Source organism: Chryseobacterium sp. GM_Chr_2 (assembly GCF_026540445.1).
GTDB lineage: Bacteria > Bacteroidota > Bacteroidia > Flavobacteriales > Weeksellaceae > Chryseobacterium.
This window is the reverse complement of sequence record NZ_JALNUD010000008.1, coordinates 115,344-173,014: the sequence shown is the minus strand read 5'-3', so window position 1 is coordinate 173,014 and position 57,671 is coordinate 115,344. Positions and strand designations below refer to the sequence as shown.

At 34.9% G+C, this 57,671-nt stretch carries 57 protein-coding genes, 1 tRNA gene and 1 riboswitch (2 of these 59 cut by a window edge); of the genes, 28 read left to right on the top strand and 30 right to left on the bottom strand.

Annotated features, from left to right (window positions below; all coding sequences use genetic code 11):
- On the bottom strand, positions 1 to 600 hold the 5' end (the start) of the coding sequence (gene gldJ, locus OXQ85_RS13785) for a gliding motility lipoprotein GldJ (protein WP_267405253.1). Its footprint begins 1,002 nt before the window's first position; only the first 600 of its 1,602 coding nucleotides appear in the window; the start codon lies at positions 598 to 600; its stop codon lies off the left edge, out of view.
- A 163-nt stretch (positions 601 to 763) separates the two neighbouring features.
- Between gldJ and porU the strand changes: the two genes are divergently transcribed.
- The 3 genes from porU to OXQ85_RS13770 all read left to right on the top strand — a co-directional run bounded on the left by porU (position 764) and on the right by OXQ85_RS13770 (position 8,461).
- Entirely contained in the window at positions 764 to 4,663 is a 3,900-nt protein-coding gene (gene porU, locus OXQ85_RS13780) for a type IX secretion system sortase PorU (RefSeq protein ID WP_267405252.1), read from the top strand.
- A gap of 60 nt (positions 4,664 to 4,723) precedes the next feature.
- Positions 4,724 to 5,887 (top strand): type IX secretion system outer membrane channel protein PorV, encoded by a 1,164-nt coding sequence (porV, locus tag OXQ85_RS13775; RefSeq protein ID WP_267405251.1) that lies wholly within the window; start codon positions 4,724 to 4,726, stop codon positions 5,885 to 5,887.
- Positions 5,888 to 6,175: 288 nt separating this feature from the next.
- The gene (locus tag OXQ85_RS13770; protein ID WP_267405250.1) at positions 6,176 to 8,461 is read left to right on the top strand and encodes an FUSC family membrane protein; all 2,286 of its coding nucleotides are present in this window, start codon (positions 6,176 to 6,178) and stop codon (positions 8,459 to 8,461) included.
- On the opposite strand, the gene OXQ85_RS13765 is transcribed toward OXQ85_RS13770, so the two are convergent.
- Both OXQ85_RS13765 and OXQ85_RS13760 read right to left on the bottom strand, forming a co-directional pair.
- Positions 8,442 to 9,056, bottom strand: a complete 615-nt coding sequence (locus OXQ85_RS13765; RefSeq protein WP_267405249.1) for a 4'-phosphopantetheinyl transferase superfamily protein — start codon at positions 9,054 to 9,056, stop codon at positions 8,442 to 8,444. The genes OXQ85_RS13770 and OXQ85_RS13765 overlap by 20 nt on opposite strands.
- Before the next feature lie 334 nt (positions 9,057 to 9,390).
- Entirely contained in the window at positions 9,391 to 9,927 is a 537-nt protein-coding gene (locus tag OXQ85_RS13760; RefSeq protein ID WP_267405248.1) for a pyridoxamine 5'-phosphate oxidase family protein, read from the bottom strand.
- Positions 9,928 to 10,093: 166 nt separating this feature from the next.
- Here OXQ85_RS13760 and ahcY point away from each other — a divergent pair, with 166 nt between their 5' ends.
- From ahcY to OXQ85_RS13740, 4 genes are all read left to right on the top strand, one after another.
- On the top strand, positions 10,094 to 11,407 hold the full coding sequence (gene ahcY, locus OXQ85_RS13755) for an adenosylhomocysteinase (RefSeq protein ID WP_267405247.1): 1,314 nt from the start codon (positions 10,094 to 10,096) through the stop codon (positions 11,405 to 11,407).
- Between the two features lie 135 nt (positions 11,408 to 11,542).
- A complete protein-coding gene (locus OXQ85_RS13750; protein WP_267405246.1) occupies positions 11,543 to 12,355 on the top strand; it encodes a hypothetical protein in 813 nt (270 codons plus the stop codon).
- Positions 12,356 to 12,727: 372 nt separating this feature from the next.
- Positions 12,728 to 13,120: an inner membrane protein YiaA gene (gene yiaA / locus OXQ85_RS13745; protein ID WP_267405245.1), complete on the top strand. Its 393-nt coding sequence runs from the start codon at positions 12,728 to 12,730 to the stop codon at positions 13,118 to 13,120.
- A 146-nt stretch (positions 13,121 to 13,266) separates the two neighbouring features.
- Positions 13,267 to 14,871: a BspA family leucine-rich repeat surface protein gene (locus tag OXQ85_RS13740; protein ID WP_267405244.1), complete on the top strand. Its 1,605-nt coding sequence runs from the start codon at positions 13,267 to 13,269 to the stop codon at positions 14,869 to 14,871.
- 57 nt (positions 14,872 to 14,928) lie between these two features.
- Here OXQ85_RS13740 and purE read toward each other — a convergent pair whose 3' ends face one another.
- Positions 14,929 to 15,432 carry a 5-(carboxyamino)imidazole ribonucleotide mutase gene (purE, locus tag OXQ85_RS13735; protein ID WP_267405243.1) on the bottom strand — a complete coding sequence of 168 codons (504 nt, stop codon included), beginning with the start codon at positions 15,430 to 15,432 and terminating at the stop codon, positions 14,929 to 14,931.
- Positions 15,433 to 15,589: 157 nt separating this feature from the next.
- Between purE and OXQ85_RS13730 the strand changes: the two genes are divergently transcribed.
- The 5 genes from OXQ85_RS13730 (at position 15,590) to OXQ85_RS13710 (ending at position 20,227) form a co-directional block, all read left to right on the top strand.
- Entirely contained in the window at positions 15,590 to 16,495 is a 906-nt protein-coding gene (locus OXQ85_RS13730; protein WP_267405242.1) for an EamA family transporter, read from the top strand.
- A gap of 79 nt (positions 16,496 to 16,574) precedes the next feature.
- On the top strand, positions 16,575 to 17,138 hold the full coding sequence (locus OXQ85_RS13725; protein WP_267405241.1) for a hypothetical protein: 564 nt from the start codon (positions 16,575 to 16,577) through the stop codon (positions 17,136 to 17,138).
- Between the two features lie 10 nt (positions 17,139 to 17,148).
- The gene (locus tag OXQ85_RS13720; protein ID WP_267405240.1) at positions 17,149 to 19,272 is read left to right on the top strand and encodes a cation:proton antiporter; all 2,124 of its coding nucleotides are present in this window, start codon (positions 17,149 to 17,151) and stop codon (positions 19,270 to 19,272) included.
- Positions 19,273 to 19,281: 9 nt separating this feature from the next.
- A complete protein-coding gene (locus tag OXQ85_RS13715) occupies positions 19,282 to 19,854 on the top strand; it encodes a hypothetical protein (protein WP_267405239.1) in 573 nt (190 codons plus the stop codon).
- Positions 19,855 to 19,864: 10 nt separating this feature from the next.
- A complete protein-coding gene (locus OXQ85_RS13710; RefSeq protein WP_267405238.1) occupies positions 19,865 to 20,227 on the top strand; it encodes a hypothetical protein in 363 nt (120 codons plus the stop codon).
- A 14-nt stretch (positions 20,228 to 20,241) separates the two neighbouring features.
- Here the strand turns inward: OXQ85_RS13710 and OXQ85_RS13705 are convergent, their stop codons facing one another.
- Positions 20,242 to 20,685: a nuclear transport factor 2 family protein gene (locus OXQ85_RS13705; RefSeq protein ID WP_267405237.1), complete on the bottom strand. Its 444-nt coding sequence runs from the start codon at positions 20,683 to 20,685 to the stop codon at positions 20,242 to 20,244.
- A gap of 135 nt (positions 20,686 to 20,820) precedes the next feature.
- Between OXQ85_RS13705 and OXQ85_RS13700 the strand changes: the two genes are divergently transcribed.
- Complete coding sequence (locus OXQ85_RS13700) at positions 20,821 to 21,903, top strand: endonuclease/exonuclease/phosphatase family protein (protein ID WP_267405236.1); 1,083 nt, start codon at positions 20,821 to 20,823, stop codon at positions 21,901 to 21,903.
- Between the two features lie 161 nt (positions 21,904 to 22,064).
- Here the strand turns inward: OXQ85_RS13700 and OXQ85_RS13695 are convergent, their stop codons facing one another.
- From OXQ85_RS13695 to OXQ85_RS13645, 11 genes are all read right to left on the bottom strand, one after another.
- Positions 22,065 to 23,123 (bottom strand): diphosphomevalonate decarboxylase, encoded by a 1,059-nt coding sequence (locus OXQ85_RS13695; RefSeq protein WP_267405235.1) that lies wholly within the window; start codon positions 23,121 to 23,123, stop codon positions 22,065 to 22,067.
- Between the two features lie 41 nt (positions 23,124 to 23,164).
- Complete coding sequence (locus tag OXQ85_RS13690) at positions 23,165 to 24,931, bottom strand: long-chain fatty acid--CoA ligase (protein WP_267405234.1); 1,767 nt, start codon at positions 24,929 to 24,931, stop codon at positions 23,165 to 23,167.
- Positions 24,928 to 25,941, bottom strand: coding sequence for an NAD-dependent epimerase/dehydratase family protein (locus OXQ85_RS13685; RefSeq protein ID WP_267405233.1), 1,014 nt, complete (start codon positions 25,939 to 25,941; stop codon positions 24,928 to 24,930). Before OXQ85_RS13685 ends, OXQ85_RS13690 begins: the two co-directional genes overlap by 4 nt.
- Positions 25,942 to 26,179: 238 nt before the next feature.
- Complete coding sequence (locus OXQ85_RS13680) at positions 26,180 to 27,196, bottom strand: MvdD family ATP-grasp ribosomal peptide maturase (RefSeq protein WP_267405232.1); 1,017 nt, start codon at positions 27,194 to 27,196, stop codon at positions 26,180 to 26,182.
- Entirely contained in the window at positions 27,159 to 28,145 is a 987-nt protein-coding gene (locus OXQ85_RS13675; protein ID WP_267405231.1) for an MvdC/MvdD family ATP grasp protein, read from the bottom strand. The genes OXQ85_RS13680 and OXQ85_RS13675 overlap by 38 nt, the downstream gene beginning before the upstream one ends.
- A 93-nt stretch (positions 28,146 to 28,238) precedes the next feature.
- A complete protein-coding gene (locus OXQ85_RS13670) occupies positions 28,239 to 28,463 on the bottom strand; it encodes a microviridin/marinostatin family tricyclic proteinase inhibitor (RefSeq protein ID WP_267405230.1) in 225 nt (74 codons plus the stop codon).
- Between the two features lie 43 nt (positions 28,464 to 28,506).
- Complete coding sequence (locus tag OXQ85_RS13665; protein WP_267405229.1) at positions 28,507 to 28,725, bottom strand: microviridin/marinostatin family tricyclic proteinase inhibitor; 219 nt, start codon at positions 28,723 to 28,725, stop codon at positions 28,507 to 28,509.
- A 23-nt stretch (positions 28,726 to 28,748) separates the two neighbouring features.
- Positions 28,749 to 28,997: a microviridin/marinostatin family tricyclic proteinase inhibitor gene (locus OXQ85_RS13660; RefSeq protein ID WP_267405228.1), complete on the bottom strand. Its 249-nt coding sequence runs from the start codon at positions 28,995 to 28,997 to the stop codon at positions 28,749 to 28,751.
- Positions 28,998 to 29,112: 115 nt separating this feature from the next.
- Positions 29,113 to 29,892, bottom strand: a complete 780-nt coding sequence (locus OXQ85_RS13655) for an alpha/beta fold hydrolase (RefSeq protein WP_267405227.1) — start codon at positions 29,890 to 29,892, stop codon at positions 29,113 to 29,115.
- A gap of 105 nt (positions 29,893 to 29,997) precedes the next feature.
- Complete coding sequence (locus OXQ85_RS13650; RefSeq protein ID WP_267405226.1) at positions 29,998 to 30,717, bottom strand: pyridoxine 5'-phosphate synthase; 720 nt, start codon at positions 30,715 to 30,717, stop codon at positions 29,998 to 30,000.
- Between the two features lie 80 nt (positions 30,718 to 30,797).
- Entirely contained in the window at positions 30,798 to 32,063 is a 1,266-nt protein-coding gene (locus OXQ85_RS13645) for a mechanosensitive ion channel domain-containing protein (protein WP_267405225.1), read from the bottom strand.
- Positions 32,064 to 32,200: 137 nt separating this feature from the next.
- Here OXQ85_RS13645 and OXQ85_RS13640 point away from each other — a divergent pair, with 137 nt between their 5' ends.
- Both OXQ85_RS13640 and OXQ85_RS13635 read left to right on the top strand, forming a co-directional pair.
- Positions 32,201 to 32,692, top strand: a complete 492-nt coding sequence (locus tag OXQ85_RS13640) for a DUF456 domain-containing protein (protein WP_267405224.1) — start codon at positions 32,201 to 32,203, stop codon at positions 32,690 to 32,692.
- 10 nt (positions 32,693 to 32,702) lie between these two features.
- Positions 32,703 to 33,206, top strand: coding sequence for a hypothetical protein (locus OXQ85_RS13635; protein ID WP_267405223.1), 504 nt, complete (start codon positions 32,703 to 32,705; stop codon positions 33,204 to 33,206).
- Here OXQ85_RS13635 and OXQ85_RS13630 read toward each other — a convergent pair.
- A complete protein-coding gene (locus tag OXQ85_RS13630) occupies positions 33,193 to 33,834 on the bottom strand; it encodes a uracil-DNA glycosylase (RefSeq protein WP_267405222.1) in 642 nt (213 codons plus the stop codon). The genes OXQ85_RS13635 and OXQ85_RS13630 overlap by 14 nt on opposite strands.
- 157 nt (positions 33,835 to 33,991) lie before the next feature.
- A complete protein-coding gene (locus tag OXQ85_RS13625) occupies positions 33,992 to 34,552 on the bottom strand; it encodes a GNAT family N-acetyltransferase (RefSeq protein ID WP_267405221.1) in 561 nt (186 codons plus the stop codon).
- Between the two features lie 40 nt (positions 34,553 to 34,592).
- Here OXQ85_RS13625 and OXQ85_RS13620 point away from each other — a divergent pair, with 40 nt between their 5' ends.
- Entirely contained in the window at positions 34,593 to 36,740 is a 2,148-nt protein-coding gene (locus OXQ85_RS13620; RefSeq protein WP_267405220.1) for a DNA mismatch repair protein MutS, read from the top strand.
- Positions 36,741 to 36,749: 9 nt separating this feature from the next.
- Positions 36,750 to 37,238, top strand: coding sequence for a YcxB family protein (locus OXQ85_RS13615; protein WP_267405219.1), 489 nt, complete (start codon positions 36,750 to 36,752; stop codon positions 37,236 to 37,238).
- Between the two features lie 47 nt (positions 37,239 to 37,285).
- Here OXQ85_RS13615 and OXQ85_RS13610 read toward each other — a convergent pair whose 3' ends face one another.
- Positions 37,286 to 38,380 carry a GEVED domain-containing protein gene (locus OXQ85_RS13610; protein WP_267405218.1) on the bottom strand — a complete coding sequence of 365 codons (1,095 nt, stop codon included), beginning with the start codon at positions 38,378 to 38,380 and terminating at the stop codon, positions 37,286 to 37,288.
- 243 nt (positions 38,381 to 38,623) lie between these two features.
- Positions 38,624 to 39,073, bottom strand: a complete 450-nt coding sequence (locus OXQ85_RS13605; protein WP_267405217.1) for a PA2169 family four-helix-bundle protein — start codon at positions 39,071 to 39,073, stop codon at positions 38,624 to 38,626.
- A 238-nt stretch (positions 39,074 to 39,311) separates the two neighbouring features.
- Between OXQ85_RS13605 and OXQ85_RS13600 the strand changes: the two genes are divergently transcribed.
- The 5 genes from OXQ85_RS13600 to OXQ85_RS13580 all read left to right on the top strand — a co-directional run bounded on the left by OXQ85_RS13600 (position 39,312) and on the right by OXQ85_RS13580 (position 42,286).
- Complete coding sequence (locus OXQ85_RS13600; RefSeq protein ID WP_267405216.1) at positions 39,312 to 39,605, top strand: hypothetical protein; 294 nt, start codon at positions 39,312 to 39,314, stop codon at positions 39,603 to 39,605.
- Positions 39,606 to 39,662: 57 nt separating this feature from the next.
- The gene (locus tag OXQ85_RS13595; protein WP_267405215.1) at positions 39,663 to 40,304 is read left to right on the top strand and encodes a phosphotransferase; all 642 of its coding nucleotides are present in this window, start codon (positions 39,663 to 39,665) and stop codon (positions 40,302 to 40,304) included.
- A gap of 30 nt (positions 40,305 to 40,334) precedes the next feature.
- The gene (locus tag OXQ85_RS13590; protein WP_267405214.1) at positions 40,335 to 40,523 is read left to right on the top strand and encodes a hypothetical protein; all 189 of its coding nucleotides are present in this window, start codon (positions 40,335 to 40,337) and stop codon (positions 40,521 to 40,523) included.
- A 230-nt stretch (positions 40,524 to 40,753) separates the two neighbouring features.
- Positions 40,754 to 41,551: a hypothetical protein gene (locus OXQ85_RS13585; protein ID WP_267405213.1), complete on the top strand. Its 798-nt coding sequence runs from the start codon at positions 40,754 to 40,756 to the stop codon at positions 41,549 to 41,551.
- Positions 41,552 to 41,599: 48 nt separating this feature from the next.
- Positions 41,600 to 41,789: riboswitch (cobalamin riboswitch) on the top strand.
- A gap of 113 nt (positions 41,790 to 41,902) precedes the next feature.
- Positions 41,903 to 42,286: an acyl-CoA thioesterase gene (locus OXQ85_RS13580; RefSeq protein WP_267405212.1), complete on the top strand. Its 384-nt coding sequence runs from the start codon at positions 41,903 to 41,905 to the stop codon at positions 42,284 to 42,286.
- A 220-nt stretch (positions 42,287 to 42,506) separates the two neighbouring features.
- On the opposite strand, the gene OXQ85_RS13575 is transcribed toward OXQ85_RS13580, so the two are convergent.
- Together OXQ85_RS13575 and OXQ85_RS13570 are read right to left on the bottom strand one after the other, a co-directional pair.
- Entirely contained in the window at positions 42,507 to 43,097 is a 591-nt protein-coding gene (locus OXQ85_RS13575) for an HD domain-containing protein (RefSeq protein ID WP_267405211.1), read from the bottom strand.
- 6 nt (positions 43,098 to 43,103) lie between these two features.
- A complete protein-coding gene (locus tag OXQ85_RS13570) occupies positions 43,104 to 43,799 on the bottom strand; it encodes a hypothetical protein (protein WP_267405210.1) in 696 nt (231 codons plus the stop codon).
- Positions 43,800 to 44,102: 303 nt separating this feature from the next.
- On the opposite strand from OXQ85_RS13570, the gene OXQ85_RS13565 reads away from it, so the two are divergent.
- The 4 genes from OXQ85_RS13565 (at position 44,103) to OXQ85_RS13550 (ending at position 47,525) form a co-directional block, all read left to right on the top strand.
- Entirely contained in the window at positions 44,103 to 44,432 is a 330-nt protein-coding gene (locus tag OXQ85_RS13565; RefSeq protein WP_267405209.1) for a PadR family transcriptional regulator, read from the top strand.
- 12 nt (positions 44,433 to 44,444) lie between these two features.
- On the top strand, positions 44,445 to 46,166 hold the full coding sequence (locus OXQ85_RS13560) for a PspC domain-containing protein (protein WP_267405208.1): 1,722 nt from the start codon (positions 44,445 to 44,447) through the stop codon (positions 46,164 to 46,166).
- A gap of 306 nt (positions 46,167 to 46,472) precedes the next feature.
- The gene (locus tag OXQ85_RS13555) at positions 46,473 to 47,063 is read left to right on the top strand and encodes a 1-acyl-sn-glycerol-3-phosphate acyltransferase (protein ID WP_267405207.1); all 591 of its coding nucleotides are present in this window, start codon (positions 46,473 to 46,475) and stop codon (positions 47,061 to 47,063) included.
- A gap of 21 nt (positions 47,064 to 47,084) precedes the next feature.
- Positions 47,085 to 47,525 carry a PaaI family thioesterase gene (locus OXQ85_RS13550; protein ID WP_267405206.1) on the top strand — a complete coding sequence of 147 codons (441 nt, stop codon included), beginning with the start codon at positions 47,085 to 47,087 and terminating at the stop codon, positions 47,523 to 47,525.
- 167 nt (positions 47,526 to 47,692) lie between these two features.
- Here OXQ85_RS13550 and OXQ85_RS13545 read toward each other — a convergent pair whose 3' ends face one another.
- Both OXQ85_RS13545 and OXQ85_RS13540 read right to left on the bottom strand, forming a co-directional pair.
- Positions 47,693 to 48,142, bottom strand: coding sequence for a GAF domain-containing protein (locus OXQ85_RS13545; protein WP_267405205.1), 450 nt, complete (start codon positions 48,140 to 48,142; stop codon positions 47,693 to 47,695).
- 14 nt (positions 48,143 to 48,156) lie between these two features.
- On the bottom strand, positions 48,157 to 49,584 hold the full coding sequence (locus OXQ85_RS13540) for a TonB-dependent receptor (RefSeq protein ID WP_267405204.1): 1,428 nt from the start codon (positions 49,582 to 49,584) through the stop codon (positions 48,157 to 48,159).
- Positions 49,585 to 49,638: 54 nt separating this feature from the next.
- Here OXQ85_RS13540 and OXQ85_RS13535 point away from each other — a divergent pair, with 54 nt between their 5' ends.
- Together OXQ85_RS13535 and OXQ85_RS13530 are read left to right on the top strand one after the other, a co-directional pair.
- Positions 49,639 to 50,406 carry an MBL fold metallo-hydrolase gene (locus OXQ85_RS13535; RefSeq protein ID WP_267405203.1) on the top strand — a complete coding sequence of 256 codons (768 nt, stop codon included), beginning with the start codon at positions 49,639 to 49,641 and terminating at the stop codon, positions 50,404 to 50,406.
- An 80-nt stretch (positions 50,407 to 50,486) separates the two neighbouring features.
- Positions 50,487 to 50,566, top strand: a tRNA-Leu gene (locus OXQ85_RS13530).
- A 214-nt stretch (positions 50,567 to 50,780) separates the two neighbouring features.
- Here OXQ85_RS13530 and OXQ85_RS13525 read toward each other — a convergent pair.
- The 6 genes from OXQ85_RS13525 to OXQ85_RS13500 all read right to left on the bottom strand — a co-directional run.
- On the bottom strand, positions 50,781 to 50,963 hold the full coding sequence (locus OXQ85_RS13525) for a hypothetical protein (protein WP_267405202.1): 183 nt from the start codon (positions 50,961 to 50,963) through the stop codon (positions 50,781 to 50,783).
- A gap of 368 nt (positions 50,964 to 51,331) precedes the next feature.
- Entirely contained in the window at positions 51,332 to 52,213 is an 882-nt protein-coding gene (locus tag OXQ85_RS13520) for an NAD(P)-dependent oxidoreductase (protein WP_267405201.1), read from the bottom strand.
- Between the two features lie 60 nt (positions 52,214 to 52,273).
- A complete protein-coding gene (locus tag OXQ85_RS13515) occupies positions 52,274 to 52,870 on the bottom strand; it encodes a hypothetical protein (RefSeq protein ID WP_267405200.1) in 597 nt (198 codons plus the stop codon).
- Between the two features lie 142 nt (positions 52,871 to 53,012).
- Positions 53,013 to 54,464, bottom strand: coding sequence for an efflux transporter outer membrane subunit (locus OXQ85_RS13510; RefSeq protein WP_267405199.1), 1,452 nt, complete (start codon positions 54,462 to 54,464; stop codon positions 53,013 to 53,015).
- The gene (locus OXQ85_RS13505; protein ID WP_267405198.1) at positions 54,445 to 57,567 is read right to left on the bottom strand and encodes an efflux RND transporter permease subunit; all 3,123 of its coding nucleotides are present in this window, start codon (positions 57,565 to 57,567) and stop codon (positions 54,445 to 54,447) included. The genes OXQ85_RS13510 and OXQ85_RS13505 overlap by 20 nt, the downstream gene beginning before the upstream one ends.
- A 28-nt stretch (positions 57,568 to 57,595) precedes the next feature.
- Positions 57,596 to 57,671: the end of an efflux RND transporter periplasmic adaptor subunit gene (locus tag OXQ85_RS13500; protein ID WP_267405197.1), read on the bottom strand. Its footprint extends 965 nt past the window's final position; 76 of the gene's 1,041 nt are visible here — the last part of the coding sequence; its start codon lies beyond the right edge, outside the window — the gene reads right to left on this strand; its stop codon occupies positions 57,596 to 57,598.

The following is a 57,671-nucleotide window of genomic DNA, read 5'->3' as shown; positions in this document are numbered from 1 at the left end:
ATATAAATCTTTAGCAATGATACCGGCTTGCATTAAAGCCTTTTCGTTTGCTCTGTCTGTCAACCACTCGCAGTATCTGTTGGCTTGAGTCCAAGAAACACCTACTACCGGATAGTAATCGAATTCAGGAGAACGGAAATAAGTTTCGTTATAATCGTTTCTAGATAATTTGTTGTCCCAAAGTAAGGTATCCGGCAAAGCACCGTTGTAGATTTCCTTAAAACTTGGGTCACTTGGTGGGAATACATACTTCAACCATGTCAGGTATTCGCGGTATTCATAGTTAGTAATTTCTGTTTCTCCGATAAAGAAAGAACTTACCTGCATTCTGCGTGGTGAGTTATTCCAATCGTGCATAACATCATCTTTCACTAATCCCATTGTGAAAGTTCCACCTTCTACATATACCATCCCCGGCCAACCTTTTTGTTTTTGTTGCTTTCCTGCAAAAAACCAACCTTGTTTCTCGTTTGGTTTCCAACCTGTTTTGCTGACAAATTTTTTAGTACCGCCGCCTTTGCTAGTACCTGATCCACCACAACTGGTTAATGCAAGTGTAGAACTTAATGCTATTAATGAAAACAACTTTAGTTTTTTCATAGTCGATATAAATATTTTCAAAGTACAAAGAAAAAATAAATTATTCAATAAATCAAGTAAAGATTGATTTTTTTGAAAAACGATAACAAATTAATTTTATTGTATCGCAATTTAATTATAAAATTTTCATTTATTTTGTAATTCGGAAATTTGAATAATAAACATGAGAAAAAAAATCACGCTTTTATTTCTATTAGCCTCTACATCAATGTTTTGGGCCCAAAGAGTCAACATTGAATGGAATGGTTCTAAAATTCAAGACTTTGGTGAGTCTAAAATTAATCTTCCAAATTTCAAAAATGAAGGTTTTTCTTACAGCCAAAATAGCGTTTTTATAACTACCAGACAAAAAATAGGAGAAAAGCAGATCAAAATTTCTAATTTATCTTGGGAACCAGTTTCCAACAGAGATTTATTTGAGCTTAACAGACAATTGCTGCCAAAGCGTGAACTGAATAACGTATCCTATTATTATCATGAGGGGGAAAGATATGCCAACATAAGTGTTTCATTATTCAAATTTGAAAAAGGTCAGGTTTTAAGACTTGCTTCGTATGATGTTTCCGAAGGAGCTGCTATTGCATCAGGCAACGGAAATGCCAATAAAGTGGGAACAACTGCAAATCCTTTGGCAAGTGGTGGTTTTTATAAAATTAAAGTTGATAAATCCGGAATTTTCAAAATTACAACTCAGTTTTTAAAAGATAACGGCATCAACCCTTCTTCTGTAAATCCTAAGAATTTCAGAATTTATGGAAACGGAGGAATTATGCTTCCTGAAAATAATCAAGACACGCAATACAGCGCCTTGCAGGAAAATGCCATTCAGGTAGTAGGTGAAGATGACGGTGTATGGAATGATGGAGATTATGCTTTATTCTATGCCCAGGGGCCGGATGGTTACAATCTTTATGATACAGGAAACGGTAACGGTTTTAAAAGAAACGAGACAAGGTTTGACAGCAGTAATAATCTGAAAAACATCTACGAAGATCATTCTTATTATTATATTAATTTTGATAAAGGTGCCGGAAAAAGAGTGCAGCAAGCAGATGTAGCGCTTCCCAATACGGCTTTGATTACGAGATACGATAACTATCAGGTGATTAATAACGATCAGAAAAATTTGCTGAAAGTTGGAAGAATCTGGGTGGAAGATGCACCGTTTACCACAGATAAAACGATTACTTTTAACACCAATTCGCCAATTCAAGGAGGCGATTTTATCAGATACCGTACACAAATTGTGGGGTATCATGCTCAGCAGAACTCAACAACATTCAATATTAATAATCAAAATTCAGTTCCTATTCCTGTTCCGCCAAACGGAACCAATGTTGCCTATGATTTTTTTCCTTTGAATTACAACGGAACGATTTCAAATTTAAGCGGAAATCAGATTACTATTAATTATAAGCCTGATATTACAACAAATCCTAACGGAACTTTCTATTTTGATTATGCCGAAGTGCAATATAAAGAAGATTTGAAATTCAACGGAACTCAGATGAATTTCAGAGATTTTTCTTTAATGAGCGGAACAAATACCAACTATGGTTTCAGTATTTCTAATACCGCAATCATGGAGCAGGTTTGGGATGTTACAGATATTACGAATGCGACAAGACGAGTAAATAAAGCGGCAGGAAATGGTACTTTCAGTTTCGGATATAATTCTTCTAACCCGAATTTTAATAATGAATTTGTAGCTTTCCGAGCAGAATCTGCTTATTCGCCACAGTTTGTAGAGAGAATTGCCAATCAAAATCTTTCTGAAATACAGAATGTAGATTATTTAATATTAACCACTGCCCCATTCATGTCTCAGGCGCAGAGAATTGCCAACTTTCATGAATCAAGGAACAGCTATAACGTTCAGGTAGTTGATATTAATAAAATTTATAATGAATTCGGCAGCGGAAGCAGAGATCTTACCGCTATCCGTAATTTTGTAACGAAATTAAATACTCCGGCAGGACGTTTAAAATATGTCTTCATTTTAGGAGATGCGTCATATGACTATAAAGACAGAATTTCCGGAAACACCAATATCGTTCCAAGCTACGAGAGTGAAGAATCTGCAGATTTTGTGAGCTCATTCGTTACAGATGATTATATCGTGATGACGCAGCCGCAGACCTCTAATCAAATTGAATATATTTTACCGGATCTGCCTATCGGAAGAATTCCTGCTGCCAATGTTACAGAAGCCGCCAATATGATTGATAAATCTTTGGCTTACAACAATTCTCTTCCGGGGCAATCTACTCCGTTTGGAGAATGGCGTATGAAGTTGGATTTTGTGGTGGATGATGACAACGATGGCGGAACACCTTTCCATACTGTAATGAATAATTCTTTGGTAAATGTTTTCGAACAAAACAATACCAATCTTAAAGAATATAACGTAAGAAAATTGTATTTAGATGCTTTCCAGCAACAAAGTTCTGCGGGAGGGCCAAGATATCCGCAGGTAAACCAGGCGATTGCCAATGATGTAGGAAACAGCTTATATCTTTTCTATTTCGGGCACGGAGGTATCAATGGATGGGCGCAGGAAAGAGTTTTATCTTCTGATGAAGTTCAGAATTTCAACAACTTCTCGAATGTTTACAGCCGATTCCCTTTTGTATCTACGATTACGTGTGAATTTACCCTTTGGGACGATCCTGCAACCAGTTCTGTAGGAGAGCAGTTTATTAAACTAAAACAAGGTGGAACTTCTACAATGATTACTTCCAGCCGTGCAGTAGGTGTAGGATATGGTATCGATTTTACTAATATTCTGACGCAAAACATCTTCAAACTGGAAAGTGATGATTTTGCAACATTAGGTATGGCTCATTTAAATGCTAAAAAACAAAAAGGGGCTTATCCGGATCACTTAAAAGTAAACTTCCTTGGAGATCCTGCTACGAAATTGAGCAGACCAAAAAGACTTTTAACAATTGATAATATTGAAACTCCGGTTCCGGGATTAATCCGAGGATTAGATTTTGTGAAAATTACCGGGCGAGTTACCAATCAGAACGGAACCACCAACACGACTTTCAACGGAAGAGTGGTTATTAATATTTTTGATAAAAGATTAAATAAATCAACCTTAAATAATGACGGAGGTTTAACGCCGATCTTACAATATACAGAAGAAGGAAGTGCAATTGTAAAAGCATCCGGAACTGCTGTAAACGGAATTTTCACCGTAGAATTTTATGTTCCGAAAGATATTAACTACGCTGTTGGAACAGGTAGAATTCTTGGATATGCCGATAATAAAGCAACCGATGTTTTCAACAACCAAGCCGTTCAGGTAGGAGATCTTAATCCAAACGGAATTAATGATAATGAGCCGCCAAAAGTGAAATTGTATATGAACAATACAAATTTTGCCGATGGGGGAATTACAGATCAAAACCCGATGTTATTGGCTTGTGTTACTGATGATACGGGAATTAATTCTACAGGATCAGGCGTTGGTCATGATATTACTGTATATTTGGACGGCCAAATTATTAACACCGTAATTTTGAACGACTTCTTTGCTTCAGGAGAAGGAAATGGCTGTGTAAATCCTAGCTTAGCCGATTATCAGAAAGGAAATGTAACCTACCCTTTCAGAAATTTAGCGTTAGGACAACATCAATTAACATTTAAAGTTTGGGATATAAACAATAATTCTACAACTTCTACGTTGAATTTTGAGGTTAAGGATGAAGCTGACCAGCGTTTGACAATCAACAGACCAATGAACTGGCCAAATCCGTTTACCAATAAAACCTACGTTCAGTTTGAGCATAATTGTGATGATATTTTGGATGTAAACGTTCAAATCTATACAATTACAGGAAAATTAGTAAAAACAATTTCGCAAACTGTAATGGCAGAACCGTTCCTACAGGGCTTTAGAACGCCTCGCCAAGCAATTGAATGGGACGGAAGAGACGATTTTGGGGCAACAGTAGCAAAAGGTACGTATATTTTTAAGATATTTGCAAAAAGTCAAAATCAAGAAAAATGCAAAGGAAGTGCTACAGCTGTAGAAAAAATGGTACTTTTGAAATAATTTTAAAATAATAATTGTAACAATATTTATAAAAAACTGATAATATATAAAAGACAACATATGAATTTAACTACTAAGCTGTTTTTGGGGATTGGTTTAAGTGCTGGTTTTTTAGGATACTCGCAGGATCTAAGTAAAATAAACCCAGTATTAACCGGAGCTCCATTTCTAAGAATTGCGCCGGATGCTAGAGCCGGAGGTATGGGAGATCAAGGGGTTGTTACCTCTCCCGACGCGTTTTCTCAGTTCTGGAATGCAGCGAAATATCCTTTTAGCAGGACGAGTTCTTCCGTTGGGGTAAACTATACTCCGTACATGGGGAAACTTACAAATGATGTATTCTTATTATATGGTGCGTTCCACAAATTCTTAGGTCAGGAAGAAAGATCTACGATCTCAGCAAGTATTTATTACTTCAATATGGGTGAGGTAGATTTAACTCAGCTAGTAGGAAATGATGTAACTTCAATGGGTACCTCAAAGCCAAACGAATTCTCTATCGACGTTGCTTATGGTTTGAAACTTTCTGATTCTTACTCCATGGCCGTTACAGGTAGATTCATTCGTTCAGACTTAGCCGGAGGATTCAACACAGATACGACCTTGAAAGCAGCAAACTCTTTTGCAGTAGACGTTTCAGGATATTATACTTCTCCTAGATTCTCAAGTTTCGGAGGGTATGACGGAAAACTGAATGCAGGTTTTGCTGTTCAGAACTTAGGTCCGAAATTAGATTATACAGGAAACGAAGAATCAAGATCTTATTTGCCTACTATGGCAAGATTAGGGGTTGGTTACGACATGTATCTTGATGATGTAAACAGAGTGGGATTAAGCGTTGAAGGTTCAAAAATCTTAGTTCCTGGTTCTGAATATGCAGGAATCGATCCGAATACAAGAAAACCAATGTATGCAGTGCCAAACGTTGGTGTAATGCAAGGTATCGGAAAGTCTTTCAAAAATGCTAATTCTATCATGTATAGTGCAGGTCTTGAGTATTCTTATGACAATGCATTCGCAGTAAGAGGAGGTTATTTCCACGAAAGTGAAGAGCAGGGAGCAAGACAATTTGCAACAGCAGGTATCGGATTAAAGTACCGTTCTTTCGGTCTTGATATTTCTTACCTTATTAATATGTCTAAAGTTAATACCGCTTTGGATAATACCCTTCGTTTCGGTCTAACTTGGAACATTGGTGATGAAACATCTAACGTAGATTACTAAGAAACATATCTTAAAATAATACAAAGCTCCATTTTTATGGGGCTTTTTTGTTTAACTGAGGTTTGATTAATTTTAAAGAGTTCTATTTTTCGTTTTATACTTTGACTGTTTTTCGTTTTGAGTTTCGGGCGGCTTCGCCGCCCGAAACTCAAAACGAAAAGTCTATTAATTCACTTGGTAAGAAAAATTCAACGTTCATAATAAAATAAACATCAATAATAAGAAATATGTTTACAAAAGTCTTATTTTTATAAGGCATTTTCTGTTGTCAATACCTAATTTTGCACTATGAACTATTCTGCGGAGCTCAAAAAATTCGTAACCAGCCAATATGTATATTCTGCGATCAGAATTACACTGGCCACTGTTCTGCCATGTTTAGTTCTCGCCCACTTCGGAATTCTGAAAGAATACTTTCTTTTTCCGTTGGGAACCAGCTTTGTAGCACTAACCGACCAGCCTGGACCATTTATCCGAAGAAGAAATTCATTGACTTTTGCGATTTTCTGCTTCGTTTTGGTGGCGCTTGTAGCCAGTTTAGTCATGCACCTCAAAATTTTTGTCTTTGCTGAAATCGTAGTTTTCGGACTCTTTTTTTCATTGATTGGAGTTTACGGACAAAGATTAGCCGCTGTTGGTTCACTTTCTTTGGTCGTACTCGCGATCTTTATTGATGGACATTTAACAGGTGACAATATCCTCAAAAGCTTATTAATCTTTGCTTCGGGATGTTTTTGGTTTTTATTGATTTTTTTAATCGTTTCCACCATTCAGCCTTACAAATTGGCAAGCCAGATGATTGGAGAAAACTATCTTCAACTGGCTGAATTTTTAAAAATCAAAGCTAATTATTATCAGAAAAATCCAGATTTTGCGAAGCTGACAACACAGGTTATTGCCAAACAGATTGAAATTAAAAATCTTCAGGAAGAAACCAGAGAAACGGTTTTCAAAACAAGGGTCATCGTCAACGAATCAACAACTACGAGCCGTTTGCTGATGTTGATGTTATTGAATTCAATGGATCTTCATGAAAAACTGATGACCTCTGAAAGTGATTACGACAAACTTCAAAAAAGCTTTGAAGACAGCATGATTTTGGTGAATATTCATGATTACCTGAATCTTTTGGCTGAAGAAATTACAAACATCGGAATTTCTTTGCAAATCGGAACTCGCGCTAAGCCTATGTTTAATTTGGAGACTGAATTAAAAAGTTTAAATCATGTTTATTTTGAACTAAGGAATCAACAGATTTCTCCCGATAATTTCGAGCATTTCATGGTGTTGCGCCAAATTTTAGTTCGCATCAACGAAATTACAAAGGAAATCAACGAGATTTATAAAGTGTTTTCTCAAAATGTAAAACTGGCGAAGAGTCTTTCTACTGGATTGGATTTGAGAAAATTTATGCCGAGTGAGCAGAAGATCAATGCGAAAGTTTTAAAAGATAATATTTCACTTTCCTCATCCCATTTTCGCCATGCTTTGAGAATTACGATTGCTTTATTGATCGGCTATTCATTCTCTATGTTTGATTTTTTAGGCATCGGTCATACTTATTGGATTTTAATTACTGTTATCGCCATCCTAAAACCCGCCTACTCCATTACCAAACAAAGAAATCTTCTGCGTTTGTACGGAACGATTGCCGGAGCCACGATTGCGTATGGAATTCTGCATTTCATTCACATCAATCAGGTATTGTTTACCATTTTGCTGTTGAGCATGATTATGTGTTTCAGCTTTTTGAAAGGCAGATATTTCTGGGCTGTTTTGTTTATGACTATTTATATTTTTCTGAGTTTTAATTTTTTAAGTCCTGGACATGTAGATATTATTTTCAGAGACAGAATTGTAGATACCATTATTGCCGGTTTGATCGCTTCTTTAGTTTCCTATTTGGTTTTGCCGGTTTGGGAGCATACACAGAATTTAGATTTAATGAAAAAATCAGCGGAATGTAATTTAATTTATTTCCAATGTGTGATTTCTAAATTTTTGGATGACAGCTTTGATATTGAAGATTATAAAGTAAAACGTAAGAACGCCATCATCGCTTTAGCCAATCTTTCCGATAATTTTCAGCGAATGATTTCTGAGCCTAAAAATCAGCAGAAAAAACTAGAAGTTGTTCACCAATTTGTTGCAACTTCTCACCTGATTACGGCGTATACTGCTTCTCTTTCACAATATGTAAAGGATGATGAAAAATATCCTGAAATAGACGCAGAAGGATGGAGCAAGAAAATTGAAGCTGAAATGTTACAGATTTCTAATTTGTTGAATGGAAATAAAATCAGCGAATCTTTGAAAATGGAAAGTAGAATTGAACCCGAAGATTCTTCTTTTGACGATCTAATTTTAAAGCGAAAAACCGAGCTTGCCGATCACGAATCCAGAAATCAAAGAGATCCTAATAAAATCTCTCGTTTAACGGAGCTTAAAAACATCCACGATGTGTTGGAACTGATCTTCGATGTGGCCAAAGAACAGCGAAAAGTGATTGAAAAATACAGAAGTGAATCTCACGAAAAGTCTGAAACGACAGAAGCTATTCCTCAACAATCGTAAAGCAATAGTCGTCGAAGAACTCTACTCTAGCCTTTAACTCATCGGAAATATGCTCGTCGTAAACCCTGCATTTAATGTGATGAAGATATTTTAGTTCAAAAGGCTGAACATCATAATGTTTTTTCAGCGACCAATGTTTGGAATGGTGAATTTTATACATACTTTCCTTCACGCTCCAAATAATGGTATAAAACGTCACTTCATTATCAAAAGGGATAAATCCGCGCTCGTTTTCGTAAGTAAATTTGTCGATTACCCTTAAAATTTTAGGATTAAATTTTTCAATATCAATCCCTATTTTATTCTTAGAAATAGCAATCGCCGCAAACGGAAAAGAATGCGTAATGGAGATTTCGGCATCTTTTGGAGATAAAAAAGGCTCTCTTTCTTTATACAATATTTTGGAATTTGGCTTTAAACCTTTCAAAAGTTTACGAACCATCAATACTTCCAATAGCTTTTTCGGATGATAATCTTTTACTTTTTCAGCATTTTCAGGCTCTAAAAGTTCATCAATATTCAATTCTTCGGTTTCATCGTATTTCCAAACAAGAATTGTAGCGTTGTCATCAGAAAAATCGCGGTAAAGAGGCATGTGTTTGTTTATTGTGCAAAATTAGTGAAAAAATTTTTGGTGGATATTTGGTTGGTAGATGGGAGTTTGAGGATGGAGGTTTTTATTACCAACTGTTAAACATGTAGTTTGTCATGCTAAAAGCATTTAGACAATACATAAACGTACAATGTTGAGATACTTTCAGCATGACAAACAGACCGCAGAAATTTAGATTCAAATAAAATTTAAACAAAAAAATTCACTCAAATCCTAAGATCCAAGTGAATTATATATTATTAAAAAAGCTAAAAGATAATAAAGCAGTTAGTAATAAAACCTCTAGCTTCCATCATCCAGCTTCCTTCCTTAATTATTATTTAGACTGGTGATTCTGATCATTTCTGTGCTCCATAATTTCAAGATTCTGATCTACGAAATAAGCACTTCCGAAACCGTTTACATAAGCACCTTTTGTTGGGTGAAGACCGATTAAGATAAAATCTTTCATTTCAGCGATAACGTCTACTACTTTCCCGTGAGTTTCTTTTAATAGAGAAACAACTATGTTCCACGTTTCAGAATCTTTTTCCACCTGAGAAGTTGAAGCTTCAATCGTTAATCTCTCACGAGCGTAGATTTGTTTTGTAGCAGATTCATCTTCGATAAACATCACTGAAGTTTTTCTTCCGTCAGCCAAATTTTTAGTATGCTTTGCCATGAAAGACACTAAAATATAAAATGTATTATCAACCTGAACAAACGGCGCATAGCTTGAATTTGGTGTTCCTTCTGCATCTACCGTCGCCAAGATTACACTTTTAGTTCTTTCAATTAACTCTTTTACTTTCGGAGTAAGCGGCTTTGCTTGTCTGTGAGCATCTTCCTGTGTATGTGTATGTGTATGATTCATGATATATATTTGTTCCGCAAAAATAACTATTTATAATTAGAATAAATAATTTTAATCAATATAAAATCTGATAAAGACTACGAAATATGTCATTTTTATATTTTAATTATTAGTTGTAATTTTGCATCTTATTATTAATTGAATTTTAAACTTATTCATTATACATATGAGTACAACAACACAATACGTTCCTTATAAAGTTAAGGACATTTCCCTGGCAGAATGGGGAAGAAAAGAAATTACTTTGGCGGAAGCTGAAATGCCTGGTTTGATGTCTATTCGTGAAGAATACGGGCCATCTCAACCGTTAAAAGGTGCAAGAATCGCTGGATGTCTTCACATGACAATTCAAACGGCTGTGCTTATCGAGACTTTGGTAGCTTTAGGAGCTGAAGTTACTTGGTCTTCTTGTAATATTTTCTCTACACAGGATCACGCTGCTGCTGCAATTGCTGCTGCTGGAATTCCGGTTTATGCTTGGAAAGGTCTTAATGAAGAGGAATTCGATTGGTGTATCGAACAAACTTTATTCTTCGGTGAAGACAGAAAACCATTAAACATGATCTTGGATGATGGTGGAGATTTAACAAACATGGTTTTTGATAAATATCCTGAATTCACAAAAGATATCAAAGGACTTTCTGAGGAAACTACCACTGGTGTTCACAGATTGTACGAAAGAATGAAAAACGGAACTTTGGTAATGCCTGCAATCAACGTAAATGATTCAGTTACTAAGTCTAAATTCGACAACAAATACGGATGTAAAGAATCTGCAGTAGATGCTGTAAGAAGAGCTACTGACGTAATGTTGGCTGGAAAAAGAGTTGTAGTTTGCGGATACGGAGATGTAGGTAAAGGTACTGCTGCATCTTTCAGAGGAGCTGGTTCTATCGTTACTGTAACTGAAATCGACCCAATTTGTGCGCTTCAAGCTGCAATGGACGGTTACGAAGTAAAAAGATTAGATACTGTGGTTGATAACGCAGATATTGTAATCACGACTACTGGTAACTTCAACATCGTAAGAAAAGAGCATTTCTTGAAATTAAAAGATAAAGCTATCGTTTGTAACATTGGTCACTTCGATAACGAAATCGATATGGCTTGGTTGAACGAAAACTATGGTCACACAAAATCTGAAGTTAAGCCTCAGGTAGATATCTACAACGTTGAAGGTAAAGAAGTTATTATTCTTGCTGAAGGTAGATTGGTAAACCTTGGTTGTGCTACAGGTCACCCATCTTTCGTAATGTCTAACTCTTTCTCTAACCAAACTTTGGCTCAAATCGAGCTTTGGAACAATTCTGAAGCTTACGGAAACGAAGTGTATATGTTACCAAAACATTTAGATGAAAAAGTAGCTGCTCTTCACCTTAAGAAATTAAGTGTAGAGCTAGAAGTTCTTTCAACTGAACAAGCTGAATACATCGGTGTTGATGTGAAAGGACCTTTCAAACCTGAATATTACAGATACTAAAAATTGTCGTCCTGAGCTTGTCGAAGGATCTCAACATAATATAAACTCTCCATTTTTGGGGAGTTTTTTTGTTTTTAAATATTAAACTTGTTTAGTATTTTTCTATTTTTGCAGGCGAAAAAAATTATTAATCGAATGAAAAAATATTTCCTTCTGAGCATGATGAGCTCAGTGGTATTCTTTACAGGATGTAGCAGTAATGATGAAAACGAGACAATCATTACCGATCCTGTTGTTGGGTCTCCTGCTTTATTAAGTAAAGTCACAACTGTTTATTACGACAATCCTTCAAATCCTGAAACTACTGTTGCAACATTAGAATACAATAGCCAAAAACAGCTCAGTAAAATTATATCTGAAGGCAGAACCTCTGTTTTTGAATATGATACCGCAGGAAAACCTTTAAAGACAAATTATTATAAAGCTGATGGTACTTTAGAATATTATGCAGCCTATATTTATAATGGCGAACAGCTTACTACAGTAAATTCCATATACAGTAATTCAGATTATAACAGATCGATAACTTACAATTATAACAATGGAAAACTAAGTGGGTATACTCAATGTCAGTCAGGAGATTGTTCCAAACCAAGTACCTCAACGTATACTTACAACGGAGATAATATTACGACAGAAATTTACGTAAGTGGAGGTACGTTTTCATTCTCTACAAAAAGAGAATTTGTTTACGATAATAAGCTAAATCCCTTTTCTTACACCAATAAATACTTTAGAACAACGATAGGCGGAGCATATGTTTTAAGCGCTAATAATTATACTTCCGAAAAAATTAGTAATAAAGATAATGCAGGAAACTGGATTCCCAATCAAAATATTACTTACGAAATTCAGTACAACAGCCATCAATTACCTACTCAAGTAATCGGGAAAGAAGCCAACGGAAATATGTATGTGAAATACAATTACGAATATATTACTCAATAAATAGTAAAACTCTCCATTTTTGGGGAGTTTTTTGTTTTTTTAGAAGCTATTTCCTGCTCTCCGCACTCGCTATTTTATATTTTAGGTTTCGGCGCGGCAGCTTCGCTGCCGCGCCGAAACCTAAAATATAAAATGAGCTCAAACAAATGCTGCGATCCGGGCTAGGAAATTGCGACAGTGAGAAAGTCAATTGTGAATTTTGCTTCGCAAGTGAATTGTGAATTCTACATGAAGTTATAAAAATTGACAAGCGAAGCGAATTGACATTTCACCATTCACTTTATAGTCATGCAATAAAAATTCAAAATTTCAGTTGTTGTTCATATTTAATTTAAATTAATATCTTTGAAATCTTTAACAAAAACATCAAACATGAAAAAACAAAATGTATCAAACGCATTCATTGCGGCATCATGGGTTGCATTGGGAGCAGGAATGGTTGGTTTTATCGTAGGTTTGGCAAGAGCCGAAATGCAGCTTAACGAAAAAGGATATTATTTCACAATCTTATTATACGGATTATTTGCGGTAGTTTCTCTGCAGAAAGCGGTTCGTGACAGATTGGAAAATATCAAGGTAACTGACATTTATTACGGAATTTGCTGGTTTGCCACCCTTTCTTCCATTGTTTTATTGGCTATCGGATTATGGAATGCCACCATTCTACCAAGTGAAAAAGGTTTTTACGGATTTGCCTTTTTATTAGCTCTTTTCGGAGCCATCGCTGTTCAGAAAAATACCCGAGACAATATGCTTGAACAATAAAAATGAAACTCTTCAAAAAAATTGAAGAGTTTTTTATTTGCTAATAAATTCCATATTCACGATATAAAATATCACTTCCTCAACAAAAAAGCTAAAATTTTGCTAAGTTTTTTATTTTCATTATCTTTATTTCACAAAATATTGATATGATTAAAAAACTACTAACCTTATGTACTTTCTTTCTATTTCTCCAAACATTCAACGCTCAAAACGAATTTATTACCACTTGGAAACCAAGTAATATTCAAATTAGTCTTCCGACAAATTTTCCCTTTCCTTCTTCAAATACCCAAGCATGGATACCTTTGAGAGGAACTAATTTCACAATATATTGGGAAGAAAAAGGCTATCCGACGCATAATGCCACCTTAACCGATGTAAATTCTTTCTATCAGGTATTATTAGATTTTGGAACTCCGCTCAATCCCGATCCTTCAAATGCAACATACATTGTGAAAGTGAGTAACGGAAACGGAAATTTTCACAGAATTCTGTTCAGAGATCCTGACACTTTGCCCGACACAGCCTATATTACGGGTGATACTTCGAAAATTATCGAAATAAACCAATGGGGAGATATTGCATGGTCTTCTATGAAATATGCTTTTACCGCTTGTCACAACTTAGACATGATCGCAACAGATGTTCCCAATCTCTTGTCTGCTTCAGATATGTCTTATATGTTCGGAAATTGTCCCTCATTAATAGGAAATACTTCCATTAATCAATGGAAAACAACTTCTATTACGAGTCTTGCAGGAATATTTAATGGATGCGTCAATTTTAATCAGCCAATTGGAAGCTGGGATACAAGTAATGTAATTAGTATGGCCGTTATGTTTCTCATGGCGCAAAAATTTAATCAACCTATCGGAGAATGGAATACGTCTAAAGTAACGGAAATGACGGCAATGTTTCATAATGCCAGACAATTCAATCAGCCCATTGGTAATTGGGATGTTTCTAAAGTAAAAGATATGGAGTTTATGTTTACAGACGCATGGGTTTACAATCAAAATATGGCAAACTGGAATACTTCCGAAGTTATGGAAATGAACAATATGTTCTTAAATGCTAAAGTTTTCAACCAAAATATAAGCAACTGGAATACTTCAAAAGTACTTTATATGACAAGTATGTTTCAAGGTGCTGCGCTTTTTAACCAAGATATCAGCAAATGGAATACGGCAAGTGTAACTGCAATGAATAATATGTTTTACGGCGCTACCAGCTTTAATCAAAACTTAGGCAGCTGGAATCTCAGCAGCATACTTTCTGCCACTGGAATATTTAATAATTCAGGACTTAATTGCCAGAATTATGACAGTACACTATTTGGATGGCGCATGAATCCGGCTACACCAAATAATATTAATCTGGGCTACATTTCACCGATGATCTACTCTCATGCTGCTGCCGTATCTGCCAGAAATTATCTCATCAATAACAAAGGTTGGATAATTACGGGAGACACTTATAATGGCAATTGCGAATCTGTTTTAGCGATTAAAGAATCAAATTTGAATCATAATAATCCAAGTATCTATCCGAATCCTGCAAAAGATATTATTTTCATTAAAAATATTCAAAATGCAAAAAACTATCTCATCACAGATATGAGCGGAAGAATAGTTGATAAAGACGTTTTAGACAGAAATTTCATTAATGTAGAACTTCTTACAACGGGAAATTATATTCTACAAATTGTTTCAAAAGATAAAATTCATAGCTTCAAATTCATTAAAAAATAAAAACAACAAAGCCTCACTTTTCCGGTGAGGCTTATATTTTGAACAAAAAATTTCAAATTATTTATCGAAATGGTTCGGATGTTTCGCTTTGATATCATCTACCGTTCCCAGCACTTTATCCTTCAAAGACTCCTGATATTTCTCAAGATTTTCAGCCACAAGAGCATCTGCGCTTCCAATAATTTTTGCGGCTAAAATTCCGGCATTTAGGGCTCCATTTAAGGCAACCGTTGCCACAGGAATTCCGCCCGGCATCTGAAGAATTGATAAAACAGAATCCCACCCGTCAATAGAATTACTGGATAAAATCGGAACACCAATCACAGGCAATGTCGTACAGCTCGCCACCATTCCCGGAAGATGTGCCGCGCCACCAGCTCCGGCAACGATTACTTTTAGACCTCTTTCTTTGGCTGTTTTAGCATAATCAAACATTCTTTCCGGCGTTCTGTGCGCTGAAACTACCGTCAATTCATAAGGAATATCCAGAGATTTCAAAAAATTCGCAGCCTGTTCCATGATCGGTAAGTCGCTTTGACTTCCCATAATAATTCCTACCATTCTTCAATTTTATTAGATGTTCAAAGATAAAAAATTAATAAGGTTAAATGCAAAAAGGCGCAAAACTTGTTCTGTTACCTAAAGAAGTTCAGGAACTGTATCCGTTGATATTGTCTTTAACTCAATATTTTTGTTAATTGTACACATCATTTGAATTTTGAAAAATTATAAACTCACTTTCGCCATTCTCACGGTTGCCATTGTTTGGGGAACCACTTTCCTTTCGATCCGTGTTGCGGTAGAAACCATTCCGGCTTGGTTTGTGGCAGGAATTCGTCAGTTTTTGGCGGCCATTATTATGTTTATCATCTTGGTTTACAGAAAACAATTTAAATGGATTGGCTGGAAAAATTTGAAATATCAACTTATTTTTTCTTTATTGATGTTGGTTATTGCTAACGGATTAACAACGGTTGCCGAAGAAACATTAACGAGTAGTGTAACCTCATTAATAAGCGCCACCTCACCTATTTTGGTATTTTTAGGAAGCGTTGCGCTTGGTTTGCAAAAATTCACATTCCGAGCATTAATTGGTATTTTAATGTGTTTCAGCGGAATTCTTTTCATATTTTGGGATGGAATCAAAGATCTGGCTAATCCGGATTATAGATTCGGAATATTTCTTTTATTCATCGCTATTTTAGGTTGGGCTTCGGGAACTATTTTCACCAAAAAACTGAATATCCAAAGCAGTAATATTTCGTTAAATCTCTTTTATCAGTTTGCTTTCGCTGGAATTCTGCAGATTATTTTTGCTTTCACTTTCCTTGAAAATTACAATTTTGAAAACTGGACTTTGAAAAGTATTTCTGCGATGATTTATCTTTCACTTTTTGGTTCCGTCGCGGCATTCTTCTGTTACCATTATGCATTAACGAAAGTTTCTCCCGTTCAGGTTTCTATTTTGGCATACATCAATACTATTATTTCAATATTTTTAAGTTGGTTGATTTTAGATGAAAAAATTTCTGCTAAATTTATCGTTGCAGCCATTTTAATTATCGCAGGTGTTTTTGTGATTAATTATAATCGGGAAATGTTTAAAAAACAGAGAATTGAATAATATTTAGAATTTGTTGATGCATATTCAATTTTCTATTTCCCTCAAATTTTCTTATATTGTTTAGACCAAGATTTACAATATGCTTAAAAAAACACTCCTCACTTTTTGCGCTTGCTTACTTTTGTTAATCAGCTGTACCGATAAGGAAAAAGAAAATAATCTGGCTTTACGGGAGCAGCAATTACTCGAAAAAGAAAAACTGTTTGCTAAAAAAGAATCTCAATATCAGGCTCTTTTAAAAATGAAAGACAGTATTTTTTCTAAAAAAGATTCGGTGAAGGTTATAAAATGGCCTGCAGAAATTTCAGGAAGCTGGAGTGGTAAAGTAATCTGTACAGAATCTAACTGTAGTGACTATGTAGTAGGTGACCAACGTACGGATATTTGGGAATTTGATAATGATTCTACCCAACTGGTGACCAAAATCATCAACAATAACAATCTGGTAAGGCTTTATTCAGGAAAATTTGAAAATAACGAGATTAAGCTGAATTTTAAAACAGATTCCACCGCAAAGAAAAAAGTGGAAATGAATGTTTTGCTTAACGATATCTCCGATACTAAGATCCGAGGAACGAGAACCATTGCAGTAGACAATTGCATGGCTAAATTTTCTGTTGAATTAATACGTTCCACCAAATAAAAAAACACTTATGATTTTGTTGAGCATACACAACCTGAGTCTTCCCATTGAAGATCCGGTACTGAAATTTCTATTGGTGTTGATTATCATTTTGGCCGCACCCCTTCTTTTAAATAAAATAAAAGTTCCGCATCTGTTGGGATTAATTATTGCAGGAGCAGTAATTGGTCCGAACGGATTCAATGTTTTGGCACGTGACAGCAGCATTGTGGTCACAGGAACTACGGGACTTCTCTACATTATGTTCCTTGCCGGTTTGGAAATCGATATGGGAGACTTCAAGAAAAACAAATGGAAAAGTCTGACCTTTGGTATCTATACATTTGCAGTACCCTTTGTTTTAGGTTATTTGGGAGGTTATTATATTTTACATTTTTCTGTACTTACGTCGGTTCTTTTCGCTAGTTTATTTTCGTCCCACACTTTAATTGCCTATCCTCTGGTCAGTAAATTGGGTATTTCTAAAAATCTAGCCGTAAACATTACCGTTGGTGGAACAATGATTACAGATATCCTTGCCCTTTTGGTGCTCGCCGTCATCGTAGGAATGTCACAAGGCGAGGTCGGAACAGAATTTTGGGTTAAATTATCCGTATCATTCATCGTTTTTGCATTGATTGTACTTGTGGTTTTCCCCATCATAGGGCGATGGTTTTTCAAAAAAGTAGACGATAAAATATCACAATATATCTTTGTTTTAGTGATGATCTATCTTGCAGCACTTTTAGCTGAACTGGCTGGTGTTGAAGCCATCATCGGTGCTTTCTTCGCAGGATTAGCTTTGAACAGACTGATTCCGCACACTTCTTCTTTAATGAATCGTGTAGAATTCGTGGGAAACGCTATTTTTATACCATTCTTCCTGATTAGTGTCGGAATGTTGATCGATTTCAGCGTATTTTTCAAAAGTTGGGAAACCATCGCAGTGGCAGGGGTAATGCTCGTCGCTTCTATTGGCGGTAAATATTTTTCGGCGGTAGCTACACAAAAAACATTCAGACTTACCAAGGAAGAAGGAAAACTTATTTTTGGATTGAGTTCTGCTTCTGCTGCTGCCACATTAGCTTCCGTAATGGTAGGATATAATATTATCCTTTCTGAAACGGAAACCGGAGAGCCAGTTCGACTGTTAAATGAACATGTCTTAAATGGAAGTATCCTTTTAATATTAGTTTCCTGTACCATTTCCTCATTTATTTCCATGTCGAGCGCGCAAAAAATTGCGGAAAGCGATAATGAAGATACCGTTTCAGGAGATAATCATGAAGAAGAAAACATTCTGCTAGCGATCAATCACGAGGAAACTGTTGAAAGAATGGTTAACTTGGGAATTTTGATAAAAGCACATTCTAATACCGAAAATCTTACGGCATTGAATGTCATTAATGAAGATAAAAATGAATCTTCCGTAAAAAATGCCGAAAAACTTTTACACAAAGCCACTGATTCAGCTGCCGCTGCAGATGTTAAAATTCAGGCGATAAAAAGATATGACAATGATGTTGTAAACGGCATCAACAATGTTATTAAAGAACAAAATATTACCGACCTCATCATTGGCTTAGAAGATGAAAAAGGCTTCTCACCCGCTTTCGTTTATAATCTTTACAATGGTTATCTTCAGAATGACAATGCCAATGTATTGGTTTACCATGCCGCACAGCCACTTTCTACGATTAAGAAATATGCGGTGATGATTCCTGAAAATGCTCACAAAGAAGCCGGATTTTTCCATGCTTTGTTAAGAGTCTGGAATATTGCCCGAAATTCCGGAGCAACGATTGTTTTTTATACTCCTGAAAATATTCTGAGTATCTTACAGAGAATCATTAAAAAAGCCAATATAGAAGCCGAATTTATCATTATGAAAACTTGGAGAGATGGTGAAAAAACAGCTTCTGAATTAAAAGAAGATGAGGCTCTCATCCTTTTTATGGCTAAAAAAGGAATGAAATCTTTTATTCCTCAAATGCGACTGATTCCTGAGCTTTTAAACAGAAAATTACATGATAATAATTATCTTTTGATCTATCCTTTCTCAGATTTTGATAAAGATAATTCGGAAAGACGTTCGGTAGGAAATCATGATGATTTTATGGAAATTGGAAATGTGATTAAGAAGATTTTTAAATAAGATTTAAAATTGAGCGATATAATTATTAAAAGTAACGGCATAAAAACAGAATATTTTTATATTCCACCTTTCGAATTGAATAAAGGTGAAGCAATTGTTATTAAACTTATTAATGATGAACAGAGTTTTAATATTGAAATGTTTTTAAAAGATATTTTCAATGGTAAAATTAAATATGAAAACACTGTGATTAATCAACCATTTACATTTGTAGATTATATTCGGGAGCCTGAATTTAGAAGAATATTTTTCCCCATTACAGTGGGAGAATATCTAAAAAAGAATGCTAATCTTAGTAATTCATATTCAGAAAAAATCTATGAAATAGATTGGATAAATAAAAAAACAAAAGTTAGTATGCTTCCCGGAAATCCGAGAAAATTGCTAAGTCTTTATTCTGTTTTATCTAAATTTCAAAATATAATTGTTGATTTTGCAGGACAAGATTTACAAGGAATTGAATTTTGTTGCAATATTATACTTGAAGAAACATACAAAGGAGGATCAGCAATTATATTTGATGCTACAAATGGTGTAAGAAATAATCATTTTAAATATATTGAAATAGAATTGTTGAAATAAAATTTAATCCATGAAAAAGGCACTCATAATCATAATATCGCTACTACTTCTCATCATTATTTCAATTACCATTTATTGGAATTTACCTTTTGAAATTACAAGAAAATCTGATATAGAATTCGGAAATAAAATCATTCAAAATATTAAAACATATCAAAAAACAAATGGAAAACTTCCTGAAAATGGTGATTGGGAAACATTAAAGAAATTAGGTTTTCCATTGAAAGATTCCAGTTCTTATTTATATTACCTAACCGATCATCAGGGCAATTTTGAGCTGACTTATATTGAAGGATTCGACGGCCCTTATTTATTATGGAATTCCACCGAACAAAAATGGACGATCGATTTTCCTAAAATTTATGCAAAGTAAAAACACCTTTCGGTTTAATTTTCCTTACAATTTTCTTTTCTCCGCGTATCGATTAAATATTGAATTTTCCATTCTCCGTTTTGCTTTATCAGCTGAAAACTATCCGCTCCGCAATGTGAAAATTTCCCTTTATAATAAAAAGAATAGGGTGTAAAAACACTTGCCAGAAGACCATCTACATGAATTGCTTCTATGGAAATTCTTTCATCCAGATCATCTTTTGAAGACTTTGAAATAGATGTAATAAAATCTTCCACTTTATCCGTTTTTACAATTCCATCTTTGGTAATGGTTTGGAAAATAGCATTTTCGGAAAATATTGTTTTTAATAGTTCAGGATTTGCGGTTTTCATTCCTAAAAATAGTTGGCGAATCGGCTTTTCAATCTCTTTATTCTGATTGCTTTGTCCAAAACAGAAAATATTTAAAAGTAAGGTAATTGCGAATAATTTGTTCATGATAATCTTTTTAACTAATTAAATAAAAATAAGCAAAATAACCGTTCATTAGAAAATACATTAACAAAGTTTAAAAACGACTTCATTTGAAAAACAATAAAAATAAGTTAAATTTATCCTCTTATTTCAATATATATGTGGACAGCCTACCTGATTCTGATTGTACTATTACTAATTTTAACCATACTTCCGAAAATTCAAAATTCCCACTGGATATTTCGTGTTCCTGAATTTGGAAAAATACAGATCACGTATTTTATTCTTTTCACACTTATCTTAGGCTTTATCGTAGGCTCTTCAGATGATATTTGGTATTATCAAGGCTTATTAATCATCATGTTTATTCATCACGCTGTTACTTTGGTGAAATACACGCCACTTTATCCTGTAAAACAACATGCTCAGAAAAGTAATTCTTCGGATAAATTACATTTTATTTCGGCGAATGTTTATCAATTCAATAAAGAATATGATCGATTTATTCAACTGATAGAAAAATATCAACCCGATATTTTCTTAACGATGGAAAGCAATGGTGAATGGGAAAATGCACTTCGTCCGCTTGAGAAAGACTATCCTTTTCAGCATAAAGTAACATTAGAAAATACCTACGGAATGCATTTTTATTCTAAAATTGAGGTTAAAGATTCGCAGACTCATTATTTTGTTGCTGATGATATTCCGACTATTGAAGCACATTTGCAAACAAAAGACGGCTTCCAATTTGTATTTTTTGGAATACATCCGCCGCCGCCAAGTCCAACCGAAGAAGAAACATCAAAGGAAAGAGATGGTGATCTCTTAAGCACCGCAAAACGTGTCCGGGAAATTAAAGAACCTGTAATTGTAGTGGGAGATTTTAATAATGTTGCCTGGTCGAAATCATCGGTTTTATTCAGAAAAACAAGTCATTTGATTGATCCTAGAATCGGGCATTCTTTTGTTTCCACTTTTCATGCAAGATACCGTTTTCTAAGATTTCCTATTGATTTGATGTTTCACAGTGAGCATATTTTCATTAAAGATTTAAAAACGCTTGAAAATTTTGGTTCAGATCACCTTCCGGTTTATTGTGAATTTTTCATTGATCATCAAAATGACGAACAAGAAGAACGAATAGATCATGCCACACAGGAGGAAAAAGCGGAGGCAGAGGAAATGATTGAGGAAGGAAAAAAAGAGGATGGAGAACGTGATGCCGTGGTTACAGAGGATTGAATCAAGGTCAGGAAGCTGGATGATGGAAGTTTGAAGTAATGAATGTCATAAAACATATACTCCCCTCACATTCAAACAATTCCATTTTATGTAAAACTTATTTCATTAAAAATAAACAAAAAAACGGACTTGAATTCAAGTCCGTTTTCATGTATAATATCTTAAAATTTCATGATGTCCTTCACAACTCCGTTATGCTGGGTATGTTGTATTAATTCAGCTTCAATGAAAGTTTTAATTTTTTCTTCAGAACTGTCATTCGGGAATAAAAGATGAACGTTTGCTCCTGCATCTAATGTAAAGAATAAAGGTAAATTAGTCTCTTTTCTGAAATCCCAAATTTTATTGATTACTTCCAACGTTCCTGTTTTCATTAAAATAAAAGCCGGTTCGCTCATCATCATCATAGCGTGTAAAGTAAGCGCTTCATGCTCCACCAATCGGATAAAGCTTTGCATATCTCCGCTTTCCAGAATTTCTTTCATCGGACCAAAATTTTCTCTGGCTTCAAGGAATCTTCTTTCCGCATAGGGATTTGTATTCATCAGACCATGTCCAACCGTTGAAGAAACACTTTTCTGACCTTCATGAATCAGCAAAACCCAGTCATTAAAATCTTTGAAAATATCATGAATTTCTTCATCCGGATATTTTACGGCAAAAAGATCTGAACTTCCTCTCACCTGAGATTCTCCCCAAACGACCAATCCGTTGTATAAACTTCGGCATGCGCTTCCACTTCCCAATCTTGCCAGAAAAGAAGCTTTTCTAAGTGATTCTTCTTCTGAATCTATCCCTGAAAAAACTCCGTCAAGCTTCATCAGACATTTTGCAATTGCCCCAAAGCCAGATGCCGAGCTCGCAATTCCTGAGCTGTGAGGAAATGTATTTTCAGTTCTGATGATGTATTTTCCTTTCAAAATCCACGGAAGATACTGCTCAATATTTTTGAAATATTTTTCTATTTTTTCGGCAAACTTCACTTCTTCATTTCCAGCCAGAAAAGTCTGAACAGAAAAAGGCTCATCCGCCAAAAACTCCATTGTAGTATTGGTTTTACAGTTATTCAAAGTATAACTGATGCTCGGGTTCGCCGGAATCTGATTGTCGTATTTCCCCCAATATTTGATCAGGGCAATATTCGAAGGACAGCTTTCCGAAACCGTTTGCGTATATATCGAAAATTCTTCTTTTCCTAAAAATTCTTGTGTTGTTGTCATAGTTTAATTTAAAAATGATAAAACTTTATTAAGCTAAATTTTTAATACATTTTCTCAATAATATCTGAATATTTTTTAAGAACCACATTTCTTTTCACCTTCAAAGTCGGAGTTATTTCTCCGGTATTGATGTCAAATTCCGCGGGCATCAACGTAAATTTCTTTACCTTTTCATAATCTGCCAGATGAGATTGCAATTCTTTTATTTTCTCTTTATAAAGATCGATAATTTCTTTCTTTGTAACAATTTCTTCCCAGTTGGTCAACGGAATATTATTTTTCTTCAAATATTCTTTTAAAAACTCAAAGTTAGGAACAATTAAGGCAGAAACAAACTGTCTTCCCTCCGCAATAAGAACAATCTGCTGAATAAAATTATTATTCGTTAGCAGGTTTTCAATCTGCTGCGGCGCGATGTATTTTCCGTTAGAAGTTTTCATAAGATCTTTGATTCTGTCGGTAATAATTAAATTTCCTTTGTCATCAAATTTTCCTGCATCACCCGTTTTAAACCAACCATCTTCAGTGAAAACTTTCTGTGTTTCCTCAGGTTTGTTGTAATACCCTTTCATAATCCCGTTTCCTCTCGCCTGGATTTCATCATTTTCACCGATACGCATTTCTACGCCCGGCAGAGGTTTTCCGCTTGTTCCATGTTCAAAATGAGTTAACGGAAAAAGGGTTAAAGTTGCTGTTGTTTCCGTTAAACCATATCCAACGGTAATATGAATTCCTATCGATTCGAAAAACTGGGTAACTTCAGGTGATAAAGAAGCGCCGCCACATGGCAAAAACCATAATCTGCCGCCCATTTTTCCTTTAATTTTACTAAAAACCAGCATATCGGCAATTCCTTCTTTCAGTTTTAAACCAATTGGAGCCGTTTGCTCATTTCTTCTGAATTCGGCCGTTTGTTTTCCAACTTCCACAGCCCAGTTGAAGATCTTTTTCTTTATTGATGAACCTTCTTCAGCCTTTTCCAAAACACCTGCATATACTTTCTGGAAAAATCGCGGAACTGCGCACATCATGGTAGGCTTCACTTCCTCTAACGTTTTTGCAATATCTTTCGGATCTTCAAGAAAATACACTCTGGCGCCACCGTACATACAAAGTAAACTCCAGCTTCTTTCGAAAACGTGGGTTAGCGGTAAAAATGCCAGTGAAAGCTCTTCTTCGAAATTTTTAAACTTAAAAAATTCAAAATGAGCATCAAATGCTTTGATAAAATTTCCGTGCGTTAACATTACCCCTTTAGGAGTTCCTGTAGTTCCGGAAGTATAAATAAGTGTTGCAATATCATCTAATTCTCTTTTGTGAATTTCAAATTTCGGAGATGATTTCGCAATAAAATCCTCAAGATAAAAACTGCTGAATTCTTTTTTAATCCAGACCGCTTTTTTAGAAACGATGATCGTTTCCAAGCTGCTTCCTTTCTGGAAAAGATCAAGGCATGCATCATATTGTGCCTGATTTCCTACCATGATCATCTTAGCCTGAGAGTCAGTAATAATATGCTCTGCCTGCTCTGCATTATTGGTGGAATAAATAGGTACGGTAATGGCACCTACAGACATAATCGCCAAATCGAAAATCATCCACTCTCCGGAATTATCTGCATAAATTGCCACTTTATCATTTTCTCCAATTCCGGCATTTTTTAGTGCATTGGCAGTTTTATACACCACTTCACTGAATTTTTTCCAGCTCAGTTCCTTCCAACCGCCTTCTTTCTTTTTAAAGCCAATGGCAGCTTTTATAGGATGTTTTTCTACATTTTTTATGATAATCGCCTCTGCAAGATTCATTTCTTCAGCTTTTTGTCGTTTATATAATTTTTAAGATGAAAATCTACCGATTCTTCTAAGGGAATGAACTGGTAATTTAATCGATCTTTCACTTTTTGGTTGGAAACAATATTCAATGAAGAAATTGCTTTCACATTGGTTCTTGTGGCCATTCTTAATACGGGAATCAGCCATCCGAAAAGCGTATTGGCCCAAACTCCAACATTCAGCTGAAAATCGGAAAGTATTTTTGCTTCTTTTAAACCTAAAGCTTTTCTGATTTGTTTTCCCAGATCAGCATATTTTTTATTTTCAGAAATAATAATGAAACGTTCTGCAAACATATTTTTCTCCATCAGTTCAATACAGATCTTCGCTACGTCTCTTACATCGGCATAGCTTGTGCCGCCGGAAAATGTAAAACTATTCTTTTCAAAAGTCGGGAAAATATCTCCGCTGCTGTTGCCCCAGTTTCCGCTTCCGACAATCATTCCCGGATTTACGATAACGGTATTCAGTCCTTCGGCAGAAGCTCTCCATACCTCCATTTCTGAAAGATGTTTGGAAAGTGCATAAGCAGAATGCTCATCTTTAGGATTGAAATCTGAACTTTCGTCTAATTCTCCTTTTTCATTAAAAAGATCAAGCACCGCAATCGAACTTACGTGAAGAAATTTTTTAACTTCAGAACCTTCGCAGGCAAATAGTAAATTTTCAGTTCCTTTGATATTGGTATGATAAATTTCTTTATCATCTTTCGGGTTAAATCCTACTTTTGCTGCGCAATGGTAGACCTCATCCACACCCTTTAAGGCATCCTGAAGGGCGTGAATATCATCAAAATCAACATCAATCCACTCAATTTTATTAAAAAATTCATCCGGATTTTCAGTATAAAACTGATAAGAATGCTTCACATCATCCAGATTACTTGTTGGGCGCTTCGAGGCACGCACACTTTTCCCTCTCTTCAGAAGTTCCAGAGCGACGACCCTACCCAAAATTCCAGTGGCACCTGTTACAAAAACCATTCATTATTTTTACTTGGTTGTGGACTAAATTTATGACAATATTTCCTAATCGGCAATTCGAAAAAACAGCCGAAATAGGCAACTGCAAATTTGCGATTTTTAAAGGAGATTTTAAGACGAAATATGGATAAAAGTCGTAAAATTTTAAATTCAAGAAGCTTTTGGATACCTCTACTTCTTTGTACAAAATGGAAAAAACGGACTAAAGCCCGTTTCTATTGATATAAATTGTTACTGTTTAGATTTTTGTTTCCATCAAAACGGCATTGTCTCGCCTTGGGGCTTTGTCACATAAAACATCGGCAATACTTTTAGAAATCTGGTTTCCTTCGGTAAGATTATCCAGCCAGAAAAACTCACCGGCTGCGTTGATTTCGATAAAATAATATTCATCCTCCGGCGAAACGATGATATCCAGCGCGCCGTAATCAACATGGTACACATCCAATAACTCCAACACTTTGTCTTCAATATCTTTCGGAAGCTCGGTCTGTATCCATTTATCGATTAAATTCACGCCGTCTTTTCGCCAGTCGATTTTAGCATCTTCAGACTGTTGGGAATCAATTTCAAAAGCATAGACATCACGACCGACAACCGTTACACGAAGTTCTTTTTTCTTTTCAATCATCTTCTGAAACTGCATCGGACAATACAAAAGCGAATCTAATTCTTCTAACTTATCTTCAGAAACCACATTGGTAAACACCACATTTTCAACGCCATCTTCATAGATCGCAAAACCAGTCTGCATTTTGGCGATTACATTTTTATGTTTTAAAATAAATTCTTTGGCTTCATCCGCGTTATTTGTAAGGCATGATTCCGGAATTTTCAATCCAATTTTATCAGCAATTTTCAGCTGTTCTTCTTTACTGTCGAGCCTTCTGTAAACGCTTGGTTTCCCCAGCGAATAAGCATCAACCGATTCTATAAACCCGAAAAGTGTATTACGGATTTCGCCCATCGCGGCGCCAAAAAATTTAGGATCTAATTCTTCGCGTAAACCTTCGCCAATATTATAGGCTCTTCTGTACCAAATGGCTGCAATATCGTCCAAACGATATTTTGCTTCAGGTGTTTCTAAGATCGTATTCCATTTTCCATCCTGAAATGAAGTGGTTAATTTATTTTTTAAAGGATATAAATCTACATCAAAACGGATCACTTCACATCCGTTTTTTTCAATATATTCCGTTACTTTTTCGATTGAAAAATTATCTTTTGTATGCGTTATAATTAAGATTTTGTTCATGGGTATGTATTCTTTTTATAAGATTGTCTGCAATTCTCTGTGCAATGGGAAAATTTAATTCTTTCTGGAGCATTCCCCACTCTCCCTGAGGATTTACCTCTAAAAAATAGTATTTTCCGTCTCTGCCTTTAATCATGTCTATGGCTCCGAGGTAAAGATCCATTTCTTTCATCATGGCGGTTAAACTGGCTTTAATATATTCAGGTAAATCATATTCTGACCAAAAAAAATTTCCCTGAGCAATTCGCCAGTCAGGATTTTCGCTGTTATTGATTTTTCCTGTAAAAAATTCACCATCGATATAAACGATTCTCAGTTCATATTCTTTATCTATATAAGGCTGAAAAATCATTGGGCAATACGCGATATCAGCAATAAATTCCAAATTATTTTCGTCAATAACTGTTGTTGAAAGAAAATTTTCTCCGTTCATCGACTTGGTGATTACGCCATGAAGTTTTGCCACTGCTTTTCCGTTACAATGTTGATGGAAAAATGTCGTAATCTTCTCTTTATCATTAGAAAAAAGCGTTTTAGGTATTATTAAATTATGCTTTTTGGCAATTTTCAGCTGAAGCATTTTATTGCGGTCTATTTTTTTTTCACTTTCAAAAGGATTGATCCACGGAATATGCTCTAATGTGCTCATCAAATTTTCACGAAGGGCAGCATATTCTTTAAGAAAAATTCTTTCATAATTTTCATCCAATTCCTCCGGAATATTAATTCGCCAAGATTTTCTGTGCCAAACTGCCTTTATATCGTTTGAGTGAATTTTGTTCCCTGATTCATCTGTTAATTCAAAAGAATTTTCATTCACATCAATTTTCTGAAGATGATTCAGATGATCTGAGTTGAGTCTGAAATACGGAATATTTTTCTCTTTTAGATAATCAAAAAAGAGATCTATATTGTAAAAATCCTGTGAGTGAGTGATACAAAGAATCATTGGGGTAAGTTTTATTAAAAAAGGAAACTTAACTTTTTAAGTTTCCTTTCATTTTAATATAGTTGTAAGTACGATTTTAAACTATAAAGATAATTAGTCAAGATATTGCACATCATCATCACCGTCTGACGGATACTTCTGAGTCTGAGCTAGATCTTTTTCAGGCAATGTTGCCGTATCATTAAATTTGTTAGTCATTACAGAATCTCTTTCAGGAATTGTAATATCTGTACCTCCTTTTACTGTTTCAGGATCTTTCAATTGCTTTTCTAAAAATTTAGCAAAAAAAGGCTGTTTTTTTGAATTCTTATTATTCATAATATTTTATTTTGATTGATTTTAGTTTAGATTTTGATAGTTTTTATACCAAAATTGTATCTTCATCGCTATCTGAAGGATACTTCAATGTTACATGATCGCCACCAGGACGTGTAACTGTATCCATTACAGGAGCCGTGCTGGCATCAATTAACGGAGCAGTAGTGATGGAAGTTGTACCTCCCTGAATAGCTTCTGGATCCTGAATTTGCTTTTCAAGAAATGAAGCGAAAAACGGCTTTTTTGAGTTTTTCTTTTTCATAATATCGTAATTTGGATAATTAATTATACAGTTTGCGTATCATCGTCTCCGTCAGAAGGAAACTTCAAAGTCACGTGATCGCCTCCGGGACGCGTAACGGTATCCATTACGACAGAAGTAACAGAATCTTTCAACGGATTTGTAGTTATCGGACTGTCTTCAAGAGCAGCTGTAAGGATAGGCGATGAACCACCCTGAATAGTTTCAGGATCTTTAATTTGTTTTTCTAAGAAAGTAGCAAAGAAAGGCTTTTTAGAATTTTTCTTTTCCATGGTATTAATATTTAGTGATTTAGAGAGCCTAAAGTATCAAAAAAAATTCACAGGGAGAAGAATAAAATTATTTTTAAGAAAATTTTAACAAATTACAACAAAATTCAAAATATTATTAATCTAAATTCAAAAATCCCTTTACAACTTTAGCAAAATCTACAGGATTTTCAGCCTGAACCCAATGTCCGGCATTTTTCACGGTTACAATTTTTGCTTTTGGAAACTGCTGCTTAATCGAGAATTCATCCTGAGGAAGAATATAATTTGATTTCTCGCCTGCGATAAATAAAGTTTCACCTTCAAAAACTCCAAATTTTATAGCATTTGAAACAAATTCTGTGTATTTTTCAGCTAATGTTTTAAGATTGAATCTCCAGTTTAACTTTTTATCATCATCCCAATACAGGTTCTTTGTTAAAAACTGAATCGTCGATTTTTCAGGAATATACTGTGTTAACACAGCTTCCACCTCATTTCTGGAATTTACTGTATCGAAATCAACGCTTTGCAATGCTTTAATAATTCCCTGATGATGTGGAGGATATGCTTTTGGAGAAATATCGACAACAATCAGTTTATCAACCATTTGAGGATATTTTATCGCAAACTGCATCACCGCTTTTCCGCCGAGAGAATGTCCTAAAATGTGTGCTTTTTCAATTCCGTAATGATTCATATAACGCATGATATCATCAGCCAAATCATTATGAGACATATCTTCGGAATGAAAACTCCTTCCATGATTTCTCAGATCAATAAGGTGAGTCGGTAAAAATTCTCCAAGATCTTTACCAAAACCTCCCCAGTTATCAAGCATTCCAAACAATCCGTGAAATACTAAAAGCGGTGTCGACGAAAGCGTTTCGCCAAATATTTTTGAATGTAAAATTTCCATAAGTTTTTGTTTATTAAGGATAGAAGATGAATGATGGAAGCAAGAAGTTAATATCAAGACTGCATAAAACTTCCAGCATCTGATTTCCGGCTTCCAGCCTTCAGCCTACCATTGTGCCAATCTCTTCAGATAAGCCTGAACTGTATTTTCTAATCCCATATACAAAGCTTCAGAAACCAAAGCATGCCCAATGGAAACTTCCAGTAAATTTGGGATATTATCAGCAAAATATTTTAAATTATCTAAGCTTAAATCGTGTCCTGCATTAATTCCTAATCCAAATTCAGAAGCAATAACTGCAGTATCATAATAAGGTTTGATCGCCTGTTCTTTATTGATTAAATAATCTTTTGCGTAAGCTTCCGTGTATAATTCAATCCTGTCGGCTCCTGTTTTAGCAGCATATTCTACCAATTCAGGAGTAGGATCAAGGAAAATTGACGTTCTGATTCCTGCATTTTTAAACTCTGCAATAATCTCAGTAAGAAAATCTAAGTGTTTTTTTGTATCCCAACCCGCGTTTGATGTAATTGCATCATCAGCATCCGGAACTAAAGTCACCTGCTCAGGTTTTACTTCCAAAACCATATCAATAAAAGGTCTGTGAGGATTTCCTTCGATATTAAATTCCGTGGTAACCAGCGGTTTCAGATCATAAACATCTTTTCTCATAATATGTCTTTCATCAGGTCTTGGGTGAATCGTAATTCCCTGTCCGCCAAACTCCTGAATTTTAATTGCAGCTTCTGTAACGCTTGGTGTTTCGCCACCTCTGGCGTTTCTAAGTGTTGCAATTTTATTAATGTTTACACTTAATTTTGTCATGCTACAAAAATAAAAAAACCCAACTTAAAAATTGGGCTTTTTCCTATAAACATTTTAAATGTCTTTAAATTAGCAGATTATTATTTTGGCAAACCAATCTGCATGATCTGAAGATCAAATTCCTTAGAAGCTACCATTAAATGATCAAAAATATCAGCTTGAATCTGTTCAAAATGTTCCCATTTCGAATCATTCGCAAAACAATAAATTTCCATTGGTAGGCCTTGCGTTGTAATATCCAGCTGGCGAACCATCATAGCCGCTTCCTGATTTACATCAGGATCATTTTCAATGTATTTCTGAGCATAATAACGGAAAACACCAATATTTGTCAATTGATTTCCGTTAACAACTTTATCTTTATGCTTAATATTTTCCTTCTCTTTTCTTAATTCAGCGGTTTTTCCTTCCAAATAATCGGCAATCAAATTAATTTGTTTTAAACGTTCAATATCTTCATCTGTTAAAAATTTAAATGAATTGATATTAAAATAAATTGACTTTTTAATTCTTCGCGTATTCGATTCAGACATGATTTGCATATTTTTGATCTCTGTTGTCAACAGATCATACGTCGGAATTGTAGAAACCGTTTTATCAAAATTGGTAATTTTTGTTGTTAAAAGATTAATTTCTGTAATGTTTCCCTCAATCGTATATTTTGGAATACTTACCCAATCTCCAACTTTTAAATTTTTAGATGTAGCAACATGAATTCCTGTTACAAAACCTAAGATGGTATCTCTGAAAACCAATACTAAAACTGCAGTAATCGCCCCTAAACTACCGACAATCGTACTTCCTTTTATACCAAATATCACACAAATTCCTAATACAGAAAAGATAAAAATTCCGAGGATTTTCACTGTTTCAGAAATTGCATTCAATGCCATGATTTTGTAGAAATCTTGCTTAATAGTAAAATAATGTCTAAAGGCTGTTAAAGCACGATAAAGCATTCCTGCAATAATCATTACTAATGCTAAATTTATACATCTGTTGATAAATATTGTTGTTGCCGGTAAAGCGCCGTAAAAAATGGACTCATGAATACTTCCTATAAAAACCAAAGCCCCGATATGAGCTAAAGAATTTGATATTTTCGACTGATAAATAGATTGTATAATAGGAAACTTTTCCTGATTGCGAAAAAATCTGAATACAAAATTGATGATAAACTTATAGACAAAGTCTAAGATTAAAAATATGGCACACAGTAAAAATAACTTCACGATAATATGTAAAACCCAATCCAATCCTGTGGGTGATATTTTACTTATGTAGCCGTAAAGCGGTTCGGTAAGTTCCTGTAAAAAACTTTTGGTTTCTTTTATTTGGTCATTCATTACAGCAAATTTAAAAAATTTACGATCGATCTTAAAGTAAATAGATTCAAATATTCTGCATCAATTATCATCCCAAAAATTTTTAACCATACACAAAATTCTTCTTTATTTTATATCTTGCATTATAAATTTTCAACATGGATACCACATTAATCAATATTCTCTGTCTCGTATTACTGTTCGTGGGAATACTCGGTACATTTTTACCCGTTTTACCGGGATTATTGCTAAGTATTTGTGGATTATTAATTTACAAATTCGGAACGGATGCAGATCTTCCCATGATATACGTTTGGGCTTTCGGAATATTGACGATTGCTTCTGTTGTTTTAAGCTACGTAATTCCGGCAAAAACCAACAGAAAATACGGTGGAACACGTTGGGGAAGTATTGGTTCAGTTGTAGGAACGATCGTAGGATTATTTTTACCAATTCCATTAGGATTTTTGGTAGGAATGTTCGCGGGAGTTTTTATCGGAGAATTGCTACACGACAGCAAAGACATTACAAAAGCCTGGAAATCTACCAAAGGAGCTTTTATAGGATTCATCTATGGAACAGGTTTCAGCTTTGTGGTAGGCGTGGCAATGTTTTTGGTAGTAATATTGAATATGCTTAGTATTTTATAAACGAAAAATCATGTTACATAAAACCATTATATTCAGTGTAGGACTTTTAACATTAGCTAGCTGCAGTGCTCAAAAGGAAGCGAAAACCTCAACAAAAACTTCAGTTTCACAGACTAGAGATAAAGAATCGAAACCTATGAATGCCGATGGAGAAATCATCTATTTCAAAGAAGGTGAGAATAAATTTCTGAAAGAATTTCAAATGAATGTCACTTTCTCAGGCATTACAGAAGACAGTCGATGCCCTAGAGATGTAAATTGCATTTGGGCCGGAGTCGCCGTTGCGAGCGTTCAGGTAATGGGAACCACTACCCGACCTATGAATTTAAGTCTTGCCACAATGGATAATACGGGAAGAAATTATTCTAAATCTGCAGCATTTAACGGTTATACCATTTCCTTGGCTGAAGTTACACCTTACCCTAATTCAAAAGACGGCACAAGAGCATTAGCCGGAAATTATAAAATCGGAATTACCATAAAAAAAACAGGAGAAAAACCTACCACGAGATAGGCTTCTTTCCTTTTGAGATTAAATATTCGTTGATTTTTGAAAACGGCTTGCTCCCAAAAAATCCTCTATACACAGAAAACGGTGAAGGATGCGCCGACTTCAAAATAAAATGCTTAGTCGGATCTATAAATTCGGCTTTTTTTTGCGCAAAAGCTCCCCAAAGAACAAAAACTACATTCTCTTTTTTGTCTGAAATTTCTTTAATGATAAAATTGGTAAATGTTTCCCACCCCAGATCTTTATGGGAGTTTGGTGTATGCGCACGAACTGTTAATGTGGCATTTAATAATAAAACGCCTTGTTTTCCCCAATCGTCTAATTCTTTTGAAGTTCTTTCAACTCCAATATCATCTTTCAATTCTGTAAAAATATTTTTTAACGAAGGAGGTGCAGCAACCTGCTCGGAAACAGAAAAACATAAACCATTCGCCTGATAATCATTATGGTAAGGATCTTGTCCGATAATCACCACCTCAATATCATCAAAAGGTGTAATTTCCAATGCTCTGAAAATCTGATTTTTCGGTGGAAAAACTTTTGTGGTTGCGTATTCTTGCTTTACTTTTTCCCAAAGGTTGGTAAAATAAGGAGTGCTTTTTATAGGGGCTAATATTTCTGTCCAGGTCATTTTTTAATTTGAAAATTTGAGAATGATTTAATTTGAGAATTCAATTTTAACGCCAGACTATCATTCTTAATGAAGCACAGTGAAGAATCTCTATTAAACGACAAATTTAAGGAATAAAAAATTAGATTTCTCCTTCGTCGAAATGACAAATGAAACTCTATTTCTTCAAACTAAAAACCAAATTATCCGGAAAACCTTCATCTTCCCTTCCCTCTTCCAACACAAAATCATGTTTTAAAAGAAGATCTTTTGAGTTTTCGTTGAATTTATTGGTCATTGCTACAATTTCCTGCAAATGTAAATCATTAAAACCAAAATCTAAAACCGCTTTTAATGCTTCCGACATGATACCTTTTCTGTGATAATCGGGTAATAATTCATATCCTACTTCTGCTTCTTTTCGATCTTCAGAGAAATTCCAAAGACAAATTGTTCCGATCAGATTCGGTTGATCTTTTAAAGAAATTCCCCAATAATAGGTTTGATTATTTTGAGTTCTTTCTTTAATGGTTAAAATAAATTGCAGCGCATCGTAATTATTCTTCGGAGAGTTTCTTCGCACGAATTGATTGATGATTTCATTACTTCGGATTTTCAGAATATCATCGACATAACTTTCGTTGATTCCTTTTAGTTCTAATCTTTCGGTTTCAAGTTTCATGCTCAAATATAAAAAATCCTGATCAATAGATATTTTCAAATCATCAAATTCACTCATTTTCAAATTAACATTCACATTTTCTCACTAAATTTGCAATGTGTATATAAATAAAGAAGATTTAAACGAATTAGAGTTTCCGCAATTGCTCGCGGAAATTTCTCCATTTGCGTATTCTCCGAAAACAAGAGAGAAAATTCTTCAACTTCGTCCGATGGAAATTGACGAGGCAGAACTTTCATTGAAAAAAACGTCCGAATATTTGTCGAGTTTTGAAAGTTCAAATGCGATTCCGTTTGATGAATATGAAGATATTGAAAGTGAGCTTAAGCTAATGCTGATCGAGAATTACCGTCTTGAGAACAGCGCTTTCATCAGAATCAAAACCATCACGGAGCAAATTGGGAAACTGCAGAAATTTTTCCCAACGATGCCTGAAACTTTTCCTACCTTAATTCAGGATGTTTCTGGGTTGGAATTCAAAAAAGAAATTATTGATAAAGTTGATAAAGTTTTTAACCGTTTTGGTGAAGTAAAAAGTGAGGCTTCTCCAGTTTTAAAAGCGTTAAGAGCAGAAATTCAGATTGCTAAAAAAGCAATTACCGAAAATTTCAACCGCGCTTTATTCAATTATGGGCAAAGTGATTTCTTGGATGATATTCGCGAAACGATCATTGACGATCAAAGAGTGTTGGCGGTAAAATCTGCCTACAAGAAAAGAGTGGCTGGGCGAGTTTTAGGCCTTTCAAAAACGGGTTCTATCACTTACATGCAACCGGATTCTGTAGTAAAACATTACTTTAAATTAAAAGAAAGCGAAGAAGAAGAGAAAAAGGAAATCGACAAAATTCTGAGAAAGTTAACCTCAGAATTGGCAGAATTTCAACCTCAACTTTGGAGATATCAGAAATATATTTTTGACCTTGATCTTACGAGAGCGAAAGCAAAATTTGCAGAATTGATTAACGGAGTTTTACCAAAAATCAATCGTCATAAGACCTTAAAATTAAGAGAAGCGTTCCATCCTTTATTATTTTTAAGAAATAAAGCGGAAAACAAAACCATTTTCTCACAAACGCTGAGTTTAACGGATCAAAACAGAATTATCTGTATTTCCGGACCGAATGCGGGAGGAAAATCAATCACATTGAAAACAGTAGGATTGCTTCAATTGATGATTCAGAGTGGAATTTTGGTTCCAACTCATCCGAAATCCGAGATGTTTTTCTTTGATAAAATCATGACCGATATTGGTGACAATCAATCGATTGAAAATCACCTTTCAACTTATTCCTCAAGATTGAAGAAAATGGGCGGAATCATTCGTGAAGCCGATGCTAATACGCTTTTACTCATTGATGAATTTGGAACAGGATCTGATCCTGAACTGGGTGGCGCTTTGGCAGAGAGTTTCTTTGAATTTTTCTACGATAAAAAGAGTTTTGCGATCATTACAACCCACTACACCAACATTAAATTGGCGGTAGAACAACTTCCGCATGCTCAGAATGCGGCGATGCTTTTTAATGAAGAAACGCTTGAACCGATGTATAAATTGGAAGTCGGACAAGCGGGAAGTTCATTTACTTTTGAGGTTGCCGAGAAGAATAAAATCCCGAGATTTATCATTCATTCTGCGAAGAAAAAAGTGGAACATGATATTGTAAATCTGGATAAAACGATTGTAAAGCTTCAGCAGGAAAAATATGAAGTTGAAAAACTGAAAACCGATCTTGCCGAAAGAAAAGAATCTGTGGAAGACAAACGTGATAATCTTCAAAAACTGAATGAACAGCTTCAACAAAAGTTATTCAATTTCCAGAAACTGTATGAAGAAGAACATCGTAAACTTCAGTTCGGAACCAAAATTGAATCTTTTATCGACAGTTACGTGAAAGGCAAATCGAGGAAAGATGTGGTAAAAGATTTTGTGAAAATTCTGGAACAGGAAAAATTCAGAAAAATTGGAGCTGATAAAGATGAATCCAAAAGACTTCAGGTTGTGAAAAGAAAAATCACGCAACAGCTGAAGAAAGAAGAAGTGATTGAAAAAATCACAGAAACCAATGAAAAACTGGAAGAAAAACGTAAAACCGACCGCGCGCTTTGGATGAAAGTGGGACAACGTGTGAGAATTTCAGGAAGTACGAGTGTCGGAACGATTGAAAAAATTTCGAGGAATAAAGTGATCGTGAATTACGGAACGTTCAAAACCACGATTGATGCAGATGAACTGGAAAGAATTTAAATTTCAACAATGACGGTAGAAACACGAATCGTTTTTAAGGATTTTTTACTATTCAACCTAAAAAATTCATTAATACGAATCATTATATTTCCAATAATTGCATTGATATTCTTTGGAATCAATTATTATAATACAGATAATGATAACCGGGAATTTATGGAATCTGCTTCTGTCTGGCTGTTGATCTTTTTTGTATTTATTATCATTCGAACGTATTTTAGTGTGAGGAAAATTTTTTATTCAAACCAAATGATTCAGGAAAATATTTCTTATACGTTTACAAATGAAAATATTCAATCCAAAGGAGAAACCTTTGATTCAGAATTTGCTTGGAATACGGTCTATAAAGTGAAAGAAAAGAAAGACTGGTTTCTGATCTACCAAACGGCTCAGATTATGAATATGGTTCCGAAAAAGTTTTTCACGAAAGATCAGATTTTAGAATTCCGAAATATTGTGAAAAATAATAAAATACGGTCAAAATTAAGAAACGATTAATTTAAAAATAAAAAGAGAGTGTTTATGGGCACTCTCTTTTGTTATATTTACTTTTTAATGAATTTTAATTGAACTGACTGATCTTTATCTTTTACATGAAGAAAATAATTTCCTCTTGTCATATTGTGCAGATTAATTTTATTATTTAAGGCCGTTCCTTCCTCTACTTTTTGTCCCAAAACATTATAAATTTCAAAATTTGCATTGGTGGTAATTCCTGAAACATGAAGAATGTCCGAGGCTGGATTGGGATAAATCGTCACTTCATTTTTCTTGCTGGCTTCATTTGTAGATAAGAAACTGCTTGAGAATGTAATTCCGTAATCTTCAACTTCGCCCTCTGCGAAAGTTCCGCATCCGTTACTGACAATTTCCGGCGACACAATAACCCTCATAGTCGTTCCGCACATTGGGCTATTCGTTCCTGTAAATGCAAGTACCGGAATGTTAAATGAGCTCGTTACAATAGGCGCTGTTCCGGAATTCATATTCAATACCATTTCTGAATTATCAAAAATTCCATTCGCATTAAAGTCTATCCAAGCCTGTACTCTAAAAGGAGTTGGCGTGCCATTCCATGTTCTGCTAACGGCCAATGTATTCCCGGTAGTTCCTACATTAGCAGTGATGTGGCGCGCTGGATCTAGGCGGTAATCTGTATAGAATGAAGCTCCGGAATTGCTTACCATAGCCGGAAAACCTGTCGCATTGAAGGTAATATTAGAAATATGCACCACATTATTATTAGTGGAATTGCTTGCGCAGTAATTTAATGAGGTTGTGAAAATAATAGGTTCCGACCAAGTTCCTACCACAGAACAGATTTTAGCTACTTGCACTTCATACGCTGTGCAAGGTGTTAATCCCGTCATTGTAAAAGAAGACAGCCCCGTTATAGAAGTAACTACAGACCACGTTGCTGATCCTACCATTCGAAATCTTACTATGTTTTCAGGAGTATTGGGATCGGAAGTCCAGGTTACGGTTCCAGTTGTGAGCGTTACATTGGATACCTGAACATTCAGTGGTACGTTGGTATCACAGAAAAAAGCAGATTCCGATTCTTCTGTAAGTTTAATTTTGCTTTGAAACAATGAAATTCCGGATAAAAACAGGAATAAATAAAGTAGATTTTTTGTCATATTTTTCATGGTTTTAAAAATTCACTTAAAAATAACGTAAAAATTTCAAAATTTTATTACATTTTTGCCATATAAATTTACATTTCATACATTTATCAGCATTTTACATTTCCACTTTATTAAAAAAATTTTCATTTTTAGTTCTAAAGAAAAAAATTGACTGTAATTATGTTTACAGACTATTTTCAAAATAAAAAAGGCTGCCTATAAAGACAACCTTCTGACTATTTATAATTTCTGAGCTTAATTTCTATCTTCTAAATTTTCAAATTTAGCATAAGAAGATTTTAGGTGATGCAGCTGATCAGAAACCAATCTCGTGCTTTCAGGGCAAAGATCTCCGCTATCAAGTGCACTTTGGTAGGCATCAATCGCAGCATTTTCTCCGAAAACTACGTTTCCAAGAGTAGAATCATCTTTGTCTCCCGAAAATGAATTCTTCACATCAATCCATGCTCTGTGAATTGCCCCAGCTGTACTTGTCGTATTATCTGCTTCTCCTCCTTTTTGGTTAATTAAACGAATCAAATCATTTTTCATGGTCTGAGACTGTGAAACCATTTGATCGTAATCGCTTTTAAGCCCCGAATGGGTATCCCAAACTTTGTCTTCTACTTTAGAAAATCCTTCAATTCTGTCGTTGGTAATGTTCAGCAGATCATTCAATACTGATACTGTTTTGTCGTTGTTCATATTAAATTTTTTGGTGTGTTATACATTTTACAATACTGTATCGTAAAATTTCATGATCAAGAATATACAACTATAAGACCACTTTTTGCCATAAAAGGCAGGTGTGGTATCTAAAGTTTTAATTTTAAAATAAAAGCTTTTTTAGAGCAGTTCTTGTTTATATAAAGAATATTTTAGCTATTAATTCAGATAAAGTATAATTTTACAATCTTAAATAACCAGCTCCAATTGAGAATTAATGACAACGAAATTTCCAACAATAAACAGTACACTTTGCCCCAACGAACTTGGTAAACTTATTCAACAAAAATATGGTCTAAGCGATAAAACGGAATGCAAGATATTCCGACTTGCGATGAATCATTTATACATTGTTTTTGATGGTGAAAACAAATATGTCTTTAGAGTGTACACTCATAATTGGCGAACAAGGCTGGAAATTGAAGAAGAATTAAGGCTTTTAACATTACTAAAAGATGCGGGGCGACAAGTTGCTTTTCCAATAGCTGATGAATCGAAACAATTAATTTAGGAAATTGAAGCATCGGAAGGAAAAAGATTTGGGGTTCTATTTTCATATGCGAAAGGTGTGAAAACGGCAAAATTTTCACCTCAGGCAAGTTTTCTAATCGGACAGGCATTAGCCAAAGTTCATCAATCGACTGAAAATATCGAACTGAAAAGAATGCCTTATACTGTTGAAAATTTACTTACAAATCCTATTTTAAAAACAAAAGAATTTTATAATACAAACATCAGCGAAGTTCAATTTTTAGAATCACTTTCAACTTTTTTAAAGCTAAAAATGGAAAGTCTTGACAATAATAAAATCAGATTTGGAGCAGTTCATCTTGATGTTTGGTTTGATAATCTGCATATTAACAACGAAAAAGAAATCACTTTTTTTGATTTTGATTTTTGTGGAAATGGCTATTTATGTTTTGATATTTCTTACTTCTTATTTCAGTTATTTTCAACTCATTTAAACGAAGAAGAATTTCAAATAAAAGCAAACAATTTTTTGAAAGGGTATGAATCTGTGATTGAAATTAGCGATGAAGAAAAAAAGCTTCTTCCTTTCGGATGTTTAGCAATTATGACCTATTATATAAGTGTGCAATGCGATAGATTTGAATATTGGACGAATATTTTCCTGAATGAAGATCATTTAAAAAGGATGGTTGGGAATTTAAAGCGTTGGATGTCTTACCACAAAATTGAAATTGAATAGCAAACAAACTTAAAAAACTAAAACTAATATATGAAATTTTCAAGCGATCTCGTAATTTATGATTTAGAAGGAAGTTGCAAAACTTTTGGAAAAAATGAAATAAACGAAACTAATATAATAGAAATTGGTGCTGTAAAGCTAGACAAGAAAACTTTTGAAATAAAAAGTGAATTTTCTATTTTGATTCTACATCTGGAATTTCACTTGAAAGAGTGCTAGAAAAAATGAATATAAAAGAAGATTTTAAATTTCACCGAGCATTAGATGATGCAAAAGCAACAGCATTAATATTGCAGCAAATTCTTAATGAAAAATAATTGACTATTGTGATTTACCCGATTTTTGATAATTATTTAAAACAAATTAAAGATTTAAAAGAATTGCAACAGTTTAATTATCTTCCGAAAAGTATTTAATTTATATATTTGAACAGTCAAAAAAATTTCATGATGATTTCCGTAAAAAAGGCATTGTATTTATCTGTTTTCAGTCTGTTTTCTTTAGCTTCTGTAAAAGGGCAAAATAAAGTTCCTTTTGGAGTGGTAAAAGCTCAGGAAGGTTATGCGATGGTACGCGTTCATAAAGATGATTACAGAAAAATTATCGATAAAATTCGCATGAAAACAGGAGATGTTTTTGTTTACGTAAAACCTGCACCGGGAGAAACAGAATGGATCTGGATAAAATATCCTGAAAAACAAGATTCTGAAAAGCCTTTCGTAAGATACGATAGCCTGAATAAAGAAGGAATGGTAAATAAAGAGCGTGTTGCATTTATTGATCAGCTTCCGAAATTTACGCCTTCAAAATCTAAAAACGGAAAATCATTAATTTTTACAGACGAGACTAATCAGAAAATTCCGACTAACCAGAGAACGAAGGTTATCATTGATGTTTACCCTTCGTATGCTCATCTTAAAAGACAGGAAAAAGATGCCAGCGGGAAAATTTTGACGGTTGATAAAGTAAAACCTTGGGGAATTGGCAATGAAATCCCTGAAGGAATGACGGAAATAAAATCTATCCGAGTACAACAACCCGGAAGAGGTTCTGTATTTGTGAGAGATGCGATTAAAAATTTGTTCCAGCCTTCTATGGATTTTGAAAATATCGGAGTAACCGCTCTTGATGACGATCATATTTTCCTTTATATGATTAATGGTTCCGGTGAAAATCGTTATACCACCCTTTGGAGCATCAATAAAGGGAGAGCCATTAATCAAATAATTTATAATAATCCGGAATAAATCTTATTTTCTACTGTTTTATCCTTATTTTTGCACCCGGAAAAGCCAATCGCTTTTTCAGAAATCGGTTCTGCTTAATTGCAGATTAAAAGAGAATCGTGTGAAAATCACGAACTGTCGCGCAACTGTAAGTAACTAAAGTCTTTATCAAAAGTCCACTGTTTCGTTATCAGGCGAGATGGGAAGGAGATAAATGATGTTACGAGTCAGGAGACCTGCCTATTTTTTAAATAAAAAACTTTCGCGATTTGAAGTTTTATTGATCTAATAGATGTTTCAGGAATTTCTAAGGTTCCTGTGATTGTTCTGTTGTTTGATACTATTTCATTTCGCCTTAATTTATAATGAAATATGACTACAGAAGAAAGAATTGAAGCATCCGTAACCAGAATTTTTAAAGCGGTTTTCCCTAATACAACCAATCATTACGATACGCTTTTCGGAGGTACTGCCATGCAGTTGATGGACGAAGTGGCTTTTATCACCGCGACCCGATTTGCCAGAAAACGCGTGGTAACGGTAAGCAGCGATAAAATTGATTTTAAAAAGCCTATCCCTGCAGGTACTATCGTAGAATTGGTAGGAAAAGTTTCTCATGTAGGAAAAACGAGTATGAAGGTAAATGTTGAAATCTACACCGAACAAATGTATTCTTATGAAAAGGAAAAAGCGATTGTTGGTGATTTTACTTTTGTAGCGATCGACGAATTCAAAAAACCAATTCAAATACTATAAAGAAAAGGCTCGGGCGGCCTTCGGCCGCCCGAACCCAATATTTTCAAATGTTTTTTAAAGCAGTTTCGGCGAGCCAAAGGCTCGCCGAAACTTTTATATTTTTTATTTATCACGAATTTCACGAATGATGGTGTATATTTTTTATGTAATTGAAAATTAAATATAATCATCTGTAAAAATCTGCGCAATCCGTGGGAAAATAAGATATTCCGTTAAAAAATTATCTCAACACCTTTTCAGTTTCCAAACTCAAATTCAATAATGTTTGGAAAGCCTCTCCCATTTCATCAGAAGCTCTGCTGATGGCGTTTTCCAACATATTTCGGATTTGTTTTTCAGTAACTCCGGCTTCCGTCCAGCTTTTTCCAGAAGTATGCGAATTCAAAATAAAAGGCATAATTCGGTCAATTGCACAGGCAAAAATAGCATCCGGAGTTTTTTCCTCTTCAAATTCAAGCCAAAGATTGAAAAACTCAGTTCTTAAAGGCTCATCTAGAATTCCGAAAATGTTTTGAGCAGAAACTTTCTCTCTTTCAAACTTACCAACCATTCCCGCTTCATCAAAAAGAAAAGTATCACCCGCTTCAATTTCTACCAAATCGTGAATAGAAAGCATTCTGATCACTCTCAACAAATCAATATCCGCTCTGTTTTTTGCATACGGGAAAAGAATTTGAGCCAAAATAATAATCTGCCAAGAATGTTCCGCTGTATTTTCTCTTCTGGAATCATCTGCATTGTAATTTCTTCGTTGTACGTTTTTTAAGGCATCAACTGCCAAAATAAAATCGATCTCCTTCTGTATCTTCATTATCTGTTACTTATAATATTCATCAATTGGATAATTTTTAACCGTTTTTATCCATTTATCATCTTTAAATTCCTTGGTTGTTACAATCACTCGCTCACCGCCACTCGCATCTTCTTCCACTTCATATACTTTCACCAAACCTCGGTTGGGAATAACAGTAAATTCTGTAATATAATGCATTGCCGCTCCCGATTTCGCATAGGTAATCAATCGCTTCCTTTCATGATCTACTTCAAACATACCAAAAGAGTTGCTGGCAAGATCGGTAAGCTCTTCACTAGGCACAAACTTTTTCTTGGTAACATTGTAAACATATACATCATAAGAAGCTGCTCCGTAATTTCCCAAATTTCCGTTTCTTACGGCAACATCTTCAGTTCCGTCGAAATTAAAATCATCAAAAATTAAAGGGCCATCTGAAACCACATTTTTATCCAATCGAACGGTTTCTCCCTGTGATATTTTATTATTCTGATTTAAATAAAAAACTAAATTCTCAGAAGTTAACGTTTGTTCGACTTTCGAACCATTTTTTTTGAATAAATCAATAACCGCTTTACCTCGACATTCGTCCCCCGAACAGTCTTCCATCGTAATTTTTGCATCATAATAAGCTGAAGCATCTTTCATTTCAAACTTATATTGAGCAAAGCAACTTGTTCCAACTAAAATAAATGGCAATAAAAATTTAGAATATATCATAATTGTGTTTAAATAAAATTTAAATTCTGGCTAGATTAATAACCCAATTTCCTGCCAAAAATACAAAATTTTGAAGTCTTTTACACTTTTTTTAAGTTGAAAATCAAAATATGCAAAATCTTAATTAAAATTTATTTAATTGAAAATCAATAATTTAAATATTATATTAAAAAAATTACACTACTTTGTATTGCATAATACCATTTTATTTACATATCTTTGTAATGTAAAATCCAAATAGGTTCATCTAGCTAGGAACTGAAATAGATTTTAGATATAACTAATTAACAAAACTTATTAAAGATGAATACTGAAAATACCAAAGCGCAAATGCGAAAAGGCATTCTGGAATTCTGTATTTTAAGTCTCATCAATCATCGTGAAATGTATGTTTCCGACCTTATAGATGAACTAAAAAAAGGAAAACTGGATGTAGTGGAAGGAACCCTCTACCCTCTTTTAACAAGATTGAAAAACGGAGAATTTTTATCGTACAGATGGGAAGAATCTACCGGAGGGCCGCCTAGAAAATATTATCAGATCACAGAAAAAGGTAAACTGTTTTTAAATGAACTTCAAAATACCTGGAATGAATTGACAGATTCTGTAAACCAAATCACTCAAAAAAATTAAAAAAACAAAGCTATGAACAAAACACTCTCAATAGGACTTGCAGGTTTTTCTTTTACGATAGAAGAACATGCATACATAAAGCTTAGCGATTATCTGAATGCTCTTAGAAGCGCTTTGGATGCTTCGGAAGCAGATGAGGTAATGCACGACATAGAAATCAGAATGGTGGAAATCTTCAAAGATTCTTTAGGAAAACGCGAAGTCATCAACGATTCTGATGTAGAGAAGGTAATTGCACAAATTGGAACCCCTGAAAAAATAGAAGAGCAGGAAGAAGCTTATTATTCTGAAAAAAATACTTCGAAAAAAGGAAACGCTAGAACTGAATACAGTGATAAAAAACAATTGTTCCGTGATCCTGAAAAGCAGAAAATTGCCGGAGTATGCGCAGGTTTAGCTCAATATGTTGGAATGGATATTACAGCAATGAGAGCAATCTGGCTGGGAATTTTCATCCTGGGAGCTTTCACAGCGGCAGTTTCTTCAACATTGGTTTTCTTATTATATATTATTCTTTGGGCCGTTTTACCAAAAGCAGAATCTGCGGCAGATTTCCTGAAAATGCAGGGAAAGCCTATGAACTTCGACAATCTTAAGAATGAGTCTAATAAATTGGTGCAATTCGCTAATGAATCTACTCAGAGGGTCGGAGAAATATATATCGAAAACAAACCTTACATCAGCAATGCAAGCAGCGGAATATGGAATGTTTTTAAATATATCATTGGTTCACTTTTCGTTTTAATGGCGGTAGGAAGCATTGCAGGAATCTTCGCAATCATCGGGATTTTCGGAGTAAATGCAGATTTCCCAGGAGCTTCTGAAATGAAATTCTATATGGATGATAATGGTTTAGACAAAGTATTAACTGCTATCATGGTGGTTGGAGCTTTGATCCCGGCAATTATCTTCAGCTTATTAAGTATCAAAATTTTCTCTCCGAAAACTAAATTGAGAAATATCGGGTGGGTATTAGGAGGTTTATTCCTTTTATTAATCGGATTGGGTACTTACTTTGGAATCAGCATGGCGAAAAAAGATTTAATCTACAGAGGCAGCAAAGAAGATGTTGAAAATGTAGCCATCAATACAACTTCAGACACATTGTATGTAGATGTAAAGCAAGTAGTTATTCCACAAAACTTCAAAGGATATGACAGCGATATTTATTCTGATAAGAAAACAGTTTTCGAAGAAGATTATCCAGATGTAGATGTTGTAAGAAAATCTGATGTAAAAACACCTTATCTAATCATTAAAAAAGAAGGAAACGGATACAATGTTCCGGTACAAATTACGGTTCCTGTAGAGGTTGAAAACAATAAAGTGCTTCTTCCAAACTACATGAAGTATCCTTACGAGCACAGATTCAGAGATTACAGAATCAGCTATGAGCTTGTGGTTCCGCAAAGAATGGTGATTATTCCGGTAAATAAAGACAAAATTTATTTTGACGGAGATTTAGACGGAGACGGAATCAACGATAATGATCAGGATGACGACCACAGCAACAACGGAATCAAAATTGAGAAAAACAAAATCTCTGTAAACGGTTCTACGATTGAATACAGCTCAGACGATAAGGACAGTATTATCATCAATGGTAAAAAAGTTCCTGCTTCACAAGCTGATAACGTGATTGATTCTATGAAATCCAGCATCAAAAAAATGAAAGGAAATGTAGACATCAAGATCAAGGATGGTAAAGATGAAATTTCCATTAAAACCAAATAATAAACTTTAGAGAGTGGCAGAAGATGTGAATGAATGGTCAAAAGCTTGAAATTCACATTCTTCTTCTCTCAAAACTATCGAAAATAATTTAATTTTAAACACTGTATATCAGAAAATTATACTATCTTCGTACAAAATTAATAACCCAAATCAAAAACATAAACAAATGGTACAAGTAGCCTTAGAAATAGTAATGAAAATCGTAGATTTAATCAGCGGTTTGTTTTAAAGAGCAATAATATTTCAATATATTTGTAAAGTATAACCAAAGTTTGGTTATACTTTTCTGTTTTTAATACAAGATCTATGAAAAAACTAATTGGCAAAGCAATGCTAAAATTATTGGGCTGGAAGGTCGTTCTACAGGGCGATGCAAGCAGCCTTAACAGATGTATCCTTGTTGTGGCACCCCACACCCATAATATGGAATATATTTTAGGAAACCTTGCCTATTGGTCTTTGGAGAAACCCATCAAAATCATCATTAAAGATGCTCACACCAAAGCTTGGTATGGAAGTGTGGTAAGAGGTTTGGGAGGAATCGGGATCGACAGAAGTCAGAAAAACGACTTGGTAAACTTCGTTGCCAATCAGTTTGCAAAAGAAGACTTTAGTTTAGTAATTACTCCGGAAGGAACAAGAAGCTGGGTTCCGAAATGGAGAAAAGGTTTTTATCACATGGCTTTGGCGGCAAAAGTTCCTATCGTTTTGGCAGCCGGAGATTTTAAAAGAAAAATTGTTTATTTAGGATATACAATTCCTTATGAAAGAATTGCTTCTACTTCTTTTTCAGAAATTATGGAAGAAATTCAGAATTATTATATCAAAAATGATATTGTTCCGAAAATTCCTGAAAACTGGAATCCAAATATCATGGGAACTGAAACCAGCAACTAATAACTATCAACCAACAGATTTATGTATTATACGAAAGATAAAACGAAGGAAGAAATATTAGCATTTCTAAACAGTTGGGGCGGCGAGGTAACTTTAGCGAAAACGCTGGAAATAAAATTCATAGATATTGATCTTGAAAACGAAACCCTGACTGCCACGATGCCTGTTCAGCCTAAAGTTCATCAGCCTTTTGGTATTTTGCACGGTGGCGCAAGTTGTGTTTTGGCAGAAACAATGGGTTCTAGCCTGTCTAATATCTTCATTGATGGTTCTAAATATTATGGTGTTGGTACGAACATCAATTCAAACCATTTAAGAAGTAAAAAAGATGGAATTGTGACGGCTGTGGCAAGATTCATCAGAAAAGGAAAATCGATGCACGTTTCTGAAATTGAAATTAGTGATGAAAAAGGAAAACTAATCAATCACACAACAATGACGAATAATATTATTTTAAGATAATTTTAAATATAATATTTTTATAAAAAACTCCGATTATCGTTTTGATAATCGGAGTTTATATTTTTAAACCACAAAAGTCTCAAAAGCTGAAGAAGAAAATACTCTTCAATAAACACTCTTAATAAACTATACTTACTTTTGCAACTTTTGTGGTTAGAAATTCTTAATTATAGAATCTTAGAAACTTCATTACAAAGCCATTCCAACAACTCTCTGTCTTCGTCTGTAAACGGGTCAATTGTATGAGAATCAATATCGATTTGTCCGATATTTTGTCCGTCCTTAAAGATCGGAACTACAATTTCAGCTTTTGTATCAATTGAGCAGCTTAGATAATTGCTTTGTTCGTGAACATCAGGCACTACAAAAGTTTCATTGGAAACCGCAACCTGACCGCAAATTCCTTTTCCGTAAGGAATAATATCGTGATCTGTAGGGGCTCCAACATAAGGACCTAATTTCAATTCGTCTTTATCTCCGTTTTTGAAATAAAAACCCGTCCAGTTGAAATAAGAAATCTCCTGATCCAAAAGATGACAAACTTTTTCTAATTTTTCTTCTGTATTATGTTTAGGACTTTCAAGAATAGATGAAAGTCTTTTCTTTAATTCTGACATTTTAATTAAATTTTTTAAGAGAATTGTTTTAATGAAAGTTCTTCTTTATATCCGAACATTCCTCGCTCTTTTATCATTTCTGCAACACCATCAGGAAGTTGAGTTTCCCAACCTTTCATGTTACAAGCAATTTTCTTTAATATATCTCTTGAATAAATTTCCAGGAAATCGGGATTATGATTCTTAATATCAACAATACGATTATTCAGCTTGAAATATTTATACAATTCTTTAAGATTTTCTTCCACTTTAAGCGTTTCAGAATCTAACAATTCATGTGTCTCAGGATCTTTGTAAGGATAGAGATACACTCTCATTCCGTTTCTGAAGAATTTACCAAAAGCTTCCAAAATTCCACCTGAAAGATTTTTATAGTACTTCTCGTCAAATACCATCAATAGGTTATTTACACCCATTGCCACGCCAATATTTCCACTTGTATAAGACGCAAAATAATCAATCAATCGATAATATTCTGAGTAATTCGAAATAATAACTGTATAGCCTAATCTACCGAGGACATCTACCCTATCAAGGAAATCTCTTTCATCAATATCTCCGTCTGCACGAAGGTTTGAAATCGTAATTTCAATCAAAACTTCCGTTTCTTCATGGGTACAAACCGCATCTTTCAGGAACATATCCATACCGTTTTTCAGCATATCGATATTTACCTTTGTTACCGGTCTGAAACTTCCCCTTACCGCGAAAATATTTTTCTTGTACAAAACATCCGCCGGAAGCATATTGTTCCCTTCAGAATTGAAAATTACGGCATCCGTCATTCCGTTTTTCACTAACTGCAACGACATCAATCGGTTATCAACATAAGAAAATGCAGGACCACTGAAATCGATCATATCAATTTCAAGATTATCTTTTGCTACATCATCGTAAAGAGATTCGATTAATCTTCGTGGATTGTCAAAATAAGTGAAAGCACCGAAAATAAGATTCACTCCAAGATTTCCTAAAGTTTCCTGCTGCAAAGTCGCATCGTTTTCTTTGAATTTTACGTGAATTACAATCTCATTATAATCCTCATTTTCTTTTACCTGAAAACGAATTCCTACCCAACCATGACCTCTTACCGTCTTATCAAAATTGATGGTAGTCACCGTATTGGCATAAGAAAAAAACTTTCTGTTTGGGTTGTTTTCTCTGGAAATTCTTTCCTCAATTAAAGCCACTTCATAGCGAAGCATTTTGCGAAGTCTGTTTTGGGTAACATACCTGTTTTTTACTTCTTTTCCGTAGATCGCATCACTAAAATCTTTGTCGTAAGCAGACATTGCCTTAGCAATTGTACCTGAAGCTCCACCAGCTCTAAAAAAGTGTCGGACTGTCTCCTGCCCTGCTCCAATTTCTGCGAAAGTACCATAAATAGTAGGATCTAGATTAATTGTTAATGCTTTTTGTTTAGGAGTTAGTTTCTGATACATTAGGACATTAAATTTTTCGTAAATTTACCAAAATTAAACCAACCTCAAAAGAAAATGAAGTTGAAATTTTTAGGAACTGGAACTTCACAGGGTGTACCCGTTATTGGCTGCACTTGTGAGGTGTGTACTTCCGAAAATCCAAAAGATAAAAGATTCCGTTCGTCCGTAATTGTAACTACGGACGAAAACAGAAAAATATTGATTGATTGCGGCCCTGATTTTAGGCAACAAATGCTTATTAATCAAGAAAGTAATGTAGATATCGCACTTCTTACTCATGAACATAACGACCATGTCATTGGTTTGGATGACATGCGCCCGCTGATCTTTAAAAGTGGAAAAAATATGCCCCTTTATTGTTCTCAAAGAGTCGGACAAGAGGTAAAAAATCGTTTTCCCTATGCTTTTGCAGATGTAAGATATCCCGGAGCGCCTGCTTTTGATTTACATGAAATTGAAAATAAACCGTTCACAGTTTTAGATACCGAAATTACTCCGATTGAAGTGATTCATTATAAAATTACGGCGTTCGGGTATAAATTTAAAAACTCGGCTTATATTACCGATGCAGGCTTTATTTCAGACACGGAAAAAGAAAAATTAAGAAATCTTGATGTTTTAATTTTAAACTGTATCCGAAAATTTGATCCGCATCCGGCACATTTTATCCTTCCCGATGTTATTAATTTGTTTGAAGAGCTAAAACCTAAAAAATTATTTTTAACACACATCAGTCATCATTTAGGATTGCATAATATTGAAGATAAACAACTTCCACCCGGAATACACCTTGCCTACGATGGTTTGGAAATAAATTTCTAGAAAAAAGTTTGCAAAAACATTTGGAGTATAAAGAAAAGTTCCTATATTTGCACACCAATTAGAAACAAGGTAACACACCAGCCCAGGTGGCGGAATTGGTAGACGCGCTGGTCTCAAACACCAGTTCTTAGGAGTACCGGTTCGATCCCGGTCCTGGGTACAAAAAACCTCTGAAATAGATCATTTCAGAGGTTTTTGCTTTTTATATTTTTATACCAAAAAATTCAAACGTGTAAAATATCGTGTAAAAACATATTTTCTCTTCAATGCATAAATTCATTGATAAACAAATTCTTTTAATCAAAAATTAAGGCACATTTCAAATCTTAAGCAAAAAAAAAGAGACTACCAAAAGATAGTCTCTATAATAAATTTTAAATTGGATCACCACCAGGATCACCTATTGATTTACAAACTTCGCCCACAGGGGCACAATAATAAGGTACTCCTCGCGTACAGCATTTTCTGTATCCTACAAAACAATTCTGAACACAAACTTCGATTCCTCCATTAATAGAGATTAATCTTTTTCTGGAAAGTTTTCTTAAATTTTTCATGGTTATTAATTTTTGTGATTAATTACGTTAAAAACGCTGTAACAAGTTACTAATTAATTTAATACAATTCTAAAATTCGGGAAATAATTAACAAAAAGAAAATCCTCAGCAAAAAACTGAGGACTAATCGTAAAAATATATTGGTGTGTTTTTTCAATGTAAAATCCTCACAAAACTGCGAGGATTTTAATTTCATTTAATATTGTGTATGTGATTTGGTATTTATTCTTATTCAATTGCTGTGCCATAAAATTACATTTTACTTAAAATTTATTTTTTGTGGTATTTTTATTCTAATTTTAAGTATTACAATTTAAAATATTCACAATAATAAATTAAAACAACACTAATCATTCATTACCTCCACTTTAATTATCAATGCTAAAATCATTATTTTTAAAAAGTAAAAAAGTTTCTTTTACATCTTTCGGAGTTTCATTCTTCAAAATTCCTTTGTCATTAATAATTTTAAAAGTTTTTGCTGAAGCGGAAGAAATACTGTTAGAAAGACCATCAAACTGCTGCATTTCAGACAGACCTTGCATTTCATCAATTCGTCTCAAGATATGATCAGGATATGTTGGAGTTGTTTTTTGCAAATCTCCATACGTTCCCGGTAAAAAATCTTTAAGACTTTCGATCATTTCATCAACAATGCCATAATGAGAAGCACCCATCATGGCTTCAAAGAAAACAGCATTAATTCCTTTATTCACCATCGAAAATAACAATTTGTAAGCAGAGGCAGATTCTATTTTTTCGCCCGCATCTTTTAATTTAAATATTCCATCAAATAAAGCCAGCAGCAAACCTCTTTCCTTACCGCTAACGACTATCACCGCATCATTTTCCACACTTTTCGCAACTCCCATAATAGCTCCATTAATAAAAATTCCATTCTTAGAAGTTATGAGTGCTTCAATTTCTTTTGCTGATTGCGGAGTATTGGAATTGAGATCTACAAAGATTTGATTTCTTTCTGAATCCGACATATAATGAGAAACCTGTTCGGCAATCTGAATGCTACTTTTAGGACTGTTCACCGATAATATGATATCGCTTTGCTCCACCACATTTTGTAAAGCTCCCACATCCTTTATCTGAGATTTTTCGATATTTTCGAATGTCTGCGCAGACCGACCTTCACCCGCCGTAATGACTTCAAAATTATTTTTTATCAATACATCAGCAACTGCCGATCCCATATCTCCCGGAAATAACAATCCTATCACGGGTTTTACTTTCATCATACTTTATTCGATTTTAACCAAAGATATTAAAGTATTTCTGAAAAAGGCTTTACAACCACGCTAAAAATTCAGCAATCCATCTGTCAAACATTTCCATTGAATTTTGGCAAATCCCATCATGCCGCCGATTGAGATTATGATGTTTCGAAGCATGTCTAAAAATGACGCGTTAAAATTTGGAGTTTCATTTCTTCCATAAATTCCAGCTTCGATAAAATCATTTTTCTTAACGATTCTAAATGTCGAACTGGCTCTTGATGAATAAAAATGAGCAATTTTAAAACTTTTTCTTTTTTCTGGTTTCATCGTTGGTTTACATGTAATTATAATCTCATCATCGTCACTAAAAATACTGATTACCTGAACCCAATCGTAGCCTTTTGCTTCCAATTCACCTGGTCCGGGAATATCAATTCTGATAAAATCTCCTATTTCGCAAAATCGATTAACCTCATCTCCATACGCATCAAATAATTTAAAATCGGCAAAATCTTTATTACAATAGCTTTTCCATTGATTTACAGAAAATAATCTTTCCTTTAAAACTTCAAATTGCTTCTCACCAACTGCTTTATCAGCAAATGTTTTTCTACTTTCGGTATCATGAAATCCACCTTTTTTTTGCTCAGGAACTCCAGAAATTTTCTTCGCTTTCATTAGTTTAAAATTTTAAATTATTGAATTAAAGATGCTTTCAATCAAATTTAAAAATCAAAAAGACAAGGTTTTATGAGCGGAGTCATAATCAACAAAAAAAGCCACCATAAATGGTGACTTAAAAAAAAATTTGACAAAAATATTAATCTAACTTCCCTCCCAAAGCTTTAAACAACAGAACATTATTTCTCGTGTTCTGATGTCTGAACTGCAAGAGATCCAACTCTGCTTGCAATTTGCTTTTTTGGGAATTAATTAATTCAAAATAATTAGCATAACCCGTGACATACAAATCATTGGAAACCTCAACACCACGGTCGAGAAAGCCAACTTCTTCAGATTTTAGCTGTAAAACTCTTTCGTAAATTTTCGTTTGCTTTAAAATTGATTGAAGTTCATTGAATGCTGTAGTTACACTTTTCTGATAGGTTAAAAAAGCAATTTCCTGCTCTTTACTTGCCACATTGAATTCATATTTCAACTGGCCTTTATTAAAAACCGGAACCATTAAACCTCCCAATAATTGCCCGGCAAGCGAACTCGGATTAAAAAATGTACCTGCTGAAAAAGAATTCAGACCAAAACTTGCGCCCAGATCAATCTTTGGATAGAATGCCGCTCTTGCCGCTTTAGCATCAGCCTGAGAAGCTTCCAACACATAATAATTGGATGCCACATCAGGTCTGGAATGAATGACCTTTTCAACATTGATGTTTTTATTTAAAATTTCCATATTGGTGGGCATCAGCACGTTTCCGCGTTTGATCTCGCCGCCATAACTTCCCGTTAAGGTCGTGATCGCCTGCTCTACCGTAACAATTTCAACCTTAATATGTTCAATTTCTGCGAGCCAGTTGTTATTCTGAGCTTTAAATTGCTGAACCGCCAATTCTGTCGCTTTTCCGACTTCCCTTTGAGCTAAAACAATCTCGAACGCTCTCTGCTGAAGATTATAGTTTTTCTGATAGATCGCCAATCGGTTATCTAAAGTCACCAATTGATAATACAAATTGGCAATATCAGTGAATAATTCAACCTGTAAAAGCCGTAAACCTTCTGCCGAAGCCAGATATTTCTTCTGAGCGGCCAGCTTTTTATTTTTCAGTTTTCCCCAAGCATCGACTTCCCAACTGCTTCTTGCTCCCAACCAGTAATTTGGGGTAAAATCACGGTTGATTTTCTGATCTTCTGTGATGTTTTGTGAAAGATTGGTATCGTAATTTCCTACTCCATCCATCGTATATTTTCCGTAGCGGTCGCCTGAAGCTGTAGCTCCGATTTCCAGAGACGGCAAGAGATCCATTTTAGAACGCTGCAGAAAACTATTGGCAATATCAACACGCTGCTGAGCGATTTGAAAATCCTGATTCTCACGAACTACTTTATCAAAAAGTGCCAACAAATGTTCATCTTTAAAATATTCCTTTAAATTAATCTGCTGAAATTCGGAATTTTCGACAGTATTTTGTTTATTAACAATATGTTCAGGTAATTCTTTTGATTTTTTTAATTCCGTCACTTTTGGAACCGCACATGAAACTAAACTGAAAGCTGCGATTCCCAACATTATATTTCTATGATTTAATTTTTTCATCTTTCTTTTTATTTTCAAGTTTTGCAAAAAATATATACAATCCCGGAATGATGACCAATCCGAAAACGGTTCCGATCAACATTCCTCCCGCGGCAGCCGTACCAATGGAACGGTTCCCCACCGCTCCGGCTCCAGAAGCGATACATAAAGGAATTAATCCCGCGACAAAAGCAAAAGAAGTCATTAAAATCGGGCGAAGACGCTGTTTTGCTCCCTCAATGGCAGCAGGAATAATATCAAAGCCTTCTTTATTTCGGGCAACGGCAAACTCTACAATCAGGATGGCATTTTTAGCTAAAAGTCCGATCAACATTACCAAAGCCACCTGCGCATAAATGTTATTATCTAAACCTGCTAAAACCAACGCGATATATGAACCGAAAATTCCGGTTGGCAGACTTAATAAAACAGGCATCGGAAGAAGGAAACTCTCATATTGAGCTGCTAAAAGAAGATACACGAAAAGAAGACAGATCATGAAAATATAGATCGTCTGATTTCCTGATAAAATTTCTTCTCTAGTCATTCCAGACCATTCAATATCAAAACCTTTAGGAAGGGTTTCTTTCGCAATTCTTTCCACCGCTGCGATGGCATCTCCTGAACTGTATCCTTCAGCAGCTTCACCATTAATCATCGCTGACAAATACATATTATATCGCGTTAAAACTTCAGGCCCATACACTTTTTCAATCGTAATAAATGTTGAGAAGGGAACCATTTCACCTTTATCGTTTTTCAGATATAAATTCAGAATACTCTGGGGTGTATCACGATGCTCCGGACTTGCCTGAACCATCACTTTGTACATCTGGCTGAACCTGATAAAATTGGTCGCATAATAAGAACCCAACATGGTTTGAAGGGTCGACATCGCATTATCTACGGAAACCCCTTTCTTGGCCGCCATATCATAATCAATATTAATCATGTATTGGGGGAAAGTAGCATCAAAACTGGTAAAGTTGTTTTTAAGCTCAGGCGATTCATTCAGCTTTTTAACAAAATCTTTTGTGATCTTATCTGTATTTTCTACTGTTCCGCCGGTTCTGTCCAATAATCTTAGTTCAAAACCACTGGTATTACCAAAACCGGGAACCGTTGGTGGTGCAAAAATCTCAATCTGAGCATCCGAAATTCCTTTTGTTTTTTCTGAAAGCTCCGCAATAAAATCATTAACGGAAATATCTCTTTGTTTCCAGTCTTTAAGATTAATCATCGCCATTCCGTAGGAAGAACCTGCAATTTCCGTCACAATGCTGTATCCAGCCAAAGTGGTCACGTTTTCTACCCCTTTGATCTTCTTGGCAATTGTAGTCACCTCATCCAACACCTTTTCGGTTCTTTCCACCGTTGCTCCCTGAGGAGTGGTAACACTTACATAAGCCATTCCCTGATCTTCCATCGGGATAAATCCTGTTGGTAAAAATCTACTGGTAAGCGCTGTTAATACAATAAACAGGAATAATAATCCAAAAGTAACCACAGTTCTTGTCGCAAATTTGGACAAAATGCTTACATATCGGTTGGCTAATTTATCAAACCCTCTATTGAAACTTTCGAAGAATTTATCAACAATATTTTTCTTTTTATGATGATTGTGAGGTTTTAAAATAATAGCGCAAAGTGCAGGAGTCAGCGTTAACGCATTCACCCCCGAAATCACAATACTGATCGCCAATGTTAAAGAAAATTGTCGGTAAAAAACTCCAACCGGACCATCCAGAAACGCCACCGGAATAAATACGGCAGACATTACAATCGTAATCGCCACAACGGCTCCTGCAATTTCTTTTGTAGCACTAATTGTTGCTTCCAATGGCTGCATACCTTCTTCCATCTTTACGTGAACAGCCTCGACGACGACAATGGCATTATCGACTACAATACCGATGGCCAACACTAAAGCAAATAAAGTCAGTAGGTTGACGGAGAAATCCAACATATTCATGAAAGCAAAAGTTCCCACCAATGCCACCGGAACGGCTAGAACCGGAATTAAGGTGGAACGCCAATCCTGAAGAAAAATAAACACCACAATTCCCACCAGAATAAAGGCTTCAACAAGCGTTGTTAGTACCGCACTGATCGAGGCATCCAAAAAACGGGAGACATCATACGCCATATTGTATTCCATGCCGGGAGGAAAAGAAGATACCTTCAATTCTTCCATTTTTGCCTTCACACTTTCGATTACTTCAGATGCATTGGAACCGGGACGCTGCTTCATCATAATCGATGCAGAAGGCCTTCCGTCGGTTTTGGAAACCATTCCGTAGTTCATAGCGCCAAATTCTACTTTCGCAATATCTTTAAGCTTTAAAATAGTTCCGTTTTCATCTGCTCGAATCGGAACTTCTTCATACTGTTTAGGCTCATAAAATTTACCTTTATATTTAATTACATATTGCAGCTGACTTGAAGTTTTCCCGGACGTCTCCCCTACTTTTCCGGGAGCTGCAGAAATATTCTGTTTTTGCAAAGAAGCAATGACTTCATCTGCCGAAATACGGTAGGCTGCCATCTTCTGAGGATCAAGCCATACTCTCATCGAATATTCTTTCTGCCCCATAATTTCTGCGCGTCCTACTCCATCAATACGTTTCAATTCCTGAAGAACATTAATATCTGTAAAGTTGTAAATAAACTGCTCATCCTGGCTTGGGTCTGTACTGGTGATATTCAAATACATCAACATACTGTTCACCTCTTTTTCCGTGGTAACACCCGCCCGGATTACCTCTTCCGGCAATTCATCCAAAATGGTTGTCACCCTGTTCTGAACGTTTACCGCAGCAACATCGGGATCAACCCCCACTTCAAAGAAAACCTGAATTAATGTTAATCCATCATTGGAAGTTACCGTTGACATATACGTCATTCCGGGAACCCCGTTAATTGCTCTCTCCAAAGGAAGCGCCACTGCATTCGCCGAAACCTCAGCATTGGCTCCCGTATATTTTGCTGTTACCGTTACGGAAGGCGGCACAATATCGGGAAATTGGGTAATCGGCATCTTCATCAATGCCATAATTCCCATCAAAACAAAAAATATGGAAATAACCAGCGAAAGAACCTTTCGCCTTATAAACATTTCTACCATCGCTATTTGATTTAAATTGTATGAAAGATTAAAGCTTCTTTTTAATGTTAACCATATCACCGTCTTTCAAAGACTGTGTTCCTTCATAAATGATCAAATCGCCA

Bases quoted from the DNA above. Each gene is read 5' to 3' on its own strand.
- porU (WP_267405252.1), top strand. From the start codon at position 764: ATGAGAAAAAAAATCACGCTTTTATTTCTATTAGCCTCTACATCAATG.
- porV (WP_267405251.1), top strand. From the start codon at position 4,724: ATGAATTTAACTACTAAGCTGTTTTTGGGGATTGGTTTAAGTGCTGGT.
- OXQ85_RS13770 (WP_267405250.1), top strand. From the start codon at position 6,176: ATGAACTATTCTGCGGAGCTCAAAAAATTCGTAACCAGCCAATATGTA.
- OXQ85_RS13765 (WP_267405249.1), bottom strand. From the start codon at position 9,056: ATGCCTCTTTACCGCGATTTTTCTGATGACAACGCTACAATTCTTGTT.
- OXQ85_RS13760 (WP_267405248.1), bottom strand. From the start codon at position 9,927: ATGAATCATACACATACACATACACAGGAAGATGCTCACAGACAAGCA.
- ahcY (WP_267405247.1), top strand. From the start codon at position 10,094: ATGAGTACAACAACACAATACGTTCCTTATAAAGTTAAGGACATTTCC.
- OXQ85_RS13750 (WP_267405246.1), top strand. From the start codon at position 11,543: ATGAAAAAATATTTCCTTCTGAGCATGATGAGCTCAGTGGTATTCTTT.
- yiaA (WP_267405245.1), top strand. From the start codon at position 12,728: ATGAAAAAACAAAATGTATCAAACGCATTCATTGCGGCATCATGGGTT.
- OXQ85_RS13740 (WP_267405244.1), top strand. From the start codon at position 13,267: ATGATTAAAAAACTACTAACCTTATGTACTTTCTTTCTATTTCTCCAA.
- purE (WP_267405243.1), bottom strand. From the start codon at position 15,432: ATGGTAGGAATTATTATGGGAAGTCAAAGCGACTTACCGATCATGGAA.
- OXQ85_RS13725 (WP_267405241.1), top strand. From the start codon at position 16,575: ATGCTTAAAAAAACACTCCTCACTTTTTGCGCTTGCTTACTTTTGTTA.
- OXQ85_RS13720 (WP_267405240.1), top strand. From the start codon at position 17,149: ATGATTTTGTTGAGCATACACAACCTGAGTCTTCCCATTGAAGATCCG.
- OXQ85_RS13710 (WP_267405238.1), top strand. From the start codon at position 19,865: ATGAAAAAGGCACTCATAATCATAATATCGCTACTACTTCTCATCATT.
- OXQ85_RS13705 (WP_267405237.1), bottom strand. From the start codon at position 20,685: ATGAACAAATTATTCGCAATTACCTTACTTTTAAATATTTTCTGTTTT.
- OXQ85_RS13700 (WP_267405236.1), top strand. From the start codon at position 20,821: ATGTGGACAGCCTACCTGATTCTGATTGTACTATTACTAATTTTAACC.
- OXQ85_RS13695 (WP_267405235.1), bottom strand. From the start codon at position 23,123: ATGACAACAACACAAGAATTTTTAGGAAAAGAAGAATTTTCGATATAT.
- OXQ85_RS13690 (WP_267405234.1), bottom strand. From the start codon at position 24,931: ATGAATCTTGCAGAGGCGATTATCATAAAAAATGTAGAAAAACATCCT.
- OXQ85_RS13685 (WP_267405233.1), bottom strand. From the start codon at position 25,941: ATGGTTTTTGTAACAGGTGCCACTGGAATTTTGGGTAGGGTCGTCGCT.
- OXQ85_RS13680 (WP_267405232.1), bottom strand. From the start codon at position 27,196: ATGAACAAAATCTTAATTATAACGCATACAAAAGATAATTTTTCAATC.
- OXQ85_RS13675 (WP_267405231.1), bottom strand. From the start codon at position 28,145: ATGATTCTTTGTATCACTCACTCACAGGATTTTTACAATATAGATCTC.
- OXQ85_RS13670 (WP_267405230.1), bottom strand. From the start codon at position 28,463: ATGAATAATAAGAATTCAAAAAAACAGCCTTTTTTTGCTAAATTTTTA.
- OXQ85_RS13665 (WP_267405229.1), bottom strand. From the start codon at position 28,725: ATGAAAAAGAAAAACTCAAAAAAGCCGTTTTTCGCTTCATTTCTTGAA.
- OXQ85_RS13660 (WP_267405228.1), bottom strand. From the start codon at position 28,997: ATGGAAAAGAAAAATTCTAAAAAGCCTTTCTTTGCTACTTTCTTAGAA.
- OXQ85_RS13655 (WP_267405227.1), bottom strand. From the start codon at position 29,892: ATGGAAATTTTACATTCAAAAATATTTGGCGAAACGCTTTCGTCGACA.
- OXQ85_RS13650 (WP_267405226.1), bottom strand. From the start codon at position 30,717: ATGACAAAATTAAGTGTAAACATTAATAAAATTGCAACACTTAGAAAC.
- OXQ85_RS13645 (WP_267405225.1), bottom strand. From the start codon at position 32,063: ATGAATGACCAAATAAAAGAAACCAAAAGTTTTTTACAGGAACTTACC.
- OXQ85_RS13640 (WP_267405224.1), top strand. From the start codon at position 32,201: ATGGATACCACATTAATCAATATTCTCTGTCTCGTATTACTGTTCGTG.
- OXQ85_RS13635 (WP_267405223.1), top strand. From the start codon at position 32,703: ATGTTACATAAAACCATTATATTCAGTGTAGGACTTTTAACATTAGCT.
- OXQ85_RS13630 (WP_267405222.1), bottom strand. From the start codon at position 33,834: ATGACCTGGACAGAAATATTAGCCCCTATAAAAAGCACTCCTTATTTT.
- OXQ85_RS13625 (WP_267405221.1), bottom strand. From the start codon at position 34,552: ATGAGTGAATTTGATGATTTGAAAATATCTATTGATCAGGATTTTTTA.
- OXQ85_RS13615 (WP_267405219.1), top strand. From the start codon at position 36,750: ATGACGGTAGAAACACGAATCGTTTTTAAGGATTTTTTACTATTCAAC.
- OXQ85_RS13610 (WP_267405218.1), bottom strand. From the start codon at position 38,380: ATGACAAAAAATCTACTTTATTTATTCCTGTTTTTATCCGGAATTTCA.
- OXQ85_RS13605 (WP_267405217.1), bottom strand. From the start codon at position 39,073: ATGAACAACGACAAAACAGTATCAGTATTGAATGATCTGCTGAACATT.
- OXQ85_RS13600 (WP_267405216.1), top strand. From the start codon at position 39,312: ATGACAACGAAATTTCCAACAATAAACAGTACACTTTGCCCCAACGAA.
- OXQ85_RS13590 (WP_267405214.1), top strand. From the start codon at position 40,335: ATGAAATTTTCAAGCGATCTCGTAATTTATGATTTAGAAGGAAGTTGC.
- OXQ85_RS13585 (WP_267405213.1), top strand. From the start codon at position 40,754: ATGATTTCCGTAAAAAAGGCATTGTATTTATCTGTTTTCAGTCTGTTT.
- OXQ85_RS13580 (WP_267405212.1), top strand. From the start codon at position 41,903: ATGACTACAGAAGAAAGAATTGAAGCATCCGTAACCAGAATTTTTAAA.
- OXQ85_RS13575 (WP_267405211.1), bottom strand. From the start codon at position 43,097: ATGAAGATACAGAAGGAGATCGATTTTATTTTGGCAGTTGATGCCTTA.
- OXQ85_RS13570 (WP_267405210.1), bottom strand. From the start codon at position 43,799: ATGATATATTCTAAATTTTTATTGCCATTTATTTTAGTTGGAACAAGT.
- OXQ85_RS13565 (WP_267405209.1), top strand. From the start codon at position 44,103: ATGAATACTGAAAATACCAAAGCGCAAATGCGAAAAGGCATTCTGGAA.
- OXQ85_RS13560 (WP_267405208.1), top strand. From the start codon at position 44,445: ATGAACAAAACACTCTCAATAGGACTTGCAGGTTTTTCTTTTACGATA.
- OXQ85_RS13555 (WP_267405207.1), top strand. From the start codon at position 46,473: ATGAAAAAACTAATTGGCAAAGCAATGCTAAAATTATTGGGCTGGAAG.
- OXQ85_RS13550 (WP_267405206.1), top strand. From the start codon at position 47,085: ATGTATTATACGAAAGATAAAACGAAGGAAGAAATATTAGCATTTCTA.
- OXQ85_RS13545 (WP_267405205.1), bottom strand. From the start codon at position 48,142: ATGTCAGAATTAAAGAAAAGACTTTCATCTATTCTTGAAAGTCCTAAA.
- OXQ85_RS13540 (WP_267405204.1), bottom strand. From the start codon at position 49,584: ATGTATCAGAAACTAACTCCTAAACAAAAAGCATTAACAATTAATCTA.
- OXQ85_RS13535 (WP_267405203.1), top strand. From the start codon at position 49,639: ATGAAGTTGAAATTTTTAGGAACTGGAACTTCACAGGGTGTACCCGTT.
- OXQ85_RS13525 (WP_267405202.1), bottom strand. From the start codon at position 50,963: ATGAAAAATTTAAGAAAACTTTCCAGAAAAAGATTAATCTCTATTAAT.
- OXQ85_RS13520 (WP_267405201.1), bottom strand. From the start codon at position 52,213: ATGATGAAAGTAAAACCCGTGATAGGATTGTTATTTCCGGGAGATATG.
- OXQ85_RS13515 (WP_267405200.1), bottom strand. From the start codon at position 52,870: ATGAAAGCGAAGAAAATTTCTGGAGTTCCTGAGCAAAAAAAAGGTGGA.
- OXQ85_RS13510 (WP_267405199.1), bottom strand. From the start codon at position 54,464: ATGAAAAAATTAAATCATAGAAATATAATGTTGGGAATCGCAGCTTTC.
- OXQ85_RS13505 (WP_267405198.1), bottom strand. From the start codon at position 57,567: ATGGTAGAAATGTTTATAAGGCGAAAGGTTCTTTCGCTGGTTATTTCC.